Genomic DNA, 57671 nt, shown 5'->3' with positions numbered 1-57671 from the left:
TCATGATAACCCAGCGCAAGTGCTACATCACACACATAGCCGTCTAATTCGCTTGCAAACTCTTCACCAATCAGCTGTGCATCAACGCCTTCCATCGGCGTGGTATCAATCCCCAAGCGCGCTGCTGCATGCATAGTATTGCCTAAAGCAATGTAGGTTTGTGCTTTGGTCCAGGCGGCATTATTACCTTGCTCATCGGTATTTAAATCAACAAACGCAAAAGCGCCAAAAGCTTGCTCGCGGTTTTCTTTTTGAGTTCTGCCATTCTTTATATCGGCATCAATTACGTGTCCGTAATCTTCACGAGTATATTGCGGATTATGAGCAAATAAAATAATGTGCGACGCCGCTTTAATGTGTGGCTGATTAAATTGAAACTTATTAGCAAAGGTAGTGTGCATACGCTCTTTTGCAGCGTCTGATTCAATCACTACAAATTTCCAAGGCTGCGAATTGATTGACGAAGGAGAAAGACGCATCGCGTCATACAATACCGCTAAATCGTCTTGAGAAATGTGCTTTGTCGCGTCGTAACGTTTAGCAGTATGGCGGCTTTCAAGGTCGCGAATAATAGGGTGAGTCATAGTCTCTCCATAATAAAAAGGGCTAATAAACAGTGTTCACTGAGTGTATTAGCAACATAATACAATTTGCTTTATTTAAAATAAACAGCATAATTATTGAATTATTATCAAATAAAAATAGATAATATGCAGATTGATGACTTAAAACTGATTTTAAAAGTAGCAGAGTGTCGAAGTATTACTTTAGCTGCTGCTAAGTTAGATATGCGCACAGCAACCGCCAGTGCGGCTATTAAGCGCGTAGAATCAGCCCTTGGCTGCGAATTATTTATTAGAACAACTCGCCATTTGCGTTTATCCAGTGCAGGGGAGCGATACATACCCCAATGCGAACAAGCGCTGGCTGTACTTGAAACGGCAAGGCAAAACCTCAAAGGAGAACATGATGCTATTGAGGGAGAATTGCGGGTGGCTACTTCATCTGATTTAGGGCGCAACCTAGTGATCCCCTGGATTGATGACATTATGGATAGGTACCCAAGTGTGAGCTTGCGTACACACATTAGCGATAGCAATATCGATTTTTTTCGTGATTCGGTTGATATTGCACTGCGTTATGGCTCCCCAAGTGATAGCAGTGTTTATGGATTTAAAATTTGCAACGTACCGCGACTACTCTGTGCTACACCTACCTATTTAGCTAAATATGGTGAGCCAGAGCACCCTGATGATTTAGCGCAGCATCAAGGGTTATTTTATCAGCTGCAAGATATTATCAATAATGTATGGGAGTTTACCGATGGCCAAAAAAAATACAAAGTAAAAATGCAGGGCAGACGTGCCTCAAACGATGGCGATTTAGTAAGGCGCTGGTGTTTAGCAGGCAAAGGTTTAGCGGTTAAATCGGCGTTAGATATTGCTGATGACTTATTAAATAAACGCGTTGTTACTGTGATGCCAAACTATCAGCACACCCAAGGGGAGCTGTGGCTTATTTGCCCAAGCAGACAATCGATTACTCCCGCTGTACGACTACTACGCGATGTGTGCAGAGAAAAAACCGCTCACTTATTGAACCAGCTAGTAAAGCAGGGAATTGTTGATAAACGTGTATTAATTAACGAGTAACAAATACACACTTAGTAATGTTAACTTAAGTGGTTATTAAAAAATGCTAATGTACGCTGCCATGCAAGTTCGGCATTTTTTTCATCGTAGCGGCCAGTTGAATCGTTATGAAAACCATGATTCGCGCCTTCGTACATGTGCATAGTGTAATCAACATTGTGTGATTTTAAGCTTTGCTCATACTCAGGCCATGTAGCGTTAACCCGTTTATCAAGTTCACCTAATTGAATCATTAACGGCGCTTTTATATTTTTGTGTAAGCTTTCACTTGCAGGTGTACCATAAAAGGGCACGCCCGCAGTTAATAAATTACTGTCTACGGCAGCTAAATAGTTAACAATATAGCCACCAAAACAAAAACCAACGGCACCTAATTTACCATTACTATTTGGATGCGCCTTCAAAAAATGCGCGGCGGCAACAAAATCATTTTGTATTTTAACGCGATCCATCGTGCGTTGCATGGCTCGACCTTCATCGTCGTTGCCTGGATAGCCACCTAGTGGGTATAACGCATCAGGTGCAAAAGCAATAAACCCGGCTTTAGCTAGTCGCCTTGTAACATCTTTTACATATGGATTTAAGCCGCGATTCTCGTGTACTACTAATACAACAGGTAGTTTGCCTTGTGTATTTGTTGGAATCACTAAGTAGCCTTTGCCTGAACCATGGCCATTAGGCGAATCAAATTTTTGGTAAGTGGCTTTTATGTCATCGTCATTAAATGAGACTTGCTCGGCTTGTGCGTAATTAGGTAATAATGCACCTGTAAGCACCGTCATTGAAAAGCCCAATGCGGCTAAGCCACCAAGCTTTTTCATAAACGTGTGTCTATCAATTAAACCGTGAGCGTATTCGTCATACCAATCAAATGCTTCTTGAGGAATGTGTTCGGACTGAGGGGAATTCATAGTTGTGCCTTATTTATTATGATTATTAAATACCATAACGTAAAAGGCATAAAAAACGAGCAGTTTAATGTATAAATAAAAAGCTCGGCATAATAATACCGAGCTTTTTGGTTGGGATTTTACTTAATTTAGTGATTTATCGTTGCTGGTTGGCCATCGACTAGGGCATCTTTACCGCGCCATTTGCGGATCAGGCGTTTTGCATCTTCAAGCGCAACATATTGACACGGTATAAGAATAAGCGTTATTACCGTGGCAAACAGCACACCAAAAGCGAGCGATACCGCCATCGGTATTACAATTTTTGCTTGTAAGCTGGTTTCCATAATAATCGGCATGACCCCAATAAAGGTGGTGATTGAAGTTAGTAATATGGCTCTAAAGCGACGTGCACCGGCTTGCATTACCGCTTGTTTTATTGCCACACCTTCAGCACGCGCTTTGTTTACAAAATCTACCATCACGAGTGAGTCATTAACCACCACACCGGCTACCGCAATAATGCCAAACATCGATAAGCTGCTCATGGTCATACCTAGTACCATGTGGCCAAACATGGCACCAACCACACCAAATGGAATGACCGACATAATAATTAATGGTTGCGAGTAAGAGCGCAGAGGAATGGCCAATAATGCAAAAATTATGATCATCGATAGCGCAAAGTCACGTAATTGCTCATCAGCGCTATCCATTTCCTCTTGAATACGACCAGCCACATTACTTTGCACCCCTGGATAGTTTTTAAGTAATGAAGGTAAGTACTCATCACGAATTTGTTGTGCAATCGCAAATGGCTCTACTTGGTCAGTATTTACCGCAGCCCATACGTTTACTGTGCGTTTTGAATTTTCACGGCGAATACGATTAACCCCATCAACTAATGAAATATTAGCAACTTCACTTAATGGTACTTCAGCGCCTGTGGGGGTGATAATACGTACGCTGTCAATATCGCTGATTGAGTTACGCTCATCTTCTGGGTAGCGGATCATCACTTTGATTTCTTCACCTTCGCGAAGAATACGTTGTGCTTCTAAACCGTAATAACTAAAGCTCACTTGTGAGGCCACATCTGCAAGGGTTAGCCCCATGCTGTAAGCAAGTGGTTTTAAATCTAGCTGTACTTCATCGGTAGCGCTTTGCATTGAGTCATTAACATCGCCTACGCCTTCCATACTTTGCAACTTGGTTTTAAGTTTACCAGCGACTTCTTTAAGTACTTGTGCATTTTTACCTTCGAGTTTAAAGCTTACATCGCCATCGTCTCGACCCCCGTTCATAATACTGTCTTGAATGGTTAGGGTTTTAACGCCCGGTAAGTTAGGCATTTGTTCGCGCCATAATGCACTCAGTGCAAAGGTATCAATGGGGCGCAGGTCGGGTTCAACTAAAATAGCCATAATGTTTGCTTGCGTTCGCCCACGTAAACTAACTGATAAATCGTGGATCATCGGTTTACCGTATTGCTCTTTGAGCTGGTTATCAACGCTCAGTATTAGCTGCTCTATTTTTTTAGCTGTCTCAAGCGTTGCTTGCTCAGAAGACGCTAAGTTCATTTCTATATCAATGCGTGGAAAATCGTGCGGTATTTTAGGGTTAGGCACAAATTTAACTAAACCACCGGCAAACATTCCCGCACTGACAATCAGTAAACACATAAAACCGACAATTACGGTATAGCGATAATGAATGCAGCGGCCAACAAACGGGGTGTAGTAGTTATCAACAAAACTTTTTAGGCCGTTATCCATTACTTTACGTGCACGGTGAAGCGGGTTTTTTGGATTTGCTTTACGGTCTTTCATTGCCGCAATATGTGCCGGCAAAATAAGTTTTGATTCAATCAGTGAGAAAATTAAACATAAAATAATCACCCCACCAATGGCTTTAGAAAAAGCCGCACTTGGGCCTGTGGCAAGAGTTTGCGGTAAAAATGCCGCAATAGTGGTAAGTACGCCAAATGTTGCTGGCATTGCCACGCGCTTTACGCCGCGTACTACGTTATCGAGTGTATGGCCATGTTTTTCTATTTCAGCACTAGCAGATTCGCCCACAACAATGGCGTCATCAACCACTATCCCAAGCACCAGTATAAAGGCAAATAACGAGGCTAAGTTAATGGTGACATCTAAAAAGCCAATTGGCATAAACAAAAAGGCACCTAAAAATGACACAGGTAAACCCATCATTACCCAAAAAGCTAAACGTAATGGTAAAAACAGCGCTAATACCAACATAACTAGTAAGCCACCCCAAATCATATTGTCGACCATCATATCGAGGCGACCTTCGAGGTAGTAAGTTAAATCAACAATAGGAGAGAGCTTAACACCTGCAGGCAGTTGCGATTCTTTTTCAGCCATATAGGTTTTAAGTACTTTAGCAACATCGGTAATATCTTGATCTTTGGAGGCGTTTACTTCAAACGACAATGAGTTTTTACCATTGTATTTTGAGTATTGTAGGCCTTCTTCAAAGCCATCATTTATAGTGGCAACATCACCTAAATATACTTGCGCGCCATCGGCAAGGGTGATCAGCGGTAGCTTTGCAAACTCGCTACCACGGTAGGCTTGTTTCTCAACGCGCATTGAAATATAGCCATTTTCAGAGCGAATTTGCCCAGCTGACATATTGGCAGAAAAGCTTTGCACTGCACTGGCAATATCTCTAAACGTTAATCCATAAGCACGCAGTTTATCAGGGCTTACTTCAATACCAATTTCGTAATTAAGGCCACCATTAAAGTTAACTAAATTAATATTAGGTAGTGCCTGAAGCTCGTCTTTTATATCGTTTCCGAGCTCTTTAAGTTGGTAGTTACTCATGTCACCGTAAAGCGCAAGTATCATTACTTCTTGTTTGTACTTATCGCGACGAACAATAGGGCGCTCCATACCCGCAGGAAACGTATTAATTGAATCTACTTGTACTTTAATTTCATCGAGTACTTCTTGCGGATCAAACTGCTCTTCTATTTCAATCCATGCTTGTGAAGAGCCTCTATTGGAGTAGGTGATAAGGCGCTTTATTCCCTCTATACCCTCAAGGTTCTCCTCGACTTTTATGGTAATGCCCTCCTCAACCTCTTGCGGGGCTGCGCCAGGGTATACCGCGGAGACACTGATCCAGTTACTTTCAAATTGTGGAAACATTTGTTTGCGAATAGTAAACGCCGTTAAAATGCCACCAATAAGTATAAATATCATCAATAGATTTGCTGCAACAGGGTTGCGCGCAAACCATGCAATTAGGCCTTTTTCACGTGTAGACATAAGTTACTCCTGTTTCAATGCAAGTTGAGTAACGTCTGGGGTTGTTACAACGTCTTCAATTTTTACCGCCATTCCCTCGGTAGGGTATTCAAGGGCAGAAGTAATTAGCTGTTCACCGTCATTAAGCCCTTGGTCTGCGATCACCATGCCGTTTTGTTCACGTATAATATTGAGAGTTTTAAACGACAAGGTTAAATCGTCGTTTAATATCGCAATTTTATTTTCTTTGACTAAATGATGTGGCACAACAATGGCGTTATTAACTGCACGACCTTCTATGCTAGCGTTAACATAGGAGCCAAAACGCAATGGTTGAGTTTTGTTAGCATATGGGGTTGGTAATTGTGCCACTAAGTAGCTCATACGGCTTTTTTGATCTATCACCCCTTCACTGCGTACCACTTTAGCCTGCCATGTGGTTTCTTTGCCCGCGAACTGCGCACTAAATAACACTGTTGCACCAATGCCGCCATTATTTAAGTATTGCAGTTCTTTATCGGCAACCGGTAAACGTACTTCAGCGACCGAGGTGGCACTGAGTGAACCAAAGCTATTACCTGGATTTACAACAGAACCCAAACTAATGCTGCGTGCGTTAATAATCGCGTCGTAGGGGGCTTTAATATAAGTGCGTTCTAAATTACGTTTAGCACGTTTTACACTTGCTTGCGCTGAACGATAACGTGCCATTTTCTCTGCTAATTGCGGTTTACGTAAATAAAGCGCAGAAGCGGTGATATCGCTTGAGTCTGATTTAATGCGTTCCCATTCAGCTTTAGCAACATGTGCTTGAGCACGTTCAATCTCAAGCGCTGAACTTGCTTGGGCGAGCCCAGCCTGGGCTTCAATTAAATCAGCTTCGTAATCATTTGGGTCAATTCGTGCTAAAATATCCCCTTGCTTTACGAAGGCACCTTCAACAAATTGCCCTGCAACAGAAATAACTTGGCCACTTACCTGAGCAATCAGCTCAGTGCGGTCTTTAGGTTGCACAATACCGTACGATTTAACATCGAGAGTGATTGCATCAAGGTGAATAGGTTGTGCTGCAACCAATGGGCGAGTATCTTGTTCTGGTTTTTCTTCTGGTGGTTTTTTCATTGCTGAAAAGCCCGCCGCAAGGGCGATGCCACTAACAAGGACCGCGATAGGGAGTATTATTTGTTTTTTAGTCGCCACAGGGCATTCCTTCATAAATTGTGCTGATGGGCTAATGATACGCAATAAAGTGTTTACAGTGTGTTTGAAGATGTAACAAGTCATTGCATAATGCGGTTGCAAATAGAACAAATCGCTCTGTTTGTATGCAAAACAGCAACAATAGAATTGAAATTTATTACTGAGGTTATAATGAAAACACAATCAATGGCGTGCCGTTTAGGCTGTGGAGCATGTTGTATTGCACCAAGTATTAGCTCGCCAATACCGGGTATGCCAAATGGTAAAAAGGCCGGAGAACGTTGTATTCAGCTAGATGAGCGTAATTTATGTAAGCTATTTGGTGATGAGTCGCGCCCTAAAGTGTGTAGTGATTTTAGCGCCACTTTAGATGTATGCGGGACAACCAATGAACATGCATTAACGTTAATTACAGAATTAGAGCAATTAACCTAATTTATTGTATTAAATACACATATATTTACAATTTATACGCTTGAAAAGTGTAGACACGTACTTTTTGTTTCTAAAAATAGTACTAAGAGAGTGCAAAGAAACGCTGCGCTTTAAGAGTAAGTGACTTAGACACAAAATCACTTGGTTTAGTGAGTCGTCTTTTTCTCACTTTCTTCTCATTCAATCCTCTTTGTTCATACCGTTTTTAATGATAAATGCACAAAAAGGGCGAAGAGGCGCTGGGCTTTTAGAGTACGTAAAGTAGGGTGAGCTGTGGTATAAAATTTTTAAGTCAGTTTGTTGCTAGTCTGTTTATTATTTCAATTTAAAAAACACGCTCAGCGTGGGATACACCCTCGCCGAGCTAAATTGTTACCAGCTATACGTGGCGCTTAGCGTATATTGCTCACCGCGACCCGGCGTGCCTGGAATTTCTTCAAACGACTCATCCCACAAGTTATCAGCTGCAAGACTAATAAAGAAGTTAGGCAGGGCTGGTGGAGTTATTTTTACTGTCAGTTGAGTAAATAACGCCTCGTCACCTGAACGGCGTAGCGCATTTCTATGCTGTTTACGCCATTCATTATCTACTCGAAACTCTAACATATCCGTCGGGTTCCAAATTGCACCGAGCGTTACACGATGATCAGGAAAGTTTAAGGCGTAAAAGCTAGCATCAACATTTTCAGCGCCGTAGGTTTCTGTTTTATGTAAGTACGCATAGCTGGCAATAATTTCTGCGTTATCAAATTGCTTAGTGGCTAAAAACTCAAGGCCTGTGGTATCAATATCAACAGGCTCTGCAAATCGTGCTGAGCTTGAATCAAAGTTAAATGTCCAATCGGTTAGGTTGTTATCTTTACGATAAAAAAGCGCTGAATTGAGTTGCCAGCTTTGTTGCTCGAGTAATAAGCCCAGCTCTAAGTTTTTGGTGGTTTCACGTTCAAGATTAGCGTTACTTCTGAACAACCCACCAGTCTCGCTGCCACCAATAGCAGTATAACCGGCTACTTGGCTTGCCTCGGCATACGACAAATACAATGTTCGCTCAGTGCCATCGTTATTTTGGGTATTTAAACTAACATCACCAATTAACGATAGCTCAGAATCATCACGACTGGTGTTATCAAACGCAGCCCCTAAACGCACGGTTAGTTGCTGGTTGCTTGCTAGTGCTGTTGTGTATTCAGGCAATACACTAAGCTTAAAGTAGGTACGTGAAGTAAAGTTATTTTCAAGGGTGGTGGAGTCAATACTGTCTTCTATATATTGCGCCGAGTAATTAACCGCAACTGACTTTGTTTGCGTATGACGACCTGAAATAGCCAGTGATGTTACTTGTGTTTCATGAAATGCTTGGAACGCGCTTGGGTTCTCTCTTGAATAAACATAATGGTCGTTATGCTTGCGGTAATAAGCCGATACTTCAAATTCACTGTTGGTAGCATAGGCTTGCTTATGGTTGAGCATCCATAATTGGGTTTCTAAGTCTTCGGTTTCATTTACACCAAAGGGGGTATAAAGGTTTGGCCAACCAAAAAACTTTTCTTGTAAGCCGTAAAATAAATCAGTTTGTGAATCGCTCCCAGTTAACTGCACTCTTCCAGAAGTACGAGTAAAGTCATGATCGCCAAAATCAATTGAACCATCACTTTGTGAGTGCGAATATTCACCTTCAAAACCAATACGCCAATTAGCGTTTGCTTCAATTGGAGTACTCACACCTGCATGAATTGTTTGTAGGTTAAAGTCATTTGAGCCAGCGCCCAAAGAGACACTGCCACCCGTTGTTATTGGTTTCCAAGTAAACGACACAGTACCTACCGAGCTATTCATGCCATAAAGTGCATTATCGGCTCCGGTTAATACGCTGGCACCCGTTAGCATTTGTGGTGCAATAGGAATTTCTGCAAAGTAGTGACCAGACTGCGGGTCTAGTAGAGTTGCACTGCCGACTCTAAAGCCGGTATTTTCAAAAATACCACCGCGTATCGTTACATCAGCTTGTGCTTCAGCCATATTGCGTGATTGCAAGTCAACACGCGGGTCGTACTCTAAATTTGAAATAGGCGAATCAAATGTACCAACAGGTAATGTATTGGCGGTGGGTGACGCCTCAATTGTTATTTGTTCTATGGTTGCTGTTTCTTTACTCTGCTCTGCATAAGCAACAGTTGAAATACTGGCTAGTACGGCCGGTATTATAAGGTGCGGGGCACGATTCATATCATTACTCTCATTTTATGCAATGGCGCTAACAATTAAATACCTATCATTTTTTATCACATGATAAGGTAAGCTCACTAAGCTAGGGTGATTTTGGGCGCTATTGTACATTAATGATAAAAAACTGCATTTGATAATCAAATCTAGCGTTACAAAATAGTAACTCTGCATCCTATTAATTATTTACATTGGTCACTTTATTATGCAAACACAACAACCGAGCCATTCATTAAATCAGCACACACTTTATTTTGCTGGTGGTTGCTTATGGGGCGTGCAAGAATTTATGAAGTATTTACCTGGAGTAGTGACTACTGAGGCGGGGCGTGCCAATGGCACTAGTAACACAACACAAGGTGAATACGATGGCTATGCCGAATGCGTGAAAGTAACCTTTGATAGCCAAGAAGTGACCTTAAATGAATTAATCGGCTATTTTTTTGAGATTATTGACCCATACAGTATCAATAAACAAGGTAACGATGTAGGCGAAAAATACCGCACCGCCATTTTTAGCCAAGACAGTAATCATTTAAACATCGCCAGAGACTATATTAGCCAGCGGGACGATGCAAAAAAAATAGCGGTACAAGTAGCGCCATTGACTAATTATGTCCCTAGCGATCCCGAGCATCAAGACCGTTTAACCAATCACCCTGATGATTATTGCCATATCCCGCTTGATTTATTGCACAAGTATAAATCGTGATAGCTTTAAGGGTACTCAGGCCTTTCAAAACGATATAATTTGAACGAGCCAGTTTGAAGTGTTGTGCCTTTGTGGTTTGAGTACATATAGCCTTTAAGTTCTCGGTTGTCTTTATGAATAATTAGCTTATTTGCGAAAAGTGGGTGGCTGGTGGTTATTTCCAATATCCTCTCTTTTTCTTGAATATCTTGTGGCATAAAAGAGGTGCTAATTATGTCATTGGTCTCATTTGTAAAATAATTGAAATACGACTTTTTATTGGGGTGAAATTCAATACTTGCTAGTTCTTGCTTGCCGTCTAAATTTAATAATCCTACCCAAAAACCATGTAGGCCCGTCTTTTCTATAGCAGCTAACTCATCTATTTTAGAGCGGTATTTACCTATAAATGTACGAACGGTAGATTGCCCTTTTTGTTCTTCCAATCGGTACGTTTTTGACATTACAAAATTATCGTCTGCATTAGAATAAATTTCTAACACCTCGAATGAATTATCTAAAAAGGGGCTTAAAATCAATGTAAATTGCAGATGTTCTTTATTAGGGCTAACAAGTTTGATAGTGCAATTAATGCGACTGCATTTGATATCATTATTGCTAAACGCAATTGATTTATTTCTATAAAATGCATTGGCGATACTTGCTATTATTAAACGGTGTTCTCCGTTTTCTTTAATTTCCAGTACATTGTACTCAAAATGATCTTTATAAATTCCTTGCCATATACCAGGCTTTAACTGTAGTTGAGTGCCGTACGCATGGAACGCACAAAGCAGGGGTAAAAATAAGCTAAGGGTTAGGAGCTTTTTAAATGTCACCGAAAAATTCCTTTTCTCACAAAAAAGCCCGCGAGCCTGCGGGCTTTTTAAATATTAATTAAAACTTACTGCTGCTTTTTTGGCGGGAAGTTGCTTAAAATATTGGCAACCGTTTCTTTAATAGCGGCTTCACGTTGTGATGGTGTTTGTTTTTTCTTTAAACGACCATCTTTAGCACCACGCCAAATTAATTGGTTTGACTCACGATCAATAATATCGATAACTAACGTGCCTACTTCATACTCACGTGCGCTTACATCGTGGTTAAAGCCTGTGCCCCAGTAACCCCAACGTGCACCGTAGCCTACGTTAAAGGTATCTACTTCTAGCTCTTTATCAACACTTGCATGGTAATTAACAAGTACATCAGCTTGCGCTACGTCAACCAATTGCATACCTAACTGTTGGCTTAGTTGGTTGTTTACCGCATTGCGAACGCGTTTTTCCATAAGGCCACTGATTTGGTAGTTATTCGTGTCTTTGGTTAGGCTCACGTTTTCTACCCAAGCAAACGTTTTGTAGTTACTAAAGTTTGCTGATTTATCGTAATCCCAATCGGGCGTTTGTGTACAGGCGGTAAGTAGCGCCAGTGCTGCGACAATAAATATATGTTTCATACCGTTTGCTCCAATAAAGTGCGTTTGTTTAAACTACCATGGGCGAGGGTAATTTAAAATCTAAAAATAAGTGTAGCTGGCTAAGATGAATAGCCAATTAATTCTTAGTCCAGTAGAGAGGCTTTATGTTCAACCTCAATCCAATCTTTTTCATCTACCCAGTTTTGTGCGCCGTCTTTTACTGAACGAATTGGCACAATATAATCACAACTTATTTGCGGTTTAACCGAAGCAAATATTGGCACAAAGCCAAAGCTCAGGGCGGTTTCTATAATTGCTTTTTGGTTTTGCGGATCGATATCAGCCGCTTCATCTATGTAAATAGGTATACGGTATAAGTTTTGTTCCTGATCGCTTAATAAGTAACGAATAAACAACATGCCACATAACAGCTTAATGGTGATACGCGTACCATTTGAACCAGCCGAATCTATTTTTTCAAAGTGTTCGGTTTCGCCCGCGCGGTTAACCACTTCAAAACGAATATCAAATAAATCGGTGAGGGTCAGGCCTGCTTTGTCTGAGGCGAGTTTAATTAAATGATCTTTTGCGTCGTTTACCGCACTTTCGCTGTACGGCTCATGGCTGAGTAAATCCAGGGTATCGCCTTGTTCAATTTGGTTAGATGTACTGATAATGGTATCAATGCTATCTACCAACATTTTGCGCGGGATAATATTAATTTTAAACGCTTGCAGGTTTGAAATGCGGTGCTGGCTTATGCCTTTATTAAAGCTATTCATTTCACGGCGTAGGCGGTCTAAATCTTCACGTAAGCCTTTAATCGTGGCGGCCACTTCGGTGAGGGCAACGCGACCTTGGCGCTCAACGGCATCACGTTCGTTATCAATGTTATGAAACGCGCTAATAAGTTTTTGGTATTTACTAAACTCATCGTTTTCGTTATCGAACTTGGTAATACCTGCATTGTAAATATGCATATAGGTATTACGTACATTTATATCGAAATTACGAAGCTCTTGGCAGTCTTTATTAAAGTGATGAATTAAATCACTTAAATTATCAAAATCGATTTTTATATCAATCATGTAAGGCGTCACTTTACCACTGTATAAATCTAACGTGTGGTCAATACGCTCGGTTTTAACTTGGCGCAGGCGCTCTGTTTGACGATTAATTTGCGCTTGTTTTGATTTGATTAGTGATCGTCTGTCAGCAATTGAGCCACTGTTTTTTTGAATATCTTGTAGGTAGTCGTCAACTTGTTCGCGTTCGGCTAAAAGCTGCTCTTTTAGCATCGCCTGCGCGTCAACCGATTGTTGCATCACTTCAAATTGCTCTAAGCGTTTAAGTGCACTTTCAGCACTCATAAGCTCATCGTATAGCGCGTCTTTTTCTTTTTGCTTATCTGCAACATTGGCGGCCACTTCACGCTGTTGTTTAAACTCTTTTAATGATTGCTCAAGCGCGGTTAATTGAGCACTCAGTTGCTCTTTGTTTTCGCCGCTTTGCATTTGCACAGGTGAGAGTTTTTTAAGTTTAATACTGGCACCGGGCAGGGTGAGCACACCGCCTTTCACGTTTTCACTAAGCTGTGATAAAAATTCCCCGAAAGCGTCGTCATCATCAATGGTTATATCGCCATTGCTGGTGGTGGCAAAGGAGAGAAGATCGGGGTTTAATAGCCGCGATATTTCTTCAACTTCTTTCAGTGATAAGTCTTCACGCATACGAGTGAATAAATTATATTCTAAGTTTTTAAGTTGTAACTTTAAGCTTTTAATTTGTTTTTGTGTTTCGCCAATGCGGTAATCAAGGGTGTGCAGGCTTTGCCCTTGAGCACTCGTTATTGAGTGTGACAACGACTCGTAGTCATTTTTTAACTGCGTTAAGCCGGTTTTTAGCGTGGCTTTATTAACCAGCTCAAACTCACTTTTAAGGGCGTTGTAATCTAAAAACCACTGTTCAATTTGGGTTTGTTTGCGCTCTATATCGCGTGATTGTTGTACGTATAGACTTTGTTTTTGTTCAAACTCGTGTTTTTCGTGCTCAATATCTTCAAGAGCGATGTTGAGCTCGCTTAGTTGCTCTTCCTGATACGTATCAAAATCAATCAGTGCTTGGTCAATTTTTGGCGCATAAGCGGCCAGTTTACCTTTAAGAACGGTTTGGTTTTCAAGCATAGATTCAAGGGCGGCTATGGGCTCTTGCATTGACTCGAGGGCTTTTAATTCACGTTTTGCGCGGTTTACTTTATCAAACGACCGGCGCCATACTTCGTAAAAGTCGACCTTTGAATTTGACATGTGGCGTTCAAACACACGTAACATAAAGCGCTTAACGTCGTTTGCACCTAATTTATGTAAATTAAGAATACGACGAAATATTTCTTTGTATATTGCAGAGTCTTGAACGTTGTTAAGGGGGATCATTTTTAAATTGATCTCACCATCAAATTGCGTTGCGCCGCCTGTAAGTAGGGCGTTTAACTCTTGCGCTTTAAGCTCTATCGGGTTGTAACCTTGCTGCTTTAAGTGATTAAACAGCTTGGTAAACTTAATAATGGTATTGCCTTGGGTGTACTGGGCTAAATCAAGTTTGCCTTGATAGCAAAAGTATTGGTGTGCATAACCGGCAATTTTACCTAAGCCGGCTACGCCAATGACAACTGAGCCATGGGGTAAATCGGCTTGCAATAAAATGTACGATTGATCTGATGAAAAATAAAACTTACGGGTTTCATCTAAATCGTGGCCATCCCACTCGGTAAGGCGTAAATCGTTAATTAGCGGAAATTGCAGTGCATTAATAACTGAGCTTTTACCTGTGTTGTTAGGCGCACAAATCGAGCTACTTTTATCAAGTGGGATCACACACTTTGCATAGCCTGCAGTATTAAGTAGGGCGAGTTTACTCAGTCCGTATAAGTTTTTCATTGCTCGTCCTCTCCTAAAAAGGTTTCTTCATTTACTTCCATTAAGGCATCAATATAGCGATGAATTGGCGCCTGTAGCATAAAGCCGCCTTCTACTTCGCGGGCAAGGCCTAAACGTACCATGCGTAAATACACATCTTTGCGTAAATCAGAACCCGAGAATATTTCAAGCTGATCAAATAAATGTTTATTAAGTTGTACCAAGGTTTGCATTAGCTCTAAATCGTTTGGCTCATCAAATAATGCACGCATTGGGTCTTTACCTGTGTTGGCAAAGTGTTCGATTAAAATATAAATAGTGAGCGCTATCGCGCGCGATATTTTGCCCATATTGGGGGTGCTTTCATCGCTAGCAAAATAATAAAAGCCACGACTGTCGTGCTTTAAATCATGGCCTAATGCTGTGAATAAGGCGCTGTAAGCTTCAATTTGTTGGTCAAGCTCTTGCCACATTAGGGTGTCTTGTTCGCAAATGTGGTAACCCGCGACTAATTTTTTATTAATGGCTTGTAAGTGAGAAAGCTCATTTAAGTTTATCTGTGTCATGGTGATTACTCGTGCTCGGCTTTATCAGCCTGAGGCTCTGAATTAAAGGGGTACAAAGAAAAGTGCTGGCCTGCAATGTTAACGCGGGCTTTTTTATCGCTTTGGCTAATGTGTAGGGTGTTATCGCTCACTAGCTTTTGATATAAAAACAGCATTTCATCGGCTTCAAGCTCAGGGTAGCTTTCGTCTAAAAATTGCAGCAGAGGCTGTGGTTTTTTACGCTGCTTTTTGAAGCGTTTTGCAAACTGCGCTTTTACATCGTGATAGTCAGGAATGTTTGGCGTGACAAACGCAGGCACATCGTTTTGCTCTGGTAGCTGATATTCGTGATGCTCAAACTCAGCCAGGCTTGCCATGTAGGCTACTATATGGCGCTGTTGACCCAATGAATACTTTTGCGCATCGCTTACAAAATGTGGCTGCACGGCGCTGAGCATATTATCTACCCCATTTTTACGTATTAGTCCTAATACTTTTGCTACTTGGCGGGTAACAAGGTTGTTACGGCGCAACTCTTCACGCAGTGGCATAAGCATATCGGCACTTTTTCGTAAGCTTGTCCGGCCAACTAAGTGCATTTCTAGAATGCGGGTACGCAATTGCTCAAGCATGCGTTTATCGTTGTACGCTTTGCCTGAGCGTTCAATGTGTTCTATTTGGGTGCTAATTTGTTGCTCAATAAGGGTAAAGCAGGCATGAAAGTCGCCTCTAATATCCACCATTTCCAGCATGGGTTCTATATACTCATCAAACGCTTCTATCACGGCTTTATAGCGTTTTTGTAGCGACTGCACCGCATTATTAGATTTGGCTTGCTCAACAATATTTAAAATAGCGTTTTCGTTGTGTAAAAACAGTTTGATTATTTTACGCACCCGATCATCCATAATACGGCTAAAGCGGCGTAAATCATCAAAATCTTCTATTTCACCGGCATTGAATAGCCGATTACCTAAACGGGCCAAATCATCAACCAAGACACTAATTTCTTGTGCTAAGCCTAAATGTTCTTCTTGCAGTAAAAAGGTGGCAAAGTCGGCAATGGCGCGGTTAATTTCCAGTTGTGACGATTTAGCCAGCGGAATAATAATTTCTTGATTCAATAACCGGTTGGTTTCTTTATAAATACGCTCATTATTCCACGTGGGTTGCTTTTGCTTAATGGCATTTTGAAGATCTTTAATACTAAAGTCGGCCATTTTAAAGCGCTTAAATAATAGCTCTAATACACCCCAGTGTTCATTTAGGGTATTAAGTAGCTTTTTAGCTGGGATCATAAGGCGTTGCAACTTCCTAGTATTCGTTATTTTATATTTCTCGAACTTATATGGTATTCGTTTTTGCGACGATTTAATAATAGTTTTTACACCCGCTTAGTGATAGTATCCGCGCCGAATATAGGCACATAGAGTTTGTGGGTATATTTTTTACATGGTTTCAATTTTTACTTAACCCCGAAGGTTGTTTAATATCATGGTTTCCTCGATTATCCTGACGCTGATAGCGATTGCATTTTTGCTTATCGTTATTGAGGATGTGATCCACGTAAACAAAGCAAAAACGACATTATTTTTTGGTACACTTTGTTGGATTATCTCCTTTATTTTTCCTCTTAATGGGCAAAGCCCCGAAACGATTCAAACCCTCCTAGACCACAATATTTTAGAAATTGCTTCTTTATGGCTGTTTTTAATGGCCGCAATGACCTTTGTTGCCTATTTAAACTCTAAAGGACTTATCGAAAATGTTGTGAACCGGATTATGCCAACCAGCATTAGTGAGCGTAAGCTAATGTTTTTGGTGGGGTGTTTTGCGTTTTTATTTTCATCTATTTCAGACAACGTTACGGCCACGCTAATATCACTGGCAGTGATTATGTCATTAAAGCTTGAAGCCAAAAAGTTAGTTAAGTACGCCACGCTTATTGTATTTGCTGTAAACTCCGGTGGTGTATCACTTATCACGGGTGATGTAACCACACTTATGATTTTCCTTGATGGTAAAGTATCAATTAGCAATTTATTACTGTTAATTGTGCCTGCGTTACTAAGTGTATTATTACTGGCTACTTTGTTATCAATTGGCATGAATAAGCAACTCGAGTTTAAAAAAACTAAATTTAAACGTATTGAAAAAACCGACATAACCATTGCGGTTATTTTCTTCACTACGGTGATTGCTACGCTTACATTGAGCGTTTTATACAGTGTACCGCCTCTGCTTACTTTTTTATTGGGTTTATCTATTATGTTTTTAGTCGCGCAATTTTTAATGCGCAAAAAAGACATCAACAAAGATATGATCGATTTTATACGCGACATAGAGTACGACACCTTATTGTTTTTCGTGGGTGTGTTACTGCTTGTTGGTGCGTTAAAAGAAGTTGGGGTACTGAGCCAATTTACTAATTTGTATACGGTAATGGCGCCAGAGTACGCAAACTACTTAATGGGTATTTTATCTGCAGGTGTTGATAACGTGCCACTAACGGCAGCGTTATTAAAAGCCGACATTGTAATGAGTCAACAGCATTGGTTGTCGTTTACGTATGCAACTGGTGTAGGTGGCTCTATGCTAATCATTGGCTCGGCAGCCGGTATTATAGCCATGAGTAAGGTAAAAGAGCTGACGTTTGCAAGTTACCTTCGCTTATCGCTGTATTTATTACTGTGTTACACCTTTGGTTATGCGGGCTCTTACTTAATGGGTAGTTTTATTTGATTTTAGTGTAAAACGACTTGACAGCTAGACGTCTAAACGATAACTTTCAAAGCCGCACTCTTAGTGCGGTTTTGTTTTATTAGCCACAGGTTAATAATACATTCAGAAGAGGTGCGATACTTAGGTACTTAATGTGAGGCAACGACAGCCTGCGACCATTAAGGAGGGAAGTACTCGCCGAGGAAAATAATGGGTCGTTACTATTGTTTTTCGGTTTATGGGGCTGAATCCTCAAAACTGTCACCAATTTAGGTGGAGAGCTTCTGGCAGTAGATTTTTCTTATCTTTATTTCCTGCCAAGTTCTTCTTGTTTTATTGCGGTTTGGATGCCGCGAAAGGAGACGAAATGACTACCCAATCAGTGCCACAAAGTTCACAGTGCACAAAATCAGATTACATTGTTGCCAAATTTGGTGGCACCAGCGTTGCTAACTTTGAGGCGATGAGCCGTTGTAGCGAAATTATCGTAAACGATAAAAATGTACGTATTGTTGCAGTAAGCGCCAGTGCCGGAGTGACCAATCATTTAGTGGAGCTTTGCAAAGCGGGTATTGAAGCCGCTAAACGCCAACAGCATATTGATGGTGTACTTGCGATTCAGCAGGCTATTTTAAATGACCTGTCGTTAGATGATGATTTAGCCCTTGGGTTTAATCAAACGCTTGATGCATTTCAAACGTTGGCGGCACAAACACTCAATACAGAGCAGCAGTTCGATGAGCTACTTAGCTTTGGCGAGCGTTTATCGTCGTACTTATTTACCCAAGTACTAAGGTTAAAGGGTTTAAATGCCACTCGTTTTGATGTGCGCCAGGTGCTTAAAACCGATAGCCAATTTGGTAAAGCAACACCAAATGTGGGCGCCACAGCGCAAGCCGCTAAAACACATTTAATTCCGCTGCTTGATGATAGCGTTATTGTAACCCAAGGGTTTATTGGTAGCGATGCAAACAATTTAACGACCACGCTCGGTCGAGGTGGCTCAGATTATAGTGCTGCACTGCTTGCTGAGGCTATTAACGCTAAAAGTGTGCATATTTGGACTGACGTAGTGGGTATTTTTAGCACCGATCCTCGTTTGTGTGTAAAAGCCACTCCTATTGCGCGTTTAAGTTTTGATGAAGCAGCAGAAATGGCGACCTTTGGCGCTAAAGTGCTGCACCCAGCTACAATTTTGCCTGCCAGTCGCAGCCATATTAATGTGTTTGTTGGCTCAAGCACAGAGCCAGAACTTGGCGGTACGTGGATTGAACGTGAAAAATCGCAGCTACCTGGTATTCGTGCGGTAACGCAACGTAAAAATCAAATATTATTAACCCTTAAAAGCCCAGAAATGTTATTAGCCAGTGGCTTTTTAGCGCGTATATTTACTATTTTAAGTGAGTGCAATATTTCGGTAGATTTGGTCACCACCTCTGAAATTAGTGTGGCAATTACCCTTGATAATGCGCCTAATGCATCACGTCCAGAGCTAGATCAAGCATGTTTAGATAAGCTTGCTGAATTTTGCCATGTATCGGTTGAAAACAATTTAACGCTGGTGGCATTAATTGGCTCTGAAATTGTTTTGCGCCAACATGAAATGAATTTAATGAAAGTATTAAGTGATTTTAATATTCGACTCATTTGTCATGGTGCAAGTAAACATAACTTGTGCTTTTTAGTTGAGCAAAGTGAGTCTGATGCCGTGGTTCAAGCGATTCATAGTCGATTACTAGAAAGTGATTGCGCTGCGTAAATCGTTAATAGTTATTATTGAGCACCGCCAGTCGGTGCTTTTTTTTGCCACAACGCTAATATCAAACATGTCGTTATGTGCTCCAACCACGGTATTGCTACAAGCTGTAAGCTGAGTGTTATTAAGTTCGTTAAACACATTAGGGCTTAATAATTGAGCAATGGGGCGGCTGGTGGCTTTAGCCAGCGCTTCTTTTAATGTCCAAATCCTAAAAAAATGATGTGCTTGAGTTGTTATGTTATCTGAATCGATTATTGAGCTCACTTCGGCTGGGTGGTAAAAGTGCTTAGCGAGTTTATTAAAAGGGCGCTTTAAATTAATTTTTTCAATATCAAAGCCAAAATGAGTTGATGCTACATTTAACGCTGCACCTACAAAACCATGAGAATGAGAAATACAGCAACTAATCACGCCTGTTGTATTTTTAATATGTAATTCTAATTTACTGTTATCGGGGTTAAATTCAGAACTAATATCACACAGCTTTAATGATGCGTAAGAAGAACAAGCGGTTTTTACTAGGTATTTAAGCACTAAACGTGTGGCTAAATATTCTTGTTTAGCTTGTGGGTTTTTACGCCGATTAATAATATTGAGCTCAAAAGGGCTTAAATAGTGGGGTAAATCAAATTCACCCACATTGAGGGTGGTCGCGTTAAGCAACGCAATGCAATGGCTGTTATTTGCTAAAGCGGGCGTGATTTCTAGCTGGTTTTCAAAGTAAGTTACACTCATCATTGCTCGTTATAAATGACGACCGATTACATATTTATTACCCAAAGCTGGATAGTTTGTGAGCGGTTGTTAGTTGTTGTGAGCGCTAAGTACATTTTTATTACTCAGTCGCTCTTAAATATGGTTTAATTCGCATTCGTTAAAATAATAACAGATTTGTAGGTGTATGGCACAAGTGCGTGATGGTTTTCAAAGTCGACTAGGTTTTGTATTGGCAGCAGCCGGTGCAGCGGTAGGCTTAGGTAATATATGGGGTTTTCCTACGCAGGCTGCTAATCATGGTGGCGGCGCATTTTTACTGGTTTACTTTATCGTTATTTTTTTGCTGGCGTTACCTGCTTTGTACACCGAGCTGTATTTAGGTTACAAAGCCCAAGCTAACCCCGTTAAAGCACTAAGCCAAGCATGGCAAGATCACGCCCCTAAAGTGGGAGCCGCAGCAGGCTATATTGGCCTTGCCGGTGCCATCGTTATGTTAAGTTTTTACTCAATTGTGGCCGGTTGGATGCTTTCCTACGCTATAGAGCCTATAAGTAGCTTTTTTGGCTTGCAGAGCTTGAGTGAGTTTTTACATAGTGACTCTATGTTACGTAATTTTATTTTTACGCCGCTTATGCTTATTCTAACCGCCAGTATTATTTTAAAAGGGGTGAAGTCGGGAATAGAAACCTGGTCACGCCGTTTAATGCCGCTTTTACTTGTTCTCCTCATTGGGCTTATTATTTATATTGCAACGTTAGATGGCGCAAGCGAAGGGTTTGCTGCCTATTTAGTGCCTGACTTTAGCAAAATACTCGACCCTGATTTAATTATTGCCGCAATGGGGCAAGCGTTCTTTTCGTTGTCGCTTGGGGTAGGCTGTATGATGATTTACGGCTCATATTTAAAACCCGGAGCTAACTTACCAAAATTAACCGCAAGTGTTGCGCTACTTGATACCAGCGTGGCGTTTTTGGCGGGCTTATTAATAATTCCGGCTATTTATGTTGCCCAGTACAATGGCGTTGAAGTATTTAATAACGGTAAATTAATTGGTGAGGGACAACTTATTTTTGCCATATTACCTGAGCTATTTGGCACTATGGGTGAAATTGGTTTATTGGTTGGCTTATTATTTTTTGTATTGATGTCGATAGCTTCAGTTACCTCAACTATTTCGTCAACTGAGATCCCTGTGGCATTTTTGGTTGAAAACCACAATGTAGATAGAACCAAAGCAACATGGGCAGTCAGTGCTGTTGTGCTTATTTGTGCCAGTACCATTATTTTAAACTTTGATTGGTTGTTTGGTTTAGTGATTATGGTATTTACCCAATACCAATTGCCGTTAATGGGGCTATTTTACTTTATAACGGTAGGCTGGCTATGGCAACGTGGTAATAAGCTGCACAAAGCAAGTAGTGGGCCGCACTATTGGTTTGCACAATATATTCGCTTTGTGTGTCCTATACTTATGACCTTAGTATTTGTAAATGTAGCGTTTGGTTAAAAACTTTTAAACGCGAATTTAAAAATGCCGTTTTAAAAAGCGAACTATTGGGAGTCACCCGAAAGTTCGCTTTTTACAGTTTAAATGACTTGATATTACAATACTTGATTGGTTAGCGTTTGCCCTTGAGCAAGCTCGTTTGCATTTTGTAATGTTATATTAGCGATTTCGGTTAGAGCTTCTTGAGTAAAAAAGCCTTGATGCCCTGTTATTAACACGTTTCTAAAACTCACTAAGCGAGAAAATATATCGTCTTGATTTATTTCTTCACTGTGGTTTTTAAAAAACAGCTCTGATTCTTGTTCGTACACATCAAGCCCTAAATACCCCAGTTTTTGTGATTTAAGTGCTTTAATACACGCTTGGCTGTTTACCAGCGCACCGCGCGAAGTATTAATGAGCATGACCCCGGTTTTCATTTTATTAAATGCAACGTCATCGATTAAATGATGCGTATCTTCGCTCAGCGGGCAGTGCAGTGAAATTATATCGCTTTGGGCAAGTAGGGTATTTAAATCGGTAATAGTGTAATTGCCTGGTTTTGCAAAAGGGTCACACACTAAAACGTTAGCGCCAAAACCATTTAAAATGTTACACAGTGCCAAGCCTATTTTACCGCAGCCTATAATACCTATGGTCTTGTTATGTAAGTTAAACCCAAGTAAGCCATTTAAATCAAAGTTGTCTTCGCGTACGCGGTTATAAGCTTTGTGTGTTTTACGGCTGAGGGTAAGCATAAGGGCAACACAATGCTCCGCGACTGCCTCAGGGCTGTAGGCGGGTACGCGTAATACGCTTAAGTTATGCTGTTTGGCAACGGGCAAGTCAACGTTATTAAACCCCGCACAGCGTAATAAAATAGCGCTAACACCCAATGTGGCAAGTTGCTCAATTACCGCTTTATCAACAGAATCGTTGACAAATACGCACACAGCGTCAAAGTTTTTAGCTAATATTGCCGTCTGCGCCGATAAACTTTGCTCAAAATAAGTAATAGTGATGTTAGAAAAGCCATTTAAACTTTGCTCAAAAAAAGGGCGCTCATATTTCTGAGCACTAAAAAAAGCAATATCCATTAACTAGCTCCAAGTAATCAATTATTTTATTACCATAAACTATTCTTACTATAGATGCTTCACTCTTGTTGTTTTAATTACGACAGGATTATTTTAATACAGCCGAACGGACTCCTAAACGAGCGGTCGTCGGTTTTATAACGGGCACTGATTCTAAGCAGCTTGTTATTACATTATGTAATGACTCCGGTTTAGTTCGCGGTGCATAGCGAGCAACCAGCTGCCCTTGTGCATTAACTAAAAACTTAGTGAAGTTCCATTTTATTGCTCGGTTTTGTGCAATACCCCGTGTATGAGATTTTAAATAACTAAACAGTGGATGCGTATCTGGGCCATTTACCATGACCTTATTAAACACCTCAAAATTAATTGAAAAATGTTTTTGATAATAGTCTTTAATGGCCATTCCCTCTAATGGCTCATTTTTATCAAATTGATTACACGGAAAGGCTAAAATAGTAAACCCATCGTTTTTGTATTGTTGATATAGCTTTTCTAGCGCGCATAATTGCGCAGAAAAATGACATTTACTGGCGGTATTAACAATAAGAACCGCTTTTCCTTTTAGCTGACTCAAAGAAAAATCATCGTTATTACAAAGTGGTGCGTTAAATTGATAAATACTATCCATAGATTACCTACCTAATTTCCGTATGAGGGAAATTTTAAAAGACTTTCATTCGCTTTTTTTGCGGCCGATTGACATAATCGAGCTTATGTTTCTAAGTTATCAGTTAAATAGGTCATTTTTATGTCAGTTAAAATTGCATTTATAGGTTTAGGCGTAATGGGTTACCCAATGGCGGGGCATCTAGCAAAAGCGGGGCACAGCGTATGTGTTTATAACCGCACAGCAGCTAAAGCACAAAAATGGGTTGAAGATTTTAACGGCAGTTTTGCACCTACCCCGCGTGAAGCTGCAAGTGGTGCCGATATGGTATTTATGTGTGTTGGCAATGACGACGACTTACGGTCAGTGGTATACGGCGATGATGGCGTTTTAGCTGGTATGGAAAAAAACACAATTTTAATCGATCACACAACTACTTCTGCTGAGGTAGCGCGTGAAGTTGCGGCAAAAGCGGCTTTACAGCATATCGACTTTATTGATGCGCCAGTATCGGGCGGTCAAGCAGGTGCTGAAAACGGGGTATTAACCGTTATGGCCGGTGGCAACGAAACGGTATTTGCTAAAGCACAACCTATCATGGCGGCGTTTAGCCGTTTTAGCCAGTTATTAGGGGAAGTTGGCTCAGGGCAATTATGTAAAATGGTCAACCAAATTTGTATTGCTGGTGTAGTGCAAGGCTTAGCTGAGGGCTTACATTTTGCTAAACAAGCAGGGCTTGATGGCGAAAAAGTAATAGAAACCATTTCTAAAGGCGCAGCTGGTTCGTGGCAAATGGAAAACCGCTACAAAACAATGTGGGCAGGCGAGTACGAGTTTGGTTTTGCTGTAGATTGGATGCGTAAAGATTTAGGTATTGCCCTTGATGAAGCTAAAAATAACGGTGCAACGCTGCCAATGACTGCAACGGTCGATCAATACTACGCCGATGTGCAGGCTCTTGGTGGCGGCAGGTACGATACCTCAAGTTTACTAGCGCGTATTGAAGCACTGCATAAAAAGTAATGTAATTGGTAAAAGTAAACTGTTCACAAAGAGGCTAAGAGGCGCTGCGTTTTTAGAGAAAGTGATACACATAAAAAATGAATGTTGGTTTTATGTTTTCTCATTCACCTCTCTTGTTGAGATAGTTTTTTGGTTTTTTACCTAGTAACAAAAAACGCGACACTTTAATTATAAAGTGTCGAGTTTTTCATAAGTTATATACACTAAAGCAAATTACATGCTTTGCGCGTAGTTATACAGCGCTTTTAAAATTGTAAGATTTTTTTCGCTGTCGTCATGTTCATGCGCTAGGTTTTCAAGAGTGATCATAAAATCTTGCGCGCTGATTGATGGCTGATCTTCGCCATGCATTAACTTGCTTTGGCAATATTGACGCCACTGATCAAGCTCTTGCTGGTTTAGCGTTTGTGGCCAGTTACGGGCGCGGTATCTAAATAGTAAAGTATTGAATTTAGGGTCTTCAAATTCAAGCTTTAAACTTGCCAAGTCTTCAGGTTTTGCATCACGAATAATCGCAAATTTGGCTTTATCAGCATGGCTAGTAAAGCCATCATATAATAAGTAATCCACGTTTGTAGTGGCGCTGAAATCGCCTTGCTCATTAAATACCTCAGTGACTTTATCGCGAAGCTCAGTATTGGCTTTTAAAATGGCTAAATTAGCCAAGCATTGCTCGCGGTCAATACCCAAGCGAGCAGCGTTTTCAGGCAGTAGCGTTTTAGCTGGCGCTAAAATAGGGCACTTGTTTAAATGCACCAATTTTAAACCTACGGGTAAATCACCCTCTGCTAAATCTATACGTTTGGTGTATAAACGCTTGCGTAGCTCTTCTACATTTAAATCAAGTAATACCTGTGGGTTTTGGGTTAAATCAAAACAAATAACTGCGTTTTTATTAACAGGATGAAAGCTCATAGGTGCCACCCACGTGGTACAACCCTGGGTTGCTGGAATACGCGATGAGGTATGCACTAATGGGGTCATGTTAAACACGTCCACCAATTCAGCAAGGGCTTTTTTATTGCGCAAACTAAAAAAGAAGTGATACAGCTTAGGTTGCTTTTCTTTTATTAATTTAGCCAGTGCAATGGTAGCCGTTACATCACTTAATGCATCGTGCGCAGCGGCATGTTCAATACCATTAGCGACAGTTAAATGCTCAAGTTTAAAACTTGGGCTGCCATCTTCTTTTAATGGCCACTCAATACCCTCAGGGCGCAGTGCATAGCAGGCACGCACTAAATCTATAATATCCCAACGGCTGTTATTGTTTTTATATTCACGCTCGTACGGGTCGTAAAAGTTACGATAAAAGCTATATCGGCTTACTTCATCATCAAAGCGAATACTGTTATAACCAGCCACACAGGTATTGGGTACGCTAAATTCTGCATGAATTTTAGCAATAAATTCAGCCTCAACTAAGCCTTTTTGCATCGCCACTTGTGGGGTAATACCGGTAATTAAACACGCCTCAGGATGGGGTAAATAATCCGCTTGTGGCTTACAGTACTCAATAAGCGGCTCGCCAATAATATTTAAATCAAGATCGGTGCGTACACCGGCAAACTGACTCGGCTTATCTTTTTGTGGGCTTGCCCCCCAGGTTTCGTAGTCGTGCCAATAGATTGTTGCTTGGTTTTGCTCTTGATAAGCCATTAAAAAACCCTATAAGTTAGCTTGAAACGGTGTATAAACCGCCAAGTTACTAAATTTATGAATTATTTAGATTATGGCATAGGGTCACAGAGGTTTATAGGTTTGAATAAGGAAATCTATCAGCCAAAACATGATTTAAGCATGATTGATGTGATTATTTATTTTTAAGGGTATGCGTTAGAGAATTTATTTATAAACATAGTGCTTAATGTTATAAACTTAAGCTAACTACTAATTAGCTTTAACAATATGAAAATAATAATAAAAACGATTCTATTTGGGTATTATTCACCTCAAGCGTTGTGTTTGCTGAGCTTGCTAAAGTGCAAGTAAATGGCTTTGATATTGAATATGAAATGGCGGGTAGTGGTAAACACACTGTTTTACTTGAGGCAGTTGGCTCTGCCGGTTTAAGTGATTGGGAACCCATTTATAAAGCGATTACCAAGCATGCAAAAGTAATTCGTTATTCTCGAATTGGCAATGGCGGCTCAACGCAAATAAAGAAAAACTATAGCTCAGAGGAGTATGCTGCTGAGGCTTTACTATTACTCAAAGCATTAAAAATTGAAGAGCCGATAATTTATGTGGCGCATTCTTATGGAGCTTATATCGCAAGAGTATTTGCAGCAAGCTAGCCTGATAACATTAAAGCGTTAATGTTAATTGAACCCGCCTCAGAGCATGATGTTGATATTATGCGTAAGATTGATTTATCGCGCGCTGAAAAAGAAATTGCCGCGATAAAACGTGATGATATGAAAAACGGGATGTCAAATCAGTATGTAGACTTTTGGTCTAAGCGACCTTTGCCCGATTACCCACAAATAGCAGATATTCCTGTGACGTTTATTGCCTCAATTTAAAAGTATGAAAATCCGTCGGTGTTATTTTTTACTGATAAAGGGCGTGAAATGTGGGGGGAACTGCATGCAAACTGGGCTAATGCTTTTTCTCAAGGTGAGACAGTGCTAACCGGTAAAAGTTACCACTATCCACAAAATAATGAGCCAAGGATGGTAATCGCGCAAATCCAAAAATTGCTAAAGCGTACTCATTAAATAAAAAGCTAAGGCAGTTTTTTAGATTGTTTAATCAGTTTAATTAAAATGATAGTGAGTACCGCTGCTGGAAGTAACCAAATAAAATCACTCATTGTTGTAACTTCTTATAGTAATTCACTTAAGCTTTAGTGCTTAAAAGTAAAGTTAGATCAAAACTTTGGACATAAAGCGTGGCTAAAGCCTTTTTCGGTTAGCAAAAAAGTGGCGCTGGGCGTAGAAAATATATATTCCTCATGAAGAAGAAACGCGATTGTTCCTTTTATTTGCTCACCTTGATGCTCTGAGGTGTCGCTAATTAATTGTTCAGGATCTAACTGGCTTGGGCTTGGAAAGTTATTATAAAGATGCTTAAAAATTAACGTAGCAATTGTGTTAAAGGTATCGTTATTTTTCATTTTTTGAGAGTCCTTAATTTATATATGTAGCAACAAACTGGCTGTTTTAAATATAATTTTTAAATAATAACACATTAAAAATAGGTACATGATCATCCTGCTATTTTTTAAGCTTTAATTTTGCAAGCTGCTGCTTTCATTTATTAAAATGATGATTAATTGTTATGCTTACCCCGCTAAAAAGTACTGTGTGTTGCTAGTGTGTTGCGCAAAATCATAAAGTGTAATTGAAGAGTTGTAAAAATACGTTATCATTGTAAAACAACATGTAAAATCAAGCAGGTACTTAGCTCACGCTGACCAAGTTCGAGTTAATAACATCAACAAGGCAAGCAAGGACAAATTATGACACCTATGAAACCTTTAGCACTGGCAGTGGCTATGGTTGTTTTTTCACATCCGGCACATGCAGATACAGATCTTGATAAGGTAAAGCAGCAATTAAGCAGCTTACAAAAACAAGTGGAAATGCTGCAAAAGCAACTTGCAAAAGCAGAGCAAAAAAGTGAAAAATTAATCGAGCGCACCATTGAACAGAAAGAAGATATAGCTGAAGTTAAAGTAGCTAAACATGAACACAAGCCTCAGGGAATTAAAATTGGCGGTGCTGTTCGAACCAACTATAGCCACACCTCGTATGATGACGATAATAAAAATCGCGGTGGCGATTTTGATTTTGATATTTTTCGTCTAAATTTCTCAGGCGATGTGGGTGATGTAAAATTAAACGCTGAAATTCGCTTTTTTGATTATATGACCGCTGTTAAATACGCTTATGCAGCTTATGATTTTGCTGATGATTGGCAAGTTCAAGCAGGTATTACTCAGGTTCCTTTTGGTAACTGGCCATACAACTCACATAACTACTTTTTCAGCACTAACTATTACGTTGGCCTTGAAGACGACCACGATTTAGGGGTGTTATTTAAGCGTAAAATTGCCGATAACTGGCAGCTTGATTTAGGCTTTTTCAAAAATGATGAATTAGGTGGTGTTGATGGTTATGTAGATAACCGCAGCGATCGCTATTCTTACGACATTGTTGGTTTTAGAGAAGCCGGGGATGGTGTTTACGCTGAGCCGACCAATCCAATTGGTGAATATAATACGTTCTCAGGTCGTTACGGCTACCACATAGAGCATGAGGGTGGTAAAACTGAAATTGGTGTGTCAGCACTTGCTGGTGGCTTGCATGATGGTGTTGACCGCGCAGGTGACTACAACGCGTGGGCATTACATTTAAACAGTAATATGGGCCCTTGGAACTTGCAATTACAACATGGCGAATACAACTACGATATTGATAACGTAAACCGTATTGCTGTAGGCGCTTACTCGTTTTACGATAGCATGGCAGCGGAAGCAACTATGTCGAGTGCAAACGTAGCATACAGTGTGCCGGTGCAATGGGGCGCAGTAACAAACTTACAGTTTTATAATGACTACAGCGCTATTTACGACAAATCAGACAACAGCAAAGATACCTGGATGAACGTAACCGGTTTCTCGGTCGCTGCAGGTGGTTTATTTACATACTTTGATTTAGTTCATGGTAAAAACATGCCGTTTGTTGGTGGTTCATTAGCGGGCGATAGCAGCGAAACTGAACGCCGCTTCAACATTAATATTGGCTATTACTTCTAATAAGCTAGTATTCAAAGCACACGTCTATATACCGGGCGTGTGCTGCTTTGGTTTTTAAAAATTATTTTACCCTACCAATTTCAGCACCTACAAATTGATAAATCTTTAAGCAACTTCTAGTATAAAAGCTCAAATGGAATAAAATAAATAATCCATATAGCTTAGCTGGAGGCTAGACATCGATGATTGTCGTTAATGAGCAGGTATTATCAGATGTAAATAAAAACTTTATTATTCCCCCAAAACCACAAATTTTAAATGACCTTGAATTATTAGCATCTGCACAAGAGCCCTCGCTTTCAGACGCCGCAGAAATCATTGCTAAAGATGTGGCTATAGCGTCTGCTATCTTAAAAATTGTTAATTCACCCGCTTATGGCTTAGTACGTAGTGTGTCTGATATTAAACAAGCCATCATGTTTTTAGGTTGGAATGGCATAGAAGCACTTATTCCTGCGCTTAAATTAAAGCAAATGTTTTTACAAAAAACATGTTGTATTAGTTTAGAGCGTTTTTGGGATAACGCGTCTGAAATTGCTAATGTAAACATGATTGTTGGACAGCGAGTAAAAAATAAAATTCCAGTTGAATACTTAAATCAGTAAATAATCAAGCCGGGTTTGCAGCCTAGTTAAACGAGCGGTTATTTGTCGCTTTTATTAAAACGAATATGCTCAGTTTAATTAGACTAAAGTCTATAGGTTAGTTTTTTTCACTTATTGGTTTGTTTTTAATCGTTTGTCGAGATTAACTAAACACTCTAAAGTTTAGTTGTCGTCAACAAGCACGACTAACCAAATAGGAAACTAATCATGAAACGCTCACTTATCAAAACCATCGCTCTTGGCTCTTTATTAACTTGCTCAGCTGCTGTAATGGCTGATCAAAGTGACTACAAGTTAATGGTTATTGAAGAGGCTGCAACAGCCCCACAAGAATTCGAAGTTGCATTTAACAGTTGCGCATTAAATGTAAAATCAAAAAACTACAGCCAAGCTGAAGAAATTTGCTCAAAAGCAATTACATTATTACAGCAAAGTACAGGCCCACGTTTTAAAGTACGTGAGCTGACTTCATTTGCTTTAAGTAACCGCGGTGTTGGCCGTTTAATGGCTAAAAACGAAACCGCAGCGTTATCTGACTTTTACGAAGCACAGCAAATATCAGGTAACGAGTTAGTGTCGCACAACTTAACACGTGCTAAGCAAGATCTTGCTCTATAACATCTATTAGTGATTAAAAAAGCCCATGCTAATTTTGTTAGCATGGGCTTTTGCATTTATGTAGTTGGCTTATTTCATGTCTGTAAATTATTGTCGATTAAAAGTTGAGTCAATTTTTTTAATCCTTTACCTTTGTTGGTTATTTTCCATGCAAGGTATAAGTCTTGAATAGGACGTGGTTCAATGAGCTCCACAACATGAAGTGTTTTAGCTTTAATATGTTCAGCAATAAGGTTTACTGGTAAATAACCAATCCCGATTCCCGATAAAATAGCGGTAATTTTTTGTTTTACGGAGCTTACATAAAAACGTTGACTACCTTCGATTAAATTAGCTGACCACGGAATACTTTGTTTTGCAGAATCATGAACTATCACAGTGGTGTATTGACCAAGAATACTAGGCTTGATTGGTTTTTGCTCTTTTGCTAAAGGGTGGGATGGGTGAACCACAAGTACATTTTGAATATCCGTTATTTTCACTGCCCTGATCCCTTTTTGAGCAGGCACGGGGGCGGGTGCACCAATCACTAAGTCAACATTGTCTTCTATTAATGCCTCCCATGTACCGTTCATGACCTCTTCTTTTACATCAATTTCAATGCTTTTATGTTCAATTAAAAATTGTTGCAAAGCAGCAAAAACATTAGTTACGTCAATAATTGAGTCACAAGCAATCCGTATTCTAGGCTCCCAGCCATTAGCTATGGTTTGTGTTTGCTCCGATAAATTATTTATAGCATTGAGCACTTTACGCCCCTCGCTCAGTAAATGTTTACCTGCGGGGGTTAAAACTGCTCGCCGACCTTGGCGCTGAAACAAGGTTACATTTAATTGCTCTTCAAGTTTATTAACAATATACGACAGGGCTGATGGCACTTTATTAAGTTGTTCTGCAGCGGCTGCATAACTGCCACGATGCTCAATGGCGTCTAATACCAGTAAAGCTTCTATGCTAATAGGGGGTGTATTCATCATCATACCAAATATTAACTGTTCAAAATATTTGAACATATAAAGCAAATAATAGGAGTTATTTAATTTTAATTCAACTTATACAATGGCTGCATAATCAACAAAAACAATACAGGTAAACATTATGACGATTAAAAATATCACAGCTGCCATCACAAAAACTGAACAGTCTTTTGCAACTCTACCATTAAGGCTTATTGCAGGATTAGTGTTTAGTGCTCATGGGGCACAAAAACTGTTTGCATGGTTTGGTGGCTATGGCTTGGAAGGTACAGGGCAATGGATGGAGTCGATTGGCTTAGCACCGGGCTATTTAATGGCGTTAATGGCGGGTGGCGCTGAATTTTTTGGTGGATTACTACTCATCGTTGGTTTGCTGGTGCGTCCTGCGAGTTTTGTACTGGCTATCACTATGGTGGTTGCTATTTTTACCGTACATATAGATAACGGTTTATTTATGAGCAACAACGGTTACGAGTTTGGTTTATCGTTGTTGGCAATTACCTTAGCCTTATTTATTCAAGGAGCTGGAAAGCTATCCCTTGATGGAAAAATTCATAACAAATTAAACCAATAAGCTGATCATATAACTGATTGAACTTTAAGCTGCCAATCTGCCTAAGGTTGGCACATTCTACATACTTAGGAGACGGACATGGGATTACTTGTTAACGGTGAATGGGTCGATAAATGGTACGACACCGAAAAAAGCGACGGTAAATTTGTACGTCAAGACAGCCGTTTTAGGGATACTATTTCATCAGCGCCACAAAGCAAATTCCCCCCTGAGGCGGGGCGTTATCATTTATATGTATCGCTGGCGTGCCCATGGGCGCACAGAACGATTATTTTTCGTAAATTAAAGCAGCTCGAAGATATTATTTCTATGAGCATTGTTGAAGCGCCAATGATGGAAAACGGCTGGGAATTTGGCGAGCAGGGCGATCCACTTTATAACTTAGATTACGCCTATCAATTATATTTAAAAGCCGATCCTAGTTATGAAGGGCGGGTTACTGTGCCGATTTTATGGGATAAAAAAACGCAAACTATTGTAAATAATGAATCAATAGAGATCATTCGTATGCTTAATAGTGCGTTTAATGAGCTAACTGGCAATACTGATGATTATTATCCAGAGCCACTACGTGAAGAAATCGAAGCCGTGAATAACCGTGTCTATAACACCATTAATAATGGCGTATATAAAGCCGGTTTTGCTACTACACAAGAGGCTTACAACGCGGCTTACACCGCACTATTTGATAGTTTAGACTGGCTAGAAGCGCGTTTAGCTAAGCAGCGCTATCTCGTTGGTGATGTTATTACAGAAGCTGATTGGCGTTTATTTACAACCCTTATTCGTTTTGATGCGGTGTATCACGGGCATTTTAAGTGTAACCGTCAAAAATTAAGCGAGTTTCACCATATTAGCAATTACGTTAACGAGCTGTACCAAGTACCGGGTGTTAAAGAAACCGTCGATTTAGAGTACACAAAGGTGCATTACTATGTAAGCCACTTAACGATTAATCCAACACAAATAGTACCGCTGGGTGCAAAGCATCATTTTGATGCTCCACACGACCGTGAACGTCCATATTAATTAATGTTTATTCTTTTTGAGGAAAGACCATGATCAATCATTATCCAAAGAATAGTTTAGGCAGTGCCAATCACGGTTGGCTTAAATCTAAACATCATTTTAGTTTTGCACATTACTATAATCCAGCACGTATGGGCTTTGGTACATTACGCGTTGTTAATGATGATTGGGTTGCACCTGAAATGGGATTTGGAGCGCATCCACACAAAAATATGGAAATTATTAGTTTCATACGCAGTGGTGCCATTACTCATCAAGATAGTATGGGTAATAAAGGTATAACCGAGCAAGGAGAAGTGCAGGTAATGAGTGCAGGCACAGGCATTGTGCACTCTGAGTATAATCGTACCAATAAGCCTCTTACTTTTTATCAAATTTGGATTCAAAGTAATAAACAAGATGTGCCGCCGCGTTGGGAAAGTAAAAAATTTCCGACCGACGTAGCTAACGAGCTTACGCTTTTAGTATCGGGTTATGCAGAAGATGCGAGTAACACATTATTTATCAATCAACAAACACGCATTTATGGTGGAAAGCTTGCAAAAGGTACCACCATCACTCAGCGTATTGATCATCAAGCTTATGTACTTGCATCTGATGGTGTATTTACTGTAGATGACAAAAACAGTGTAATTACCATGAACAAAGGGGATGGTGCTGAGGTCACTCATGCTGATTTTATCACGCTAACTGCAACAACAGAGTGTGAAATAATTATTATTGATACACTAGCCTAGGCTATTCGGCTTAGTTGGGTTTATCTTAATGGCGCAGTAAACGCTGCGCCATTGTTTTACAAGCTTACAACACTATACCTTAAAGCTATCTACTTGCGATTTCATTTGCTTGTAAAGCGCTGATATATTTTTTGACTGCAGTGTTGTTTGCTCAGAGATTTGTTTCATTTGTGCTGCTTGTGCGGTTTCGGCCGACATTTGCTGCACTTTTTCAAAGGTGTGAGTTAGGTTGCTAAAAATACTAATAACGGCATCAAAATTACTTAGTGTGGCATTAGCATTTGTTTGACTGTTTTTAAAAGAATCTGATGACGCTTTTACATTGTTATTTAATCGTTGGATCATTGTATCTATTTCATCGGTGCTTTGTTGTGTGCGGGTAGCCAACATTCTAATCTCATCAGCGACAACGGCAAACCCTTGGCCTTGCTCACCAGCTCTGGCAGCCTCAATCGCGGCATTTAACGCTAATAAGTTAGTTTGTGAAGCGGTCTTTGACTTGTTCAGCGTTTTATAAAAACTCTGCTTTATTGGTCTCATTATCGACTGTGGCACTGAGTAGATTTTCCAGTGCAATACGTGCTTGGTATATGTCTCTGTCAGCATTTAAAATAACGGTAACGGCTTCAAAAAAAGGTTTCGGTTTGCCTTTTCATCGCGTTGTCTTGTATGTAGAGTAAACATTAGTCACAGTAGGAAGTTATGCCAAGGAAATAGATAAATTGATTGGTTGTTTTTTGTTCTACTTTAACGCGTTGAAAATTTTACCGCCAGATTTATTATCCTTACAGCGCGTATTACCTTAAAATAGCGTTAATTGGTTCATTTTTATAAAGGAATTCTGCTGTTAATGAATTCTATTTTCCCCAGCGTATTTGGCCGCCTGTTTACCCCACACCTCGCTGTTGATATTAATCAACAAGGTTTAGTCATTAACAATAAAAAGCTTACAGATACACTGAATTGGTGCGATTTAACCTCGCCTATTTGTTATGAATATGGGGTGCTTGGACAAACACTACGTTTTTCAACACAGTCTGGGCAGTATCGAGTGTGGATGAGGGCTTATGGCAGTCACCGAATACTTAAAGCCAAGACGGATCAGCTATGGGTCACTAATAATATTGAACCATTAAATGAGCTGCTAGAAAATATTAACCAATTTGCACATCATCAATTTTTGCGTCAATCCTATGTGGCAGATATAAAACAGCGCGTTAAACAACAATACAACCGCTGGTTACCTTGGATAAAAAAGAGTGAGGCATTGGCAGTCGTTAGCACGCAAATAAAACTACTCGAACAATATAGTCGGTGGAGCGATTCATTAACTCGCTTTTTACAGCATAAATACACACAGACACAGTTTCAGCGTTATGCTGGTTTTTTCGATAACGTTGAAGCAAACCCACTTACTGAAAAGCAAAGACGGGCATGTATTATCGATGACGATAATAACCTCGTATTAGCCGGAGCCGGCACAGGTAAAACCAGTGTAATGGTGGCGCGAGCGGGTTATTTAGTTAACAGTGAGCAAGCGAATTACGATGATATTTTATTACTCGCCTATGGTAAGCAAGCTGCCAGTGAAATGGACGAACGTATTAAAACTAAGCTGAAAACACAGGCTATAAAAACCGCCACTTTTCACAGCTTAGGTTTAACAATTATTGGTGAGGTTGAGAGAAAAACGCCTAAAATATCTAAACTTGCTGAAAACGAAACAGCTAAAATAAAATGGGTTGAAAGGTGTTTTGAATCGCTTGCTAATGCTAAGCCACAGTATGCTAAAGCATTGGTAAACTATATAAATAACAATCTTAATGACGTTAAAAGTGGGTTTGAAATAAGCACTGCAAAGCCTAATCATATAGCGCTTCTAAAAGAGATAAAAGCTGGCGGTTATTTAACCAAATTAGCGACATTATTTAGTCAATTAATTAGCGTGTATAAAACAGCAAATATAACGCTTGAGAACGATTCAAAGCAGATACAGCAGGCTTGGAAATTATTAAAGCCATTATTAGCTAACTATAACCATTATTTAGATACTCAAGGTGAAATAGACTTTGACGATATGATCCTCAAAGCCCTCGATTATGTTAATACAGGAAAGTTTATATCACCTTGGCGTTATATCATGGTTGATGAATTTCAAGATATATCGCCTACGCGTGCGGCGTTGGTTAAAGCGCTGCGCGATAGTAAGCCTAGAAGCTCATTGTTTGTAGTAGGCGATGACTGGCAAGCTATTTACCGTTTTAGTGGTGCTGATATGCGCCTTACCACAGAATTTGCCGCACATTTTGGTTCTACCACACAAACCATATTGGATGTTACGTTTCGTTTTAATAATAAAATTAGTGAGGTTGCTTCATGTTTTATCATGAAAAACCCTGCCCAGTTAGCTAAGCAAATTAACTCGTTATCACAAGTGACAGAGCCCGCTATTAGCGTATTAAAAACAGCGAATGTTGTCTCAAGCAAAAATACAAAAATAGCTGAGCTAAATAATGGGGCACTTGCCCATTTACTCGACACTATCAACAAAAATAAGCCCGCTGTTGTGTATTTACTGGCACGCTATCGCTTTCAGTTACCTACTAAAGCCGATATTAACGCCTTGCAGCACACCTTTGCTTCATTACAAATTGAGTGTGATACCTTTCATGGTTCAAAGGGTAAAGAAGCCGATTATGTAGTTATATTAGGTATGCATGGCGGGCAATTTGGATTTCCAAGCACTAAGCCATCGCCTGCAATGTTAGAAGCTCTCTTACCCGCTAAAGATTTGTATGCCCATAGCGAAGAGCGACGCTTATTTTATGTGGCGCTCACTCGTGCTAAACACAAGGTGTTTATCATAAGTGATGACAACAACCGCAGCTGTTTTGTTGACGAGCTCATAAACGAGCATCACATTGAGCTAAAAGAGTTAAAAAACATAAGCAGTACAGTGTTAGCGCAGGTAAAAACCGCTTAGTGGCAAACGAATAAGCTTAAGCGGTTTATCGCGTTAGTTAACCTGCAACAGGGGTGTTACCTGTGGGTATTTTTTTCATACTTTTTATGAGCATATAAATACAGGTGGTAATTAAACAACCACCTAAATAAATAAGCACACCATGGCTTGCATCAGAAAAATGTGTTGCCAACAACGGGCCTAATACAGAGCCGACACTGTAGCTGAGCAGCATTATTTCAGTGGCTGACACTATTTTTGCCATAGGTAAGGAGTCACACGCTAAAGTAATTGCAATCGGATAAAGTGCAAAACTACACGCACCTAATACAAAGTAACTTACAACTAATCCGCCAAAGCTATGTGCGTTTAATATTCCCATTACGCTGGCAGCACCAACAAAACAAAAAATAGCCATAAGTAAGCTTTTTATAATACGGGTTGATAAATAACTCACTAAAGGTTGCACCAGCATACCACCTAAAATAATCACCGCCATAAGTAAGCCGGTATATTGGGCTTGATCAGTTTGAGCGGCTATATAAACTGGTAATAACCCGTAAATAGGGCCTAGTAATAATCCCGATACTAAACAGCCTAAAATAGCAGGGCGGCTTAGAGTTTTTAACTCTTTAAGTGGCAGCTTTTGTAATTGCTGAGCATTAGGTTGGCCTGTGGTAATTAATAATGGAGCTAAAATAGCCAACGCCAAAAGGGCTACGACAAATAAATACGGTACGGCACCTTCAGTGCCAAGCGGTGTGATTGCTAATTGCCCCACAGCGCTGCCACCATATAAAGAGGTCATATATAAACCTAAGCGTTTAGCTCGCGCCTTAGGTGTATTTGCCATTAACAACCACGACTCAACCACGACAAATACTCCCGCAACAGCAATACCAGCAATAAAGCGAGCAGTTAACCACATAGTGGCTGTAGGGGAAATGATCTGTGCAATAACACTGATGATCAGCAACATTAAAAATGCGATAAATGCCATACGGTGGCCAATTTTTACTACCACACGCTCAATACACAGCGCGCCAATAAGTAAACCAAAATAAAAGACGCTGGCAAGCCAAGGCGCAAGATCAATACTTAACTTAAAAGCACTCAGTGATAACGGGATCAGGCTCATTAAAAAGCCCGAAGCAATAGCAAAAAAAGATAAACCAATAACAGGGGCTAAAGGATTATTTGATTTACTATTAGCGGCAAGTTCCACCATTAGATTATTCCGATAAAAAGGGTTTAAATAATTGCTGATTTAGGTGTGATAGTGGCGCGATTATTTGAAGCAGATTAATTTGGCTGCGAATTTATGCTGCTTTTTATACCAAGTAAAGTGTTTTTTAATTGCTCAATCAAAATAATTTTTAAAATGTTTTTTTACGTAAACTAATCGCTTAATTGCAATCTGATTGTAGAAATAAGTTAGCGTTTTTGTTTTATATTTGTTGAGTTTTTAAAAAGGGTAATAACTTAGTAATGGCGGGGCATAGTTTAGTAATGGCGGGGCATAGTTAAAAAATAAAGCCCATGTAGGGCTTTATTGGTGTTTATTTTAGTGCATGGCAAGCGCAAGCTTATGGTACAAACCAATACCAACAATCACATTAAACGGAAACGTTACCCCTAAAGAGCTCAGCATAGCTAGGCCAATATCAGCCTTGGGAACGGCTGCTTTAATCGCCGCAGGGGCTGCAATATAGGACGCACTAGCCACTAAACTACCGAGTATCACCACCGAGCCTAATTCTAATTTTAATAGTGTGCCTACAGTTACGCCGATAGTACCTAAAAATAGCGGAGTGACAATAGCAAATGCAGCGAGTCTCCAATGCTGCCAAGGAAATGGGCGCAGAGTTTGCGCAGCCACTAAACCCATTTCAAGTAAAAATAACGCCAGTACTACTTTAAAACTACTGGTTAAAAGACTGGTTACTTGGCTGCCTTGCTGTGTGCCGTACATCATTCCGATGAGCACACCGCCTACCAATAAAATCACGCTTTTGTTAGTGAGTGTTTCGTGCCAAAGCGCTTTGAGCGACAGTGTATTACTTTGGCTATGTTGTTGGTCGAGTTTACGATACAGCATTAAACCGACAATAATGGCAGGTAATTCGAGCATCACTAAATACAGTGTAACCTCAGCACCTACCTCTAATTTAGCCGACTCTGCATAAGCCAATGCAACTGCAAAGGTACCTGCACTTACCGAGCCATAATGCGCGGCAATACTGGCGCTATTGGCCACACTGAGTCTAACAATATATTTTAAAATAGGGTAAAGAGTGAGGGGAATAAGGCCACCGAGTAACATAACCGAGGCCATTTCAGGAAGAAGCTGCCAGCTTAAATTTCCATGCAGCACCATGCCACCTTTTAACCCTATGGTGAGCATTAACAATAGACTTAGCGTGTCATAAGTGGCTTTAGGTATCGCTAAATCAGAACGTAAAATCCCCGCCACTAATCCTAAAATAAAAAACATTACGACGATATCAGGCACACTGTTCTCCTTTTTGTTATTAGTTACTCAATTTGTTAAACGGCGCTATTGTAAACCTATCTTTGTATAGTAAATAATAAAATGAATGATAGTATCTTATAGATAAAAATCTATGAGGTGAGTAATGAACATAAGGCAACTATCATTTAGGCTACTCGAAGTCTTTATGAGTGTAGTTAAAACCGGCTCCATTAGCGAAACTGCTCGGCAATTGCATTTAACTCAGCCTACCGTTTCTTTGCAAATTAAGCGCTTACAAGAAGCCGTTAATGAGCCTTTAATTGTTATGCAACAGCAAAAATTACAGGTTACCGAGGTTGGCTTACAATTATTTAGAACTTGTGAGCAAGTGTTTGGCCACTTTGATGATTACCAAGACTATTTAGCCGAGCTTAAGGCGGGGAGCGCGGGCGCTGTAAAATTGCCATGGTAAACACTGCACAATATATTTTGCCTAAGTTACTTGGGCCTTACAGTAATGCCCATCCCCATGTAGAGCTGCCATTAGAAATTGGCAACCGCTCTGCAGTATTAGCGCGTTTTGAACGTGGAGAAGACGACATTTATGTGTTTAGCCACCCACCATCACTTGAATATGCCCAAGCTGCGCGTTTTTTACATAACCCCTTGGTCTTTATTGTGCCGCTTGATCATCCGCTTGCCGATGTAAAAGCATTAACATTAGCTGATTTAATGCCATATCGATTTTTATTAAGAGAGCCAGGCTCTGCTACGCGTATGCTTTTTGAAAGCGAATTACAAAGCCGTGGTTTAGTCCTTAGCGATAGCGTGCAAATGGCCAGTAACGAAGCCATACGAGTTGCTGTTTCCTCGGGAATGGGGGTTGCGGTGCTTTCCCATCATGTATTACCAAAAGGTGATAACAGTTTTAAAGTGCTCAATGTAACCGACACCTGCTTAGCAAGCCATTGGTATTTTGTAGTGCGCACAGACAGGCATATTTCTCATGCTGCGCGCAGCTTTTTAAAATTTGCCCAGCTGAATTTAGAGCAATATCTCGATAAGCAATGGGTGCGTAATGAGCTAAATGGGCTTAATTTAAAATAAAGAGTTAAAGCGAAGCGAATAACAAATATAAGTTGGTATTAAAGTTGCTATAGTTATTCCATACACGTATCTAAGTGAAAATAGTTAAAGATAGATATTTAACGCAAAAATGGATTTGAGCTGATGACATCAATAACCTTTAAAAATCAATATAATACTTATGTTAGTACAATAAATAAACCGGCAAAAGCTAACGAAGTAGTGGCAACTTCTGGCCCTGTGGCAACAGCTAAAACCAGTGATAGCGAACAAACACAAATCGCAAGCACTAAGCCACAAGAAAAAAGCTTTTTAGAAAATGCGCAAGAGGCGCTTATTTATCAACGATTAGGGGTTGATAAAGAAACAATTGCTGAGTTAAAAGCAGCAATCGATGCATTGGCAGAAAAACTTCAAGAGCAAGGTGCTGATATAGACACCATTAAAGAGCAGCTTGCAGAGTTACAAAAAATGCTAGAGCAAGAATACGAAAAAGGCACTGATCGAATGGTCATGCAACCTACGCATGAAAATGGCAAGCTTGTAACCGCGTTAGCTTAGATAACGACACGTTGCAAGCTCATTTACTTCTGATTTTAAATAGATTTTAAGTGAATTATGCACAAATAGGGCAAATAGACGCTGCGCTTATAGAGCAGTGATCTAAACCATAACTTTCATCTGCAACCAAAAAACCAAGCTTAGGCATATAAAAGTATCAACATGCCTACACTAAGCAAGTTGCCTTTAAAGAGATTAAAGTCATCAAAAATTCTCTGCCACTTATATTTAAATAAATACCTACCCAAAAAAATATCTAAACTAAGCATTATCATTAGCCACACTAAGCCTAGCTTTAAAGAATCTAGGTAATTTGCAGGGGCAACCCATGGCAGGGCTAACTAAGTTATAGCAAAAATAATGGCGATGCCTGAGAGTAAACTAAGTGTTTTAGCGCGTCGTTGCCCATATAATCGATGCAGAACTCGCACCCGAATGTTGCCATTAATTTTCTCGCCTAAAGCAAGTAATAAGCCTATGGCTAGGGCTTTTAATAACATGATGATTTCCTTAAATTACAAAGGCCAACAGTTAAACATTTATTTCAAATAGTTTACATCAATACCCAATTATAGAGCCATTAGTTAGCCTTTTAATTTATAACCATCGGTATTTGTTGTTATTGTGCGCACTTTTTTATAAGGTGAATTTTGCTTATAAAAATAACAACGGGATCAACCGATGAAAACTCTACAACAACAACTTGGCCAGTATGGCTTGTATCATCGTTCAAAGCGTAACGTATTAACTCATTTTTTTGGTATTCCACTCATTGTGTTTGCCGCTTTATGCTTACTCGCCCGAATTGAAATCCCTATTGCTAATTTTAGCATTGATGGCGCGCAAATTTTTGTATTAGCCTCTGTGGTTTACTATTTTATGTTGAGCTTTTCGCTTGGTTTTATCATGGGAATTATTTTCACTTTATTACTGGTAGCTGCACAACCAATTGCTGCTATGGCTTTGGTGCCATGGTTAGCAATTGGAGTTGGGGTGTTTGTATTTGGCTGGGTATTACAATTTATTGGTCATTATTTTGAAGGTAAAAAGCCCGCATTTGTTGATGATTTAGTTGGCTTAATTATTGGCCCTTTGTATGTCACTGTTGAGCTGTTGTTTTTGATGGGCTTTTATAAAAATTTAGAACAGCAAGTGAATGAAATAGCGGGCCCAACTAAAGCATAATCAGTTAATAAATATAAGGTAAACCATGGATTATAATAATAAAACAGTGTGGATAACCGGCGCATCATCAGGTATTGGTGAAGAACTTGCAAAACAATTTGCAGAGCAAGGTGCAAAGGTTATTTTATCAGCGCGAAATACCGATAAACTCAACCAAGTAAAAGACGAGTTAAAAGGCGAGGGGCATCGTATTATCCCGCTTGATTTATCAATGCCTGAAGCCGTTTTGCACGATGTTTCAGCACAAATAGACAGTTTAGGCCCGATTGATATTTTAATAAATAACGGCGGTGTATCACAACGTAGCTTATTTTTAGAAAACGACTTTAAAGTGTATCGCCAACTTATGGAAGTAAACTACTTTGGCTTAATTGCACTCACTAAAGCGGTATTACCTTCAATGGTAGCGCGTAAAAGCGGCTCTGTAGTGGCTATTAGTAGTGTGGCAGGCAAAGTAGGATCTAAGTTCAGAACCGGATATTCAGGCAGTAAATACGCTGTAGTAGGCTTTATGGATTGCTTACGAGCAGAAGTGACAGAGCACAACATACATTGCTTAACTATTTGCCCAGGCTCCATTAAAACGGCTATTGCCCATAACTCATTAAACGAGCAGGGAGAGGCACAAAATAAGCCTGAACCCTCTATTGAAAATGGTATGAACGTTAATGTGGCCGCGTCAAAAATGATCACCGCAATTTACAATAAAAAAGATGAAGTAGTGGTTGGCCAAGGGTTAAGTGGTTGGGCACCGTTTATAAAACGGTTTTTCCCTAGTTTATTTAATCGCTTAACCGCCAAGGTAGAATATAAATAACTAAGTACAGTACTTAAACGCCAGCATTTAGCTGCTTAGCTCTATGGCTGTTTTTGTACCTTCCAAGGTGGGTTTAATCTATTTTCTCCAGCTTTGTAGAGTTTAATTTTATTTCCTGAAGGGTCTTTTAAAACCGCTTCTTTCCATAGATACCTTTGCTCTGTGGGTTGCTGTTCGAATACGATCCCTTTTTTGATTAACTGCTGGCACAATTGTTCAAGGTCATCGTTCTCAAAATAAATTACAGAATGATTTTCAAAAAATTCACTTTCTAAAGACAATGAAAATGTAGAGTCACCTTCAGGGCAACTAAAACGTGCATAATGAGGTGTATCAACAATTTGGGTAAAGCCAAGTGTGCGATAAAAACTCACCGCTTCATTCATATCTTTGACTGGCAAAGTTACTTGATTCAGTTTCATTCAAACTCCCACTTCAAAAAATAGATAAATTTATATGGATTTACTCTCGTCCTGGCTCATGTCCCTCATAACGAGGAAGCTGAGCATCTAAGTCTTCCCAATTAGCTTTTGAGGTGATGAAATTATGCGATATGGGTCGCTCTGCTATATCGCAGGTCAACGCGCCTAATCGAAGGCGATACCTTTGAGGAGATTGAGCGTTAGCACTATAAATTGGAGCGCCGCAGGTTTTACAAAAGTACTTACGTTTACCTTCACTACTTTGGTAAAAAGTAAGTGTGCCGTTGTAGTCAGTTAATGTCAGATCACTGGCATTAATAAATCCATTAGTAGCAAAAGCACTGCCACTGGCCTTACGACAAAGCGAACAATGACAATGAATAATATCAGTAACTTTACCATTAATTGAAAAGTTGATTGAGCCGCATAAACAACTACCTGTGTACATCTGTATTCCTTGATTTAATTATAATTTTTTCATTATATTGCATTTTTTCCAGTAAATTTTTGATGCTTTATGGCTTAATTACACACTTTACTAAAAATGCTTTCCTCGCACTCACAAAATCATCAGCGCTTTAATATTCTGCTACTTCAAACAATGCATCACCTCTTTTGGACTAGATTAATAATTCCACTAATTAACGTTAATGTAAATAATTGTTTATGCGAGTTTTTAGGTGGGTTATGAGCATAAGTGAGAGAAGGCAATAATGCTATGAGTATAATGAGCTGTGCTCAATTAAAAGCTGGTTACGATGGTGGTTAAGTTGGGGAATTATCTGGTTGGGCTTAAGTGAATTTAAAAAAGGATGTTTGTAAGTATTAAAACCCCGCGTTTTTAACGCGGGATTGGTTTGAATTGGTAGGCTATATGTTTACTTGGCCTTTTTGGCTTCGAGCGCTTCTATTTCATTCCAAATTTTTTCAGCCTCATCAGTTAACATCGCATAGCTTTTTATATCGCCTTTTCTTTGCGCTTGCATGCCTTGTTCTAATTTTACGTCGTATTCTTTACGTAATTTTTTGATTGGATCTGGCTTTAAAAATGAAAACATCAACACCCTCGTTGTTTATTAGCTAGTTACATTAACAATACGCAGTGAAGACGCAAAAAGTTTGCTGTTACTGTAATAGCGTATTAAAAGATTATTGTGGGTCAAGGCGCATAATGCCTTGGCCGTCCAATCCTAAGTAAATAGTGCCATCATCACTTTGTGCTAGACTGCGAATACGACCAATGCCTTCCAGTAATTTACTTTGTTTAACGACATTGCCATCTGCTATTTCAAGTACGCTAATAAACGCGTATTTCATTGAAGCGATTAAAAATTTTCCTTTAAGCTCAGGATATTTGTCACCTTTTACGAGCAGCATGTCTGAAGGAGCAATAGAGGGTGTCCATTGTAATGTGGGCGCTTGCATGCCTGATTTTTCGGTTAAATCGGTAAACGAGGTGCCACTGTAGTTAATACCATAGCTTACCACTGGCCAGCCGTAGTTAGTTTTAGGTTTAATCATATTAAGCTCATCGCCGCCACGGGGGCCGTGTTCGTGTGCCCAAAATACATTATTTTCACCATCGAACCACATGCCTTGTGGGTTACGATGCCCGTATGACCAAATCGCTGGTTTTGCGTCTTTTTGGTTTACAAATGGGTTGTCGGTTGGAATTTTACCATCGTCGTGTAAACGATAAATTTTACCGCCATCGCGGCTTAAATCTTGTGGGTTAATATCTCGTGAGCCGCGATCGCCAATCGAAAAATACACATAGTTTTGGTTATCAAACACAATACGGCTGCCGTAGTGCTGGCCTTTTTTAGAATTATGCTCGCCTTTGTATAATTGTTGTGGCTCGCGTAATTGGCTGTGATCGTTACTTAATTTTGCGCGCATAAGTGCGGTGTTACTGCCAGCACCGTCACCTTCACTGCTTGAGTAAGTGATATACAGCCATTGATTATTAGCAAAATCAGGATGCAGCTCTAAATCAAGTAGGCCGCCTTGGCCGTTGGCATCAATTTTAGGTAGCCCAGAAATTTTAGTTAAGCTGGTGGTATTTTTACGCAATAAATATAAGGTGCCACTGCGCTCGGTTATTAATAAATCACCGTTTGGTAGAGCCTCAATAGCCCAGGGAATAGAAACCCCTTGGGCAACAGTGACCGGTTTTACATTAAGCGCTAATTTATCTAGTTCTTTAAAATCAACTGCATGAGCACTAAGGCTGGTAAGCGCCGAAAATGCCAATGCACAACTGGCTGTGGCGAGTGTAGAAAATTTTTTACGCGTTGTTACTTTGTTCATAATGGCTTCCAAAATTAACTAAATTTTAACCACCTTAGCACGCTATTAATCACAGTGTTAAGTATTTGGGATGAATGAAATTGCACGCTATTTAACCGCTTTAATGTTGGTTTTTAGCTTAATGAGTTTGTTTATGTCCCTCAGGTGTTTAACTAACTTTACGGGTATAGGAATTAAAGACCGCTTTAAAAAAATTGAATAATTACTCTATTAGGGTTGAAATTTAAAAATTCGAGCGTACACTTGTGCGCTGAAAGTTTAGCTTACACGTGTAGGCTCAAATATTTAAAGCCCAGCACATGTGTTTGCGTGAATTCGCTTAACACAAAGTGATGGGTAGTCGATTTAAGTAGAGAATTAATAACCATGCTAACTTCGGTATTAGACCAATTTTCAAAATGGTTTTTACACCATCAAAGCTTTGCCGCTTACATAGAGCCTTTAATACAGGTCGTTAAACCTGCATGGCGAGCCGGCTTTTTTCGTGCGCAAATTGTTGATGTACACGCGTTGAGTGGTCAGTTTTTAAGTGTAACGCTTAAACCCAATAAACAGTGGCGCGCCCACATTGCGGGCCAGCATATTAGTTTAACGCTTGAGCTCAACGGGCGTTTGCTTACCCGTGTATTTACGATTGCTTGCAGCCCCGCGCAATACAAAGCAACCGGATTGCTGCGAGTTTTAATTAAAACCAATGAGCAAGGACGTTTTACAGCTCAGTTGCAAAGCACATTAAAGGCGCCGTCGTGGTGTAATATTTCTGCGCCAAGTGGCGACTTTGTATTTAAAAGCTGGCATAAAGCCAGCACCTTTGTTGCTGGTGGCTCGGGTATTACACCTATGCTGGCAATGCTTAGCCAGCAATTAGCAAATACTCAGCACACTATCAAATTACTGTATTTTGCAAAAGCTAATGAGCACCAATGCGTTGAAGAACTTGCCGCATTAGCAGAGCGTTATGCGCATTTTTCTTACTTGTTACTCACTCGCGATATGAGCCCGCAATTAACTACGCATATAAACATCGATGACAATCCTGATATTTACTGCTGTGGGCCAGCAGCGTTTATGCAAAAAATTGCACATTTTGCAAACCAGCATCATTTAACCTATTACCAAGAAGCCTTTGGCCTTGCATTGCCAAGCTTAAATGATGACAGTCAATTTACTGTAAAAATTAATAATGATCACCACGACGTAGCAGCGAATGAGGTGTTGTTAACTCAGTTTGAGGCAAAAAAACTACCTGTGCAGCGAGGGTGTGGGATTGGTATTTGTCATCAATGCCAGTGCATTAAAAAAACGGGCGTGGTGCGCAATTTAAAAACCGGTGAGTTATCAGATAACGGCGAGCAGTTAATTCAACTGTGTGTTAGCCAAGCGGTCAGTGATTTGGAGTTACAGCTATGACAACCATAAATTATCAACAATTAGCCGAAGATTTAGATGGCATAAAAATGTCGACGTTTGCCAAAGTAGGGCAAAAGGATGCTAATTATATACGCTCTATTGTCCGCAAGCAGCGACTGTGCGAAATAGGTGGGCGCATTTTATTAATGCTTGGTTTTGTACAGCCTTTATTGTGGGTGGCGGGTGTGTTGTTACTGGCTTTGGCTAAAATTCTCGACAACATGGAAATTGGCCACAATGTAATGCATGGTCAATACGATTGGATGAACGACAAACAGCTTAATTCAAAAACATACGAGTGGGATATAGCCTGCGACGGCCAAAGTTGGAACCGAGTACACAATTTTGAGCACCATACTTACACTAATATTATTGGCAAAGACCGCGATTTTGGTTATGGCTTATTAAGATTAAGTAATGACTTTAAATGGCGTTTAAAAAATACTTGGCAGTTTATTACCTATTTAAATTTAAGTGTGCTATTTCAGTGGGGCGTGTCGTACCATGAGCTGGCGGGTGAGCGTGTGTTTATAGGTAAAAAGAAGCCAAACCGCAAAGGGGCTGTAGCGCATAGTACGTTAAAAAAACGCTTTTTTAGTAAAGGGGCGCGCCAATTAATTAAAGACTATGTTTTGTTTCCACTTTTAGCGGGGCCTCTTTTTTTATGGGTGCTAAGCGGTAACTTATTAGCAAATTTAATTCGTAATTTATGGACATCAACCATTATTTTTTGTGGCCATTTTACCGAGCAAACGCATATCTTTTACGAGCAAGACTGCAAAAACGAAAGCCAAGGGCAGTGGTATTATCGCCAAGCGCTGGGGTCGTCAAACATTAAAGGGGCACGTTGGTTTCATATTTTAACTGGGCATTTAAGCTTTCAAATAGAGCATCATTTATTTCCTGATTTGCCATCGTCCCGTTATCAAGAAATTGCGCCTAAAGTACAAGCTGCATTACAAAAGCAGGGCATTGCTTATAATACTGGCGGATTTTTTCATCAATACACTTCAGTGTTAAAGCGTATATTGCGTTATTCATTTAAATAGAGGTTAATAAAATAACCGCAACTATAATGTATGCATTAATTAATCAGCTAACTATAAAATGTTAGCTGAATATTGCATTAAAGAGTTGGTAAGCGCTTTTTTGATTAAATAATCATCAGTACATGCAAAAAATTCTTCTAATTAATTTAAAAACAGCTCGTTTTGCTATGGTTAAATAGTAGCTGGTTGTCATACAATGGAGAAAAATAGACCACACAAGAGAGAATAAAAATGGCAGCATTTGGTACTGTGTTTATGCCGCAGATGATTCAAGCTAAGTTTTCTGACAACCAGTGGGGCGAAAGCTCAATTGTTCCTTGCGATAAGCTTGAGTTACATGCAGGTGCGCACGTTCTTCATTATTCAAGTACATGTTTTGAAGGGTTAAAAGCCTTTCGCCATGAAGATGGTTCAGTAAATATTTTTAGAATGGATGCAAACATTGCACGCATGCAGCAAAGTTCTGAATTATTGAGTTTACCTGCTGTTGATGGCGAGATGCTAAAAACAATGATCATCGATATTGTGCGTGAATACGCCGATGAAACGCCGCTTCCTCCTGGTTCTATGTATATTCGCCCAACCCACATTGGTACGGAAGCTGCCATTGGTAAAGCGGCGGCACCGTCAATGAGTTCATTGCTTTACACGTTATTATCGCCAGTGGGTGATTATTTTTCAGGTGGCGCAACTGCGTTACGTGTTTTACTTGAAGAAGATGGTATGCGCTGTGCACCGCACATGGGTATGATCAAAAGCGGTGGTAACTATGCCAGCGCACTTGGCCCAATTTCAGCAGCGCGCACTAAATACAAAGCGGATCAAATTTTATTTTGCCCAGGTGGCGATGTGCAAGAAACCGGCGCGGCCAACTTTATATTAATTGATGGCAACGAAATAATTACTAAAGCACTCGACAGCACCTTTTTACATGGTGTTACTCGTAATAGTATTTTAACCATTGCGAAAGATTTAGGAATGACGGTAAGCGAGCGTAACTTTACCGTAACTGAGCTTTTAGAGCGTGCAGCAAAACCAGGCACTGAAGCAGCACTTTCAGGCACTGCAGCAGTATTAACACCAGTAGGTACGTTTATCCATAACGATAAAGAATACAAAGTGGGTAATGGTGAACCAGGGCCAACAACAGCACGTTTACGTCAAGCATTGAACGATATTCAATGGGGTAAAAGTGAAGATACACACGGTTGGTTAACTAAAATCTAATCGGGTTCTAGGGTCTGTTGACCTTGGCGGATTAAAATTTGTTCAAACTAGGGGCGGTTTAATCGCGGCGCGAGGTTTGTAACCTAGTGGGCTAAGTAAAAACCGAGCAACAAAGAGTAAATCGTCCCTAGGCAGAACCCTTCGGGCAGCGCCTGTTTGGCATTGATGCTGCGTTATCGCCTATTTATGGGGAATAACCACACCACATAGGCTCTGCCTTGCCTAAATAACCTGAGCTGCACATAAGAAATGGAACTAAATGCCCTTGCGGTGATCAGATCTTTCGACCAAGAAACATAAGATTACCGAGGCAAGGGCATGAATAACTTAGATGCAATTTACGTAGATGTCGATGATTTTTGTTTATTGTTTGAGCCTCAATGGCTTAAACACCTAATAGAATCAGGTGAAAAGCAACGCATTAAGCCATCTCGACTATCCTCTAGCGAAGTGATGACTATATTAATTGCTTTTCATCAATCAGGTTATCGCGATTTTAAAACTTACTACACCAAATTTGTTTGTCAGTATTGGCGACATTATTTTCCTGATTTAGTCAGTTATACACGTATGTTGAAGTTACTTCAGGCCACGTTACCTGCTCTGTGTAGCTATCTGAAGCAGCGCTTTGATAAACCAACAGGCATTGCATTTATCGATTCCACTTCTCTCAAGGTGTGTCACAACATGCGTATTCCTCGCCACCAAGTTTTCGCGGGAGAAGCCAAACGAGGCAAAGGAACAATGGGTTGGTTTTATGGCTTTAAACTTCACCTCATCATGAATGATGAAGGTGGTTTATTAGCTGTAAAAGTGACAGCTGGGAATGTTGATGATAGACAGCCGGTATTAGATATGGTCGATAATGTTACAGGTAGTTTATACGCTGATAAAGGTTATGTATCTGCAAACTTAAAAGCGGAACTTGCTGAGCAAGGCATTGATTTTATTACAGGTCAACGAAGTAATATGAAACGTCAGCCAATATCATCTTGGGATAGAGCGATGTTATCAAAGCGCTTCATCATTGAAACAGTTTTCGACCAGCTGAAAAATATGGCTCAAATAGACCACACAAGGCACCGCAGCTGCATCTCATTTATGGTTAATTTAATGGCTGGATTAATTGCCTATACTTTTCAGACTAAAAAGCCGAGTATAAAAGTGACTCGGCTTTAATTCTTATGCAGATCTGAGGTTAAATACCAAACAGACTGCTGCAAATTTAACCTTGAAAGATCAACAGACCCTAATCTATTAAAAAGCCACACTAAATAGTGTGGCTTTTTGTTTTTAGCTGCAGCTTAAAATTTCATTTCAACTTTGCCGTAAACATAGCGGCCATTAAAACCAAATGGCGAAAAGCCCGAGTAAGAGAACAAACGAGAGAAAGTGGTTACATCGCTCACTAAATCACGAGTTGGATCTGGGTATACATCAAACACATTATTCGCGCCTAAGCTCAGAGTAATGTTGTTATTAAGTGAATAGGCAACATCTAAGTCGGTGATCCACTTTGGCTTGAGCACTTCGTTACGCTCTGGAATTTCTGATGGGTCTTGTGTTTCACCATAGCGAGTGCTGCGAAGTGTGGTACGCCATTCGTTTAGTGTCCATGTCGCGCTTAGGTTGTATTTATTACGCGGGGTACTTACTTCAAAACGGCGCAGTTCATTACCCGAAAACAAATTATCTTGTTCAACACCTACGCTTTGTAGCTCAGCGGGTGGGGCAATAATATTGGTCACTTCGTTTTTGCCGTAGTTATAGCCTAAATTAAACGCTACATCGCCGTAGTTATCGGTCACTAGGTTGTAAGAGGCAACCACATCAACGCCACGGGTTTTGCTATCAATCGCGTTTAAGAAAAACCGCCCTTGGTTAGCCCCTGTGCCCTCAAGTAAGCTTGCTACACCTGCGCCCGACAGGTTATTTGATAACACAATACGGTCATCAATTAATATTTGGTAATAATCAACAGATAAGCTGAAATTAAAGTCGGTTGACCAGGTAAAACCTACCCCGTAGTTGGTGGCTTCTTCTGCATCTAAGCCCGGTGATCCCAATGCAACGGCTACATCACTACTTGGGGCAAACGTCCCTGTTTGTGTTGGAATACCATCAACAAACACGGTCGCTACTGAAGTAAAATATTGTTGTTGCAGAGAGGGCGCTCTAAAGCCGGTTGATACAGAGCCACGTAATGCTAAATCTTCTGTTAGCGTATAACGGGTAGCAATTTTACCATTAAGCGTATCACCAAAGTCAGAGTAGTCTTCGTAACGCGCTGCGACGGCAACGTTCCAGTTATCTGTAATAAAGGCTTCTAAATCAACGTAAAGGCTAACGTTATGGCGGCTGTTATCACCCGCAGACTCAGGTGTGAAACCGGGGAATACTTGCGAACCTGCAGAGCCAAATGGGCCATTAACTGGATCGGTTACTGCGCCACCAGGGCCAAAAGTGCCTTGTGCGTATGAGGCTTCTTCGCCTGCTTGAATTTCGTAGCCTTCACGACGATACTCAGCGCCCACTGCGACGTTAATTCCACTAGCTAAAAAGTCAGCATCAATCTCGCGGCTAAAATCAAGGTTAATAGTCAGCTGATCGTAAGTAAGTGTACCGGCATCGAAACTGGTTTGACTGCTAGGCCCATATGAGGTGTTTAAGCTATCAATAACACCGAAGTTAAAGGCATCTTGGCCGTATACAGCAGAAGCGTCGTAATTCCATTCATTAGCAAAACCTTTTACGCCAAGTGCTAACGAAAAATCGTCAATATCTGAGGTGATCACCGGTAAAAAGCCATCAGGATAAATATCTGCTACGTTACGGCTGTCTTGTGCGCGACGATAAAAACCTCCGCCCTCGCCTTCACGCTTGCTGTAAGAGCCAAACGAGTAGAGCTCGGCATCGTTAGTTAATTGATAACCAGCATTATAAAACAGCGCAAAGTCTTCAACGGTGCCATTGCCAAAGTTATGATTGTAACGATCCCATGTGAACTCACGCGGATCAAGAGAGCCATCAGGTAGGCGGGCGTAATTTTCGCGCTGGTCATAATCAGAGCGATTCGTTGAGCTACGATCGCGATATTCAGTAGAAATACTTAAAAAGCCGTTATCGCCCAATTCAAACCCCATATTACCTTGCAGGGTTAAGGTTTGGCCGTCGGTCAGCGAGCGGTCGCTGCCTTCATTAAAGGCTAAGTTGCCATTGGCGTCTTCAGAAACGGATTCTAGTTGAGGCACACCCTGCATTTCAGTTATGTTTGCTCCATATACAGCACCTAGGCTGCCGCCACTGCTATTACTTTTAAGGACTATATTAATCACACCGGCAATAGCGTCTGAGCCATATTGCGCTGCGGCACCGTCGCGCAATACTTCTATTCGCTCAATGGCATTGGCTGGAATAGCGTTTAAATCAACCGATGATGACCCACGACCGGTTGAACCGTTTAAATTAAGCAGTGCATTACTATGGCGACGTTTACCATTGACGAGCACTAAGGTGTGATCAGGTGCTAAGCCTCGCAGTTGAGCTGGGCGCACATGGTCGCTGCCATCGGTGATCGATGGCTGAGGGAAATTAAAGCTTGGTAATAAAGTGCTCAGTAGTGCATTGGTTTCAGTTTGCCCTGAACTTTTTAGGGCATCACCGCTAATGATATCAATCGGAACTGGGCTGTCTTCAACTGTGCGGCCGAGTCGGCGAGAGCCAATTACACTAATTTGTTCAATATTTTCTTCTGCTAGTGTGTCTTGCTGTGCGGCATTTACCGACCAGGATCCAAGTAGTGCAGCGGCAACACTGAGTGTAATGGTTTTTTTTGCTGTAAATAGCTGTTTTAGTTGCATGATTAGTTTCCCTCATTCAATGCTCTACAGGTAATTCAATTATTAATGAACTAATTAAAATTTCTATTGTCAAGGTAGACCATTTTTACAACCAAGGTCAATTGAATTACATTCAAGCTACAATTTATTTACAGTGGCAGGTGGAGTATTTGAGTAGCTTGTAGCGTAAGTCGCCATTTACCATTTGATTTTACCTGTGAGCATATCTTTAAACATTACCCAATCGCCCCATAAACTATACAACGGGTGCTTAAATGTAGCAGGGCGGTTTTTTTCAAAAAAGAAATGCCCAACCCACGCAAAGCCATAACCAATCACTGGTAATAACCATAACAACATAAGTTGTGAGCTAAAAAACGCATAGCCTGTTAGTAACAGTACTAAACTACTGCCTATAAAATGCAATCTACGACAGGTTTGATTGCGATGCTCTTTTAAGTAATAAGGGTAAAAGCGTTTAAAGCTTGTAAAGGATTGGGTTTCTGTCATTACTTAGCCTATTGGTGTTTTAACGTTGTTCATTAAAGTATTTAAGCGTAACTAAGCGCAGGTTAACAGCGATAAATGACGTTTACCGCATCTTAATAGACAAAAGCAGTAAAAGTTAATAACTTAGAGTGATTATCAACAAGGGAATAAAATAACAATGCTAAAAAAAACACTGACCTGTGCGGTTGTAATCGCACTTGCGGGTTGTTCACAACCTGCAAAAAACACCACTCAAAATGAAGTAAAAACAGCGATGAAAGCAGTTAACTATCTAAATTACCCTGAAACTAAAAAAGGCACAGTGGTTGACACTTACTTTGGTGAAAATGTGGCTGATCCGTATCGTTGGTTAGAAGATGATATGAGTGATGAAACGGCTCAATGGGTTAAAACACAAAATAACCTAACCTTTTCTTATTTAGAGCAAATACCGTACAGAGATACGTTAAAGCAGCGCCTTGAAAAGTTAATGAACTACGAAAAAATCAGCGCGCCGTTCACCGAAGGTGATTACACCTATTTTTACAAAAATGATGGCCTGCAAAATCAGTACGTTTTATACCGCAGTAAAGACGGCGGCGAGGCTGAGATTTTCTTAGATCCTAATACCTTTAGTGAAGATGGTACCACTTCAATGTCGGGCTTATCATTTTCAGAAGACGGCTCATTGTTAGCATACCAAATATCGGAAGGTGGCAGTGATTGGCGCAAAATCATTGTTATAGACACCGAAACCAAAGAGCAAGTAGAGCAAGCACTGGTTGATGTTAAATTTAGTGGCGTAAGTTGGTTGGCAAATGATGGTTTTTATTATTCAAGCTACGACAAACCAGAAGGCAGTGAGCTTTCTGCAAAAACTGATCAACATAAAGTGTACTACCATAAATTAGGCCAAGCCCAAAGCGAGGATACGCTAGTATTTGGCGATACCGCTGAGCAAAAACACCGTTATGTGGGCGCTAAAGCGACCAAAGATGGCCGCTATTTGTTTATTAGTGCTAGCGTATCGACCTCAGGCAATAAATTATTTATTAAAGATTTAACTAAGCCAGATAGCGAGTTTGTTACCGTAGTGGGTAATACCGACTCTGATACCAGCGTGATTGATAACGAAGGCAGCAAGCTATTTTTGGTTACTAACTTAAATGCTCCAAATAAAAAAGTAGTGACGGTTGATGCAAGCAACCCGCAACCTGAAAACTGGCAAGACTTTATTCCAGAAACCGAAAACGTACTTAATGTAACGCTTGGCGGTAACACATTCTTTGCCAACTACATGGTTGATGCTATCTCTAAAGTGAAGCAGTACAACAAGCAGGGCGAATTGATCCGCGATATTAGTTTACCAGGCGTTGGGACGGCGGCTGGCTTTGGCGGTAAAAAAGAGCAAACTACGCTTTATTACTCATTTACTAACTATAAAACCCCTGGCACGACTTACAGCTTTGATGTACAAAGCGGTGAGTCAAAAGTATATCGTAAGTCAGGGATTGATTTTAATAGCGACAACTACACCTCAGAGCAAGTATTTTATACCTCTAAAGACGGCACTAAAGTACCGATGATTATTACTTACAAAAGTGATATTGAATTAGACGGTAGCAACCCAACTATTTTATATGGCTATGGTGGCTTTAATATAAGCTTAACACCTCGCTTTAGCTCTACAACAGCGGCTTGGCTTGAGCAAGGAGGCGTATACGCAGTGGCAAACATTCGTGGCGGCGGTGAGTATGGTAAAGAGTGGCATAAAGCAGGTACGCAATTGCAAAAGCAAAACGTATTTGACGACTTTATTGCCGCCGCACAATACTTACAAGATAAAAAATACACCTCTAAAAAGCGCCTAGCACTGCGAGGTGGTTCAAACGGCGGGTTATTAGTCGGTGCCGTAATGACCCAGCGACCTGACTTATTTCAAGTGGCGTTACCTGCGGTAGGTGTACTGGATATGCTTCGTTATCATACCTTTACAGCGGGCGCTGGTTGGGCATACGATTACGGTACAAGCGACCAAAGTAAAGAAATGTTTGATTACTTAAAAGGCTACTCGCCAATTCATAATGTAAAAGCAGGGGTTGAATATCCGGCGACGATGATCACTACAGGCGATCATGATGACCGCGTTGTACCGTCGCATTCATTTAAATTTGCAGCAGAGCTTCAAGCGAAGCAAGCGGGTACTAACCCAACGCTTATTCGTATTGAAACCAATGCAGGCCATGGTGCAGGTACACCAACCAGTAAAATTATTGATCTTTATGCCGACATGTACGGTTTTACGCTTTACAACATGGGCATTAAATCACTTTAATGTGACTTTATAAGCTAACGAAAAGCCGAGTTACTTAAGTGACTCGGCTTTTTTATGCTCACTACTTTATTGTATGGGTGAGAACAACCGTTGATAGGTTTTATAAGCGTATTCGTCACTCATACCGCTTAAGTAGTCACAAATAATTCGCATGCCTTGATGGTGTTTTTCGGCTTCTAGGTAAAGTGCTTGCGTGGTTTCGGGTAATAACCGCATTGGATCGCTGGCAAATGCGGTAAACAGTTCAATAAGCAGATTTTGCCCTTTAAATTCTATTTGTTGCATTTGTGGGTCGCGTATCAAGCGTTGAAATACAAAATGTTTAAGTATTTGTAATACGTTTTGGTATTGCTGATCTAATTTAGCGGTGTGCTTTAAAATAGGGCATTCAAAGGCATCGTTTTGTATGTCTAAATGAATATGAATAATAAAGGTATTTACTAATTCACCAATGGCATCTTTGCGCTCATGTTCGTGCTTTGAAAATAATCGCTCTGTAAGTGATTTAAGTAGCGTATTTAACCAATCATAGTTGAGTGCTTGTAAGTGCGGCAATGCATGGGTTAACCAATCGTCTAGGCTTAACACATCGGTGGCTATGGCATCTTCAAGGTCGTGTACGGCATAGGCAATGTCATCAGCCAGTTCCATAATGGCACTATCAAGAGATTTATAGCGTGTTTTAGCTCGGTATGAATCTACAATATTTTGGCTGGTTAATAATGCTTTATCGTTTTGGCTTAGTGGTTCAATGATCCAATTAAATATAGGTGCATCGTCGTTGTAAATACCTTTAGCAGGTCGCCAGTCGTCGGCTTTTATAAACGCGCGTTGTTTATCTACTTTGGGAATGTTGTACCACAGCTGGTTGATAAAACCAGGGTACTTTATAAACCCTAATAATGTGCGTCTTGTTAAGTTCATGCCATAGCCATTACTGTAAGGCTCTAGTTTGGCAACTATTCGTAGCGTTTGTGCGTTACCTTCAAACCCACCATGATCACGCATCATGTAGTTAAGCGCAATTTCTCCGCCGTGCCCAAAGGGCGGATGGCCGATGTCGTGAGCTAAACACAAGGTTTCGAGTAATCCGGTTGATGGAAAATGTTCAAAACGAGGGTGCTGGGCTTTTAAGTGACGTAATATGCCCGTGCCTATTTGCGATACTTCTAAAGAATGGGTAAGACGTGTGCGATAAAAATCATTTAAACCAATACTCATTATTTGAGTTTTGGCTTGAAGGCGTCTAAATGCTGCAGCATGAATAATTCGAGAGCGGTCTATTTGCCAAGGAGAGCGGTTATCGTTTGGGCGGTGCTTATATTGTTCAATTATTCTATTTTGCCACTGTTTATCCATGTCACAACCTATCTCTATATCTACGACTTTAACGCTTAGTATATTATAAATAACTCACAATAGGCGTATGAATTTTATTCAGTTGTTCGGTATTCGCGTTTATAAAGTGGCTTAGGTATAATGAGCGTTCGTATGTATGTGACTACACCATACATAACTTAGAGTTTAATTGAGATAATACATGTT

The 57671-nt window shown here is 40.2% G+C and carries 49 protein-coding genes, 3 pseudogenes and 1 riboswitch (2 of these 53 running past the window's edge); of the genes and pseudogenes, 25 read left to right on the top strand and 27 right to left on the bottom strand.

Features of this window, described 5'->3' with window-relative positions; all coding sequences use genetic code 11:
- On the bottom strand, window positions 1–584 hold the 5' portion of the coding sequence (locus tag MTN96_RS14390) for a nitroreductase family protein (protein ID WP_069439608.1). 73 nt of this gene lie to the left of the window's left edge; only the first 584 of its 657 coding nucleotides appear in the window; its start codon is at window positions 582–584; the stop codon falls past the left edge of the window.
- A gap of 126 nt (window positions 585–710) precedes the next feature.
- Here MTN96_RS14390 and MTN96_RS14385 point away from each other — a divergent pair, with 126 nt between their 5' ends.
- On the top strand, window positions 711–1652 hold the full coding sequence (locus MTN96_RS14385; RefSeq protein ID WP_248532049.1) for a LysR family transcriptional regulator: 942 nt from the start codon (window positions 711–713) through the stop codon (window positions 1650–1652).
- Between the two features lie 20 nt (window positions 1653–1672).
- On the opposite strand, the gene MTN96_RS14380 is transcribed toward MTN96_RS14385, so the two are convergent.
- The 3 genes from MTN96_RS14380 to MTN96_RS14370 all read right to left on the bottom strand — a co-directional run bounded on the left by MTN96_RS14380 (window position 1673) and on the right by MTN96_RS14370 (window position 7020).
- Window positions 1673–2563 (bottom strand): dienelactone hydrolase family protein, encoded by an 891-nt coding sequence (locus MTN96_RS14380; RefSeq protein ID WP_248532043.1) that lies wholly within the window; start codon window positions 2561–2563, stop codon window positions 1673–1675.
- A 128-nt stretch (window positions 2564–2691) separates the two neighbouring features.
- Window positions 2692–5841, bottom strand: a complete 3150-nt coding sequence (locus MTN96_RS14375; protein ID WP_138626946.1) for an efflux RND transporter permease subunit — start codon at window positions 5839–5841, stop codon at window positions 2692–2694.
- 3 nt (window positions 5842–5844) lie between these two features.
- Window positions 5845–7020, bottom strand: coding sequence for an efflux RND transporter periplasmic adaptor subunit (locus MTN96_RS14370; protein WP_248532041.1), 1176 nt, complete (start codon window positions 7018–7020; stop codon window positions 5845–5847).
- Between the two features lie 171 nt (window positions 7021–7191).
- On the opposite strand from MTN96_RS14370, the gene MTN96_RS14365 reads away from it, so the two are divergent.
- Window positions 7192–7455 (top strand): YkgJ family cysteine cluster protein, encoded by a 264-nt coding sequence (locus MTN96_RS14365; protein ID WP_008109286.1) that lies wholly within the window; start codon window positions 7192–7194, stop codon window positions 7453–7455.
- A 372-nt stretch (window positions 7456–7827) separates the two neighbouring features.
- On the opposite strand, the gene MTN96_RS14360 is transcribed toward MTN96_RS14365, so the two are convergent.
- Window positions 7828–9681 (bottom strand): TonB-dependent siderophore receptor, encoded by a 1854-nt coding sequence (locus MTN96_RS14360; protein WP_248532040.1) that lies wholly within the window; start codon window positions 9679–9681, stop codon window positions 7828–7830.
- A 202-nt stretch (window positions 9682–9883) separates the two neighbouring features.
- On the opposite strand from MTN96_RS14360, the gene MTN96_RS14355 reads away from it, so the two are divergent.
- Complete coding sequence (locus MTN96_RS14355) at window positions 9884–10390, top strand: peptide-methionine (S)-S-oxide reductase (protein WP_036982396.1); 507 nt, start codon at window positions 9884–9886, stop codon at window positions 10388–10390.
- A gap of 5 nt (window positions 10391–10395) precedes the next feature.
- On the opposite strand, the gene MTN96_RS14350 is transcribed toward MTN96_RS14355, so the two are convergent.
- The 5 genes from MTN96_RS14350 to MTN96_RS14330 form a co-directional block, all read right to left on the bottom strand.
- Window positions 10396–11208, bottom strand: coding sequence for a methionine sulfoxide reductase (locus MTN96_RS14350; protein ID WP_248532038.1), 813 nt, complete (start codon window positions 11206–11208; stop codon window positions 10396–10398).
- A 65-nt stretch (window positions 11209–11273) separates the two neighbouring features.
- Window positions 11274–11825: a DUF4136 domain-containing protein gene (locus MTN96_RS14345; protein WP_248532036.1), complete on the bottom strand. Its 552-nt coding sequence runs from the start codon at window positions 11823–11825 to the stop codon at window positions 11274–11276.
- A 104-nt stretch (window positions 11826–11929) separates the two neighbouring features.
- Window positions 11930–14722 carry an ATPase gene (locus MTN96_RS14340; protein ID WP_138626943.1) on the bottom strand — a complete coding sequence of 931 codons (2793 nt, stop codon included), beginning with the start codon at window positions 14720–14722 and terminating at the stop codon, window positions 11930–11932.
- Window positions 14719–15267 (bottom strand): hypothetical protein, encoded by a 549-nt coding sequence (locus tag MTN96_RS14335; protein WP_248532034.1) that lies wholly within the window; start codon window positions 15265–15267, stop codon window positions 14719–14721. Before MTN96_RS14335 ends, MTN96_RS14340 begins: the two co-directional genes overlap by 4 nt.
- A 5-nt stretch (window positions 15268–15272) precedes the next feature.
- Window positions 15273–16544 carry a hypothetical protein gene (locus MTN96_RS14330; RefSeq protein WP_248532032.1) on the bottom strand — a complete coding sequence of 424 codons (1272 nt, stop codon included), beginning with the start codon at window positions 16542–16544 and terminating at the stop codon, window positions 15273–15275.
- 196 nt (window positions 16545–16740) lie between these two features.
- On the opposite strand from MTN96_RS14330, the gene nhaD reads away from it, so the two are divergent.
- Together nhaD and lysC are read left to right on the top strand one after the other, a co-directional pair.
- Window positions 16741–17988, top strand: coding sequence for a sodium:proton antiporter NhaD (gene nhaD / locus MTN96_RS14325; protein WP_036982403.1), 1248 nt, complete (start codon window positions 16741–16743; stop codon window positions 17986–17988).
- Between the two features lie 98 nt (window positions 17989–18086).
- Window positions 18087–18259, top strand: a riboswitch (Lysine riboswitch).
- Window positions 18260–18334: 75 nt separating this feature from the next.
- Window positions 18335–19726, top strand: a complete 1392-nt coding sequence (gene lysC / locus MTN96_RS14320) for a lysine-sensitive aspartokinase 3 (RefSeq protein ID WP_248532030.1) — start codon at window positions 18335–18337, stop codon at window positions 19724–19726.
- Here lysC and MTN96_RS14315 read toward each other — a convergent pair.
- Window positions 19703–20461, bottom strand: coding sequence for a 4'-phosphopantetheinyl transferase superfamily protein (locus tag MTN96_RS14315; RefSeq protein WP_248532100.1), 759 nt, complete (start codon window positions 20459–20461; stop codon window positions 19703–19705). The two genes, lysC and MTN96_RS14315, sit on opposite strands and share 24 nt — an antisense overlap.
- 166 nt (window positions 20462–20627) lie before the next feature.
- On the opposite strand from MTN96_RS14315, the gene MTN96_RS14310 reads away from it, so the two are divergent.
- Window positions 20628–21950, top strand: a complete 1323-nt coding sequence (locus tag MTN96_RS14310; RefSeq protein ID WP_248532028.1) for a sodium-dependent transporter — start codon at window positions 20628–20630, stop codon at window positions 21948–21950.
- Window positions 21951–22045: 95 nt separating this feature from the next.
- On the opposite strand, the gene MTN96_RS14305 is transcribed toward MTN96_RS14310, so the two are convergent.
- Window positions 22046–23026 carry a 2-hydroxyacid dehydrogenase gene (locus MTN96_RS14305; RefSeq protein WP_036982411.1) on the bottom strand — a complete coding sequence of 327 codons (981 nt, stop codon included), beginning with the start codon at window positions 23024–23026 and terminating at the stop codon, window positions 22046–22048.
- A gap of 88 nt (window positions 23027–23114) precedes the next feature.
- The gene (locus MTN96_RS14300) at window positions 23115–23657 is read right to left on the bottom strand and encodes a glutathione peroxidase (protein WP_036982413.1); all 543 of its coding nucleotides are present in this window, start codon (window positions 23655–23657) and stop codon (window positions 23115–23117) included.
- A 120-nt stretch (window positions 23658–23777) separates the two neighbouring features.
- Between MTN96_RS14300 and MTN96_RS14295 the strand changes: the two genes are divergently transcribed.
- The gene (locus MTN96_RS14295) at window positions 23778–24659 is read left to right on the top strand and encodes an NAD(P)-dependent oxidoreductase (protein WP_069439597.1); all 882 of its coding nucleotides are present in this window, start codon (window positions 23778–23780) and stop codon (window positions 24657–24659) included.
- Window positions 24660–24872: 213 nt separating this feature from the next.
- Here MTN96_RS14295 and sbcB read toward each other — a convergent pair whose 3' ends face one another.
- Complete coding sequence (gene sbcB / locus MTN96_RS14290) at window positions 24873–26318, bottom strand: exodeoxyribonuclease I (RefSeq protein WP_248532026.1); 1446 nt, start codon at window positions 26316–26318, stop codon at window positions 24873–24875.
- Between the two features lie 249 nt (window positions 26319–26567).
- On the opposite strand from sbcB, the pseudogene MTN96_RS14285 reads away from it, so the two are divergent.
- Window positions 26568–27379, top strand: a pseudogene (locus tag MTN96_RS14285) (alpha/beta fold hydrolase).
- A 152-nt stretch (window positions 27380–27531) separates the two neighbouring features.
- Here the strand turns inward: MTN96_RS14285 and MTN96_RS14280 are convergent.
- Window positions 27532–27777 carry a hypothetical protein gene (locus MTN96_RS14280; protein WP_036982419.1) on the bottom strand — a complete coding sequence of 82 codons (246 nt, stop codon included), beginning with the start codon at window positions 27775–27777 and terminating at the stop codon, window positions 27532–27534.
- Between the two features lie 345 nt (window positions 27778–28122).
- Between MTN96_RS14280 and MTN96_RS14275 the strand changes: the two genes are divergently transcribed.
- The 3 genes from MTN96_RS14275 (at window position 28123) to MTN96_RS14265 (ending at window position 30644) form a co-directional block, all read left to right on the top strand.
- Complete coding sequence (locus tag MTN96_RS14275) at window positions 28123–29421, top strand: porin (RefSeq protein WP_248532023.1); 1299 nt, start codon at window positions 28123–28125, stop codon at window positions 29419–29421.
- 182 nt (window positions 29422–29603) lie between these two features.
- Window positions 29604–30026 carry an HDOD domain-containing protein gene (locus tag MTN96_RS14270; protein ID WP_248532022.1) on the top strand — a complete coding sequence of 141 codons (423 nt, stop codon included), beginning with the start codon at window positions 29604–29606 and terminating at the stop codon, window positions 30024–30026.
- A 207-nt stretch (window positions 30027–30233) separates the two neighbouring features.
- Window positions 30234–30644: a hypothetical protein gene (locus MTN96_RS14265; RefSeq protein WP_013465125.1), complete on the top strand. Its 411-nt coding sequence runs from the start codon at window positions 30234–30236 to the stop codon at window positions 30642–30644.
- 74 nt (window positions 30645–30718) lie between these two features.
- Here the strand turns inward: MTN96_RS14265 and MTN96_RS14260 are convergent, their stop codons facing one another.
- The gene (locus tag MTN96_RS14260; RefSeq protein WP_214551998.1) at window positions 30719–31618 is read right to left on the bottom strand and encodes a LysR substrate-binding domain-containing protein; all 900 of its coding nucleotides are present in this window, start codon (window positions 31616–31618) and stop codon (window positions 30719–30721) included.
- 124 nt (window positions 31619–31742) lie between these two features.
- Between MTN96_RS14260 and MTN96_RS14255 the strand changes: the two genes are divergently transcribed.
- The 3 genes from MTN96_RS14255 to MTN96_RS14245 all read left to right on the top strand — a co-directional run bounded on the left by MTN96_RS14255 (window position 31743) and on the right by MTN96_RS14245 (window position 33961).
- Window positions 31743–32195 (top strand): DoxX family protein, encoded by a 453-nt coding sequence (locus MTN96_RS14255; RefSeq protein ID WP_058154782.1) that lies wholly within the window; start codon window positions 31743–31745, stop codon window positions 32193–32195.
- 78 nt (window positions 32196–32273) lie between these two features.
- Window positions 32274–33224, top strand: coding sequence for a glutathione S-transferase family protein (locus tag MTN96_RS14250; RefSeq protein ID WP_138627351.1), 951 nt, complete (start codon window positions 32274–32276; stop codon window positions 33222–33224).
- Window positions 33225–33253: 29 nt separating this feature from the next.
- Window positions 33254–33961, top strand: coding sequence for a pirin family protein (locus MTN96_RS14245; RefSeq protein ID WP_248532020.1), 708 nt, complete (start codon window positions 33254–33256; stop codon window positions 33959–33961).
- A gap of 72 nt (window positions 33962–34033) precedes the next feature.
- On the opposite strand, the pseudogene MTN96_RS14240 reads toward MTN96_RS14245, so the two are convergent.
- Window positions 34034–34450: pseudogene (locus tag MTN96_RS14240) on the bottom strand (methyl-accepting chemotaxis protein); the annotation flags it as partial.
- A gap of 361 nt (window positions 34451–34811) precedes the next feature.
- On the opposite strand from MTN96_RS14240, the gene helD reads away from it, so the two are divergent.
- Entirely contained in the window at window positions 34812–36944 is a 2133-nt protein-coding gene (helD, locus tag MTN96_RS14235) for a DNA helicase IV (protein ID WP_248532018.1), read from the top strand.
- A 37-nt stretch (window positions 36945–36981) separates the two neighbouring features.
- On the opposite strand, the gene MTN96_RS14230 is transcribed toward helD, so the two are convergent.
- The gene (locus tag MTN96_RS14230; protein WP_036982433.1) at window positions 36982–38151 is read right to left on the bottom strand and encodes an MFS transporter; all 1170 of its coding nucleotides are present in this window, start codon (window positions 38149–38151) and stop codon (window positions 36982–36984) included.
- Window positions 38152–38487: 336 nt separating this feature from the next.
- On the bottom strand, window positions 38488–39435 hold the full coding sequence (locus MTN96_RS14225) for a sodium-dependent bicarbonate transport family permease (protein WP_069439562.1): 948 nt from the start codon (window positions 39433–39435) through the stop codon (window positions 38488–38490).
- A 124-nt stretch (window positions 39436–39559) separates the two neighbouring features.
- On the opposite strand from MTN96_RS14225, the pseudogene MTN96_RS14220 reads away from it, so the two are divergent.
- Together MTN96_RS14220 and MTN96_RS14215 are read left to right on the top strand one after the other, a co-directional pair.
- Window positions 39560–40503, top strand: a pseudogene (locus tag MTN96_RS14220) (LysR family transcriptional regulator).
- A gap of 123 nt (window positions 40504–40626) precedes the next feature.
- Entirely contained in the window at window positions 40627–41043 is a 417-nt protein-coding gene (locus MTN96_RS14215; protein WP_248532017.1) for a hypothetical protein, read from the top strand.
- Between the two features lie 341 nt (window positions 41044–41384).
- Here MTN96_RS14215 and MTN96_RS14210 read toward each other — a convergent pair whose 3' ends face one another.
- Complete coding sequence (locus MTN96_RS14210; RefSeq protein ID WP_248473696.1) at window positions 41385–41543, bottom strand: hypothetical protein; 159 nt, start codon at window positions 41541–41543, stop codon at window positions 41385–41387.
- 181 nt (window positions 41544–41724) lie between these two features.
- Here MTN96_RS14210 and MTN96_RS14205 point away from each other — a divergent pair, with 181 nt between their 5' ends.
- Window positions 41725–42228 carry a DUF962 domain-containing protein gene (locus MTN96_RS14205; protein ID WP_248532016.1) on the top strand — a complete coding sequence of 168 codons (504 nt, stop codon included), beginning with the start codon at window positions 41725–41727 and terminating at the stop codon, window positions 42226–42228.
- A gap of 25 nt (window positions 42229–42253) precedes the next feature.
- Window positions 42254–43045, top strand: a complete 792-nt coding sequence (locus MTN96_RS14200) for an SDR family oxidoreductase (RefSeq protein ID WP_069439559.1) — start codon at window positions 42254–42256, stop codon at window positions 43043–43045.
- A gap of 41 nt (window positions 43046–43086) precedes the next feature.
- Here MTN96_RS14200 and MTN96_RS14195 read toward each other — a convergent pair whose 3' ends face one another.
- The 4 genes from MTN96_RS14195 to MTN96_RS14180 form a co-directional block, all read right to left on the bottom strand.
- Window positions 43087–43467, bottom strand: a complete 381-nt coding sequence (locus MTN96_RS14195; RefSeq protein WP_010390281.1) for a VOC family protein — start codon at window positions 43465–43467, stop codon at window positions 43087–43089.
- 40 nt (window positions 43468–43507) lie between these two features.
- Window positions 43508–43915 (bottom strand): GFA family protein, encoded by a 408-nt coding sequence (locus MTN96_RS14190; protein WP_248532014.1) that lies wholly within the window; start codon window positions 43913–43915, stop codon window positions 43508–43510.
- A gap of 430 nt (window positions 43916–44345) precedes the next feature.
- A complete protein-coding gene (locus MTN96_RS14185; protein ID WP_248532012.1) occupies window positions 44346–44525 on the bottom strand; it encodes a DUF6435 family protein in 180 nt (59 codons plus the stop codon).
- Between the two features lie 91 nt (window positions 44526–44616).
- Complete coding sequence (locus tag MTN96_RS14180; RefSeq protein ID WP_036954482.1) at window positions 44617–45777, bottom strand: PQQ-dependent sugar dehydrogenase; 1161 nt, start codon at window positions 45775–45777, stop codon at window positions 44617–44619.
- A 366-nt stretch (window positions 45778–46143) separates the two neighbouring features.
- Here MTN96_RS14180 and MTN96_RS14175 point away from each other — a divergent pair, with 366 nt between their 5' ends.
- From MTN96_RS14175 to MTN96_RS14160, 4 genes are all read left to right on the top strand, one after another.
- Window positions 46144–47187, top strand: a complete 1044-nt coding sequence (locus tag MTN96_RS14175) for a flavin reductase family protein (protein ID WP_036954485.1) — start codon at window positions 46144–46146, stop codon at window positions 47185–47187.
- Window positions 47184–48236 carry an acyl-CoA desaturase gene (locus tag MTN96_RS14170; RefSeq protein WP_248532010.1) on the top strand — a complete coding sequence of 351 codons (1053 nt, stop codon included), beginning with the start codon at window positions 47184–47186 and terminating at the stop codon, window positions 48234–48236. The genes MTN96_RS14175 and MTN96_RS14170 overlap by 4 nt, the downstream gene beginning before the upstream one ends.
- Before the next feature lie 225 nt (window positions 48237–48461).
- A complete protein-coding gene (locus MTN96_RS14165) occupies window positions 48462–49463 on the top strand; it encodes a branched-chain amino acid aminotransferase (RefSeq protein WP_288369064.1) in 1002 nt (333 codons plus the stop codon).
- Window positions 49464–49781: 318 nt separating this feature from the next.
- Complete coding sequence (locus MTN96_RS14160) at window positions 49782–50642, top strand: IS982 family transposase (protein ID WP_248532008.1); 861 nt, start codon at window positions 49782–49784, stop codon at window positions 50640–50642.
- 125 nt (window positions 50643–50767) lie between these two features.
- On the opposite strand, the gene MTN96_RS14155 is transcribed toward MTN96_RS14160, so the two are convergent.
- Both MTN96_RS14155 and MTN96_RS14150 read right to left on the bottom strand, forming a co-directional pair.
- Window positions 50768–53323 (bottom strand): TonB-dependent siderophore receptor, encoded by a 2556-nt coding sequence (locus MTN96_RS14155; RefSeq protein WP_214551988.1) that lies wholly within the window; start codon window positions 53321–53323, stop codon window positions 50768–50770.
- A 177-nt stretch (window positions 53324–53500) separates the two neighbouring features.
- Window positions 53501–53812 carry a DUF962 domain-containing protein gene (locus MTN96_RS14150; RefSeq protein ID WP_036982453.1) on the bottom strand — a complete coding sequence of 104 codons (312 nt, stop codon included), beginning with the start codon at window positions 53810–53812 and terminating at the stop codon, window positions 53501–53503.
- Between the two features lie 157 nt (window positions 53813–53969).
- Between MTN96_RS14150 and MTN96_RS14145 the strand changes: the two genes are divergently transcribed.
- Window positions 53970–56126, top strand: a complete 2157-nt coding sequence (locus MTN96_RS14145; RefSeq protein WP_248532006.1) for a prolyl oligopeptidase family protein — start codon at window positions 53970–53972, stop codon at window positions 56124–56126.
- Between the two features lie 66 nt (window positions 56127–56192).
- On the opposite strand, the gene MTN96_RS14140 is transcribed toward MTN96_RS14145, so the two are convergent.
- Window positions 56193–57485 carry an anti-phage deoxyguanosine triphosphatase gene (locus tag MTN96_RS14140; RefSeq protein ID WP_248532005.1) on the bottom strand — a complete coding sequence of 431 codons (1293 nt, stop codon included), beginning with the start codon at window positions 57483–57485 and terminating at the stop codon, window positions 56193–56195.
- 181 nt (window positions 57486–57666) lie between these two features.
- On the opposite strand from MTN96_RS14140, the gene MTN96_RS14135 reads away from it, so the two are divergent.
- Window positions 57667–57671 carry the 5' end (the start) of a glucosaminidase domain-containing protein gene (locus MTN96_RS14135; RefSeq protein WP_036982462.1) on the top strand. It continues 805 nt past the right edge of the window, so the window shows 5 of its 810 coding nt (coding positions 1–5); its start codon is at window positions 57667–57669; the stop codon falls past the right edge of the window.

The organism is Pseudoalteromonas sp. 2CM28B (assembly GCF_023161935.1).
The sequence above is the reverse complement of the archived record's forward strand: the minus strand, read 5'-3'. Positions and strand labels throughout refer to the sequence as shown.

Coding starts and splice junctions, on each gene's coding strand:
- MTN96_RS14330 (WP_248532032.1), bottom strand. CDS start 16,544: ATGATCCCAGCTAAAAAGCTACTTAATACCCTAAATGAACACTGGGGT.
- MTN96_RS14275 (WP_248532023.1), top strand. CDS start 28,123: ATGACACCTATGAAACCTTTAGCACTGGCAGTGGCTATGGTTGTTTTT.
- MTN96_RS14385 (WP_248532049.1), top strand. CDS start 711: ATGCAGATTGATGACTTAAAACTGATTTTAAAAGTAGCAGAGTGTCGA.
- MTN96_RS14200 (WP_069439559.1), top strand. CDS start 42,254: ATGGATTATAATAATAAAACAGTGTGGATAACCGGCGCATCATCAGGT.
- MTN96_RS14280 (WP_036982419.1), bottom strand. CDS start 27,777: ATGAAAAATAACGATACCTTTAACACAATTGCTACGTTAATTTTTAAG.
- sbcB (WP_248532026.1), bottom strand. CDS start 26,318: ATGGCTTATCAAGAGCAAAACCAAGCAACAATCTATTGGCACGACTAC.
- MTN96_RS14190 (WP_248532014.1), bottom strand. CDS start 43,915: ATGTACACAGGTAGTTGTTTATGCGGCTCAATCAACTTTTCAATTAAT.
- MTN96_RS14230 (WP_036982433.1), bottom strand. CDS start 38,151: ATGGTGGAACTTGCCGCTAATAGTAAATCAAATAATCCTTTAGCCCCT.
- MTN96_RS14355 (WP_036982396.1), top strand. CDS start 9,884: ATGCAAACACAACAACCGAGCCATTCATTAAATCAGCACACACTTTAT.
- MTN96_RS14140 (WP_248532005.1), bottom strand. CDS start 57,485: ATGGATAAACAGTGGCAAAATAGAATAATTGAACAATATAAGCACCGC.
- nhaD (WP_036982403.1), top strand. CDS start 16,741: ATGGTTTCCTCGATTATCCTGACGCTGATAGCGATTGCATTTTTGCTT.
- MTN96_RS14295 (WP_069439597.1), top strand. CDS start 23,778: ATGTCAGTTAAAATTGCATTTATAGGTTTAGGCGTAATGGGTTACCCA.
- MTN96_RS14260 (WP_214551998.1), bottom strand. CDS start 31,618: ATGAATACACCCCCTATTAGCATAGAAGCTTTACTGGTATTAGACGCC.
- MTN96_RS14250 (WP_138627351.1), top strand. CDS start 32,274: ATGGGATTACTTGTTAACGGTGAATGGGTCGATAAATGGTACGACACC.
- MTN96_RS14340 (WP_138626943.1), bottom strand. CDS start 14,722: ATGAAAAACTTATACGGACTGAGTAAACTCGCCCTACTTAATACTGCA.
- MTN96_RS14170 (WP_248532010.1), top strand. CDS start 47,184: ATGACAACCATAAATTATCAACAATTAGCCGAAGATTTAGATGGCATA.
- MTN96_RS14255 (WP_058154782.1), top strand. CDS start 31,743: ATGACGATTAAAAATATCACAGCTGCCATCACAAAAACTGAACAGTCT.
- MTN96_RS14380 (WP_248532043.1), bottom strand. CDS start 2,563: ATGAATTCCCCTCAGTCCGAACACATTCCTCAAGAAGCATTTGATTGG.
- MTN96_RS14195 (WP_010390281.1), bottom strand. CDS start 43,467: ATGAAACTGAATCAAGTAACTTTGCCAGTCAAAGATATGAATGAAGCG.
- MTN96_RS14310 (WP_248532028.1), top strand. CDS start 20,628: ATGGCACAAGTGCGTGATGGTTTTCAAAGTCGACTAGGTTTTGTATTG.
- MTN96_RS14210 (WP_248473696.1), bottom strand. CDS start 41,543: ATGTTATTAAAAGCCCTAGCCATAGGCTTATTACTTGCTTTAGGCGAG.
- MTN96_RS14305 (WP_036982411.1), bottom strand. CDS start 23,026: ATGGATATTGCTTTTTTTAGTGCTCAGAAATATGAGCGCCCTTTTTTT.
- MTN96_RS14375 (WP_138626946.1), bottom strand. CDS start 5,841: ATGTCTACACGTGAAAAAGGCCTAATTGCATGGTTTGCGCGCAACCCT.
- MTN96_RS14365 (WP_008109286.1), top strand. CDS start 7,192: ATGAAAACACAATCAATGGCGTGCCGTTTAGGCTGTGGAGCATGTTGT.
- MTN96_RS14360 (WP_248532040.1), bottom strand. CDS start 9,681: ATGAATCGTGCCCCGCACCTTATAATACCGGCCGTACTAGCCAGTATT.
- MTN96_RS14185 (WP_248532012.1), bottom strand. CDS start 44,525: ATGTTTTCATTTTTAAAGCCAGATCCAATCAAAAAATTACGTAAAGAA.
- MTN96_RS14270 (WP_248532022.1), top strand. CDS start 29,604: ATGATTGTCGTTAATGAGCAGGTATTATCAGATGTAAATAAAAACTTT.
- MTN96_RS14215 (WP_248532017.1), top strand. CDS start 40,627: ATGACATCAATAACCTTTAAAAATCAATATAATACTTATGTTAGTACA.
- MTN96_RS14205 (WP_248532016.1), top strand. CDS start 41,725: ATGAAAACTCTACAACAACAACTTGGCCAGTATGGCTTGTATCATCGT.
- helD (WP_248532018.1), top strand. CDS start 34,812: ATGAATTCTATTTTCCCCAGCGTATTTGGCCGCCTGTTTACCCCACAC.
- lysC (WP_248532030.1), top strand. CDS start 18,335: ATGACTACCCAATCAGTGCCACAAAGTTCACAGTGCACAAAATCAGAT.
- MTN96_RS14150 (WP_036982453.1), bottom strand. CDS start 53,812: ATGACAGAAACCCAATCCTTTACAAGCTTTAAACGCTTTTACCCTTAT.
- MTN96_RS14180 (WP_036954482.1), bottom strand. CDS start 45,777: ATGAACAAAGTAACAACGCGTAAAAAATTTTCTACACTCGCCACAGCC.
- MTN96_RS14315 (WP_248532100.1), bottom strand. CDS start 20,461: ATGAGTGTAACTTACTTTGAAAACCAGCTAGAAATCACGCCCGCTTTA.
- MTN96_RS14160 (WP_248532008.1), top strand. CDS start 49,782: ATGAATAACTTAGATGCAATTTACGTAGATGTCGATGATTTTTGTTTA.
- MTN96_RS14145 (WP_248532006.1), top strand. CDS start 53,970: ATGCTAAAAAAAACACTGACCTGTGCGGTTGTAATCGCACTTGCGGGT.
- MTN96_RS14300 (WP_036982413.1), bottom strand. CDS start 23,657: ATGGATAGTATTTATCAATTTAACGCACCACTTTGTAATAACGATGAT.
- MTN96_RS14265 (WP_013465125.1), top strand. CDS start 30,234: ATGAAACGCTCACTTATCAAAACCATCGCTCTTGGCTCTTTATTAACT.
- MTN96_RS14155 (WP_214551988.1), bottom strand. CDS start 53,323: ATGCAACTAAAACAGCTATTTACAGCAAAAAAAACCATTACACTCAGT.
- MTN96_RS14335 (WP_248532034.1), bottom strand. CDS start 15,267: ATGACACAGATAAACTTAAATGAGCTTTCTCACTTACAAGCCATTAAT.
- MTN96_RS14345 (WP_248532036.1), bottom strand. CDS start 11,825: ATGAAACATATATTTATTGTCGCAGCACTGGCGCTACTTACCGCCTGT.
- MTN96_RS14175 (WP_036954485.1), top strand. CDS start 46,144: ATGCTAACTTCGGTATTAGACCAATTTTCAAAATGGTTTTTACACCAT.
- MTN96_RS14245 (WP_248532020.1), top strand. CDS start 33,254: ATGATCAATCATTATCCAAAGAATAGTTTAGGCAGTGCCAATCACGGT.